General features: G+C 72.0%; 55 protein-coding genes and 1 tRNA gene (2 of these 56 cut by a window edge). 34 read left to right on the top strand and 22 right to left on the bottom strand.

The window, feature by feature from the left end:
- The 4 genes from KME79_RS07650 to KME79_RS07635 form a co-directional block, all read left to right on the top strand.
- Positions 1–114: the 3' end of an RpiB/LacA/LacB family sugar-phosphate isomerase gene (locus KME79_RS07650; protein WP_148029688.1), read on the top strand. Its footprint begins 321 nt before the window's first position; the window shows 114 of its 435 coding nt (coding positions 322–435); its start codon lies beyond the left edge, outside the window; it ends in the stop codon at positions 112–114.
- A 127-nt stretch (positions 115–241) separates the two neighbouring features.
- Complete coding sequence (locus tag KME79_RS07645) at positions 242–1,405, top strand: amidohydrolase (protein ID WP_219543842.1); 1,164 nt, start codon at positions 242–244, stop codon at positions 1,403–1,405.
- Between the two features lie 28 nt (positions 1,406–1,433).
- Positions 1,434–3,971 carry a Tex family protein gene (locus tag KME79_RS07640; RefSeq protein WP_219543841.1) on the top strand — a complete coding sequence of 846 codons (2,538 nt, stop codon included), beginning with the start codon at positions 1,434–1,436 and terminating at the stop codon, positions 3,969–3,971.
- A 636-nt stretch (positions 3,972–4,607) separates the two neighbouring features.
- Complete coding sequence (locus KME79_RS07635) at positions 4,608–5,759, top strand: hypothetical protein (RefSeq protein ID WP_219543840.1); 1,152 nt, start codon at positions 4,608–4,610, stop codon at positions 5,757–5,759.
- Between the two features lie 371 nt (positions 5,760–6,130).
- Here the strand turns inward: KME79_RS07635 and KME79_RS07630 are convergent, their stop codons facing one another.
- From KME79_RS07630 to KME79_RS07595, 8 genes are all read right to left on the bottom strand, one after another.
- Positions 6,131–7,024, bottom strand: a complete 894-nt coding sequence (locus KME79_RS07630) for a sigma-70 family RNA polymerase sigma factor (protein ID WP_148029684.1) — start codon at positions 7,022–7,024, stop codon at positions 6,131–6,133.
- Between the two features lie 9 nt (positions 7,025–7,033).
- Complete coding sequence (locus KME79_RS07625) at positions 7,034–7,402, bottom strand: STAS domain-containing protein (RefSeq protein ID WP_219543839.1); 369 nt, start codon at positions 7,400–7,402, stop codon at positions 7,034–7,036.
- Between the two features lie 59 nt (positions 7,403–7,461).
- Positions 7,462–8,436 carry a phosphotriesterase family protein gene (locus KME79_RS07620; protein ID WP_148029682.1) on the bottom strand — a complete coding sequence of 325 codons (975 nt, stop codon included), beginning with the start codon at positions 8,434–8,436 and terminating at the stop codon, positions 7,462–7,464.
- A 58-nt stretch (positions 8,437–8,494) separates the two neighbouring features.
- Positions 8,495–9,919, bottom strand: coding sequence for a methionine--tRNA ligase (locus tag KME79_RS07615; RefSeq protein WP_219543838.1), 1,425 nt, complete (start codon positions 9,917–9,919; stop codon positions 8,495–8,497).
- Between the two features lie 197 nt (positions 9,920–10,116).
- Complete coding sequence (locus tag KME79_RS07610) at positions 10,117–11,376, bottom strand: APC family permease (protein ID WP_219543837.1); 1,260 nt, start codon at positions 11,374–11,376, stop codon at positions 10,117–10,119.
- A gap of 87 nt (positions 11,377–11,463) precedes the next feature.
- Entirely contained in the window at positions 11,464–11,922 is a 459-nt protein-coding gene (locus tag KME79_RS07605; protein WP_219543836.1) for a universal stress protein, read from the bottom strand.
- Between the two features lie 28 nt (positions 11,923–11,950).
- Entirely contained in the window at positions 11,951–12,571 is a 621-nt protein-coding gene (locus tag KME79_RS07600; RefSeq protein WP_219543835.1) for a DUF998 domain-containing protein, read from the bottom strand.
- 168 nt (positions 12,572–12,739) lie between these two features.
- Positions 12,740–13,669 (bottom strand): anti-sigma factor RsbA family regulatory protein, encoded by a 930-nt coding sequence (locus KME79_RS07595; RefSeq protein ID WP_246639424.1) that lies wholly within the window; start codon positions 13,667–13,669, stop codon positions 12,740–12,742.
- A 182-nt stretch (positions 13,670–13,851) separates the two neighbouring features.
- Here KME79_RS07595 and KME79_RS07590 point away from each other — a divergent pair, with 182 nt between their 5' ends.
- Positions 13,852–14,412, top strand: coding sequence for a DUF1707 SHOCT-like domain-containing protein (locus tag KME79_RS07590; protein WP_246639423.1), 561 nt, complete (start codon positions 13,852–13,854; stop codon positions 14,410–14,412).
- Here KME79_RS07590 and KME79_RS07585 read toward each other — a convergent pair.
- Positions 14,379–15,491 (bottom strand): aromatic ring-hydroxylating oxygenase subunit alpha, encoded by a 1,113-nt coding sequence (locus KME79_RS07585; RefSeq protein ID WP_219543834.1) that lies wholly within the window; start codon positions 15,489–15,491, stop codon positions 14,379–14,381. The two genes, KME79_RS07590 and KME79_RS07585, sit on opposite strands and share 34 nt — an antisense overlap.
- 241 nt (positions 15,492–15,732) lie before the next feature.
- Between KME79_RS07585 and KME79_RS07580 the strand changes: the two genes are divergently transcribed.
- On the top strand, positions 15,733–16,116 hold the full coding sequence (locus KME79_RS07580) for a DUF8711 family protein (protein WP_219543833.1): 384 nt from the start codon (positions 15,733–15,735) through the stop codon (positions 16,114–16,116).
- Between the two features lie 45 nt (positions 16,117–16,161).
- Here the strand turns inward: KME79_RS07580 and KME79_RS07575 are convergent, their stop codons facing one another.
- Genes KME79_RS07575 through KME79_RS07565 form a run of 3 tightly spaced genes read right to left on the bottom strand, consistent with a single transcriptional unit; the run spans position 16,162 to position 17,973 of the window.
- Entirely contained in the window at positions 16,162–16,623 is a 462-nt protein-coding gene (locus KME79_RS07575; protein WP_148029676.1) for an SRPBCC family protein, read from the bottom strand.
- Positions 16,620–16,862: a hypothetical protein gene (locus KME79_RS07570; protein WP_148029675.1), complete on the bottom strand. Its 243-nt coding sequence runs from the start codon at positions 16,860–16,862 to the stop codon at positions 16,620–16,622. Before KME79_RS07570 ends, KME79_RS07575 begins: the two co-directional genes overlap by 4 nt.
- A gap of 19 nt (positions 16,863–16,881) precedes the next feature.
- Entirely contained in the window at positions 16,882–17,973 is a 1,092-nt protein-coding gene (locus tag KME79_RS07565) for a glycosyltransferase family 4 protein (protein ID WP_308248828.1), read from the bottom strand.
- A gap of 39 nt (positions 17,974–18,012) precedes the next feature.
- Here KME79_RS07565 and KME79_RS07560 point away from each other — a divergent pair, with 39 nt between their 5' ends.
- From KME79_RS07560 to KME79_RS07550, 3 genes are all read left to right on the top strand, one after another.
- Entirely contained in the window at positions 18,013–18,831 is an 819-nt protein-coding gene (locus KME79_RS07560) for a PIG-L deacetylase family protein (RefSeq protein ID WP_219543831.1), read from the top strand.
- 49 nt (positions 18,832–18,880) lie between these two features.
- On the top strand, positions 18,881–19,942 hold the full coding sequence (locus KME79_RS07555) for a lysylphosphatidylglycerol synthase domain-containing protein (protein ID WP_148029673.1): 1,062 nt from the start codon (positions 18,881–18,883) through the stop codon (positions 19,940–19,942).
- A 78-nt stretch (positions 19,943–20,020) separates the two neighbouring features.
- The gene (locus KME79_RS07550) at positions 20,021–23,386 is read left to right on the top strand and encodes an ATP-binding protein (protein ID WP_219543830.1); all 3,366 of its coding nucleotides are present in this window, start codon (positions 20,021–20,023) and stop codon (positions 23,384–23,386) included.
- Here the strand turns inward: KME79_RS07550 and KME79_RS07545 are convergent.
- On the bottom strand, positions 23,355–23,867 hold the full coding sequence (locus KME79_RS07545; RefSeq protein ID WP_219543829.1) for a hypothetical protein: 513 nt from the start codon (positions 23,865–23,867) through the stop codon (positions 23,355–23,357). The two genes, KME79_RS07550 and KME79_RS07545, sit on opposite strands and share 32 nt — an antisense overlap.
- A 133-nt stretch (positions 23,868–24,000) precedes the next feature.
- On the opposite strand from KME79_RS07545, the gene KME79_RS07540 reads away from it, so the two are divergent.
- Together KME79_RS07540 and KME79_RS07535 are read left to right on the top strand one after the other, a co-directional pair.
- Entirely contained in the window at positions 24,001–24,525 is a 525-nt protein-coding gene (locus KME79_RS07540; protein WP_219543828.1) for a DedA family protein, read from the top strand.
- A 54-nt stretch (positions 24,526–24,579) separates the two neighbouring features.
- On the top strand, positions 24,580–25,416 hold the full coding sequence (locus KME79_RS07535; RefSeq protein WP_246639422.1) for a D-alanyl-D-alanine carboxypeptidase family protein: 837 nt from the start codon (positions 24,580–24,582) through the stop codon (positions 25,414–25,416).
- Positions 25,417–25,419: 3 nt separating this feature from the next.
- Here the strand turns inward: KME79_RS07535 and KME79_RS07530 are convergent, their stop codons facing one another.
- Positions 25,420–25,596 carry a hypothetical protein gene (locus tag KME79_RS07530; RefSeq protein WP_187280980.1) on the bottom strand — a complete coding sequence of 59 codons (177 nt, stop codon included), beginning with the start codon at positions 25,594–25,596 and terminating at the stop codon, positions 25,420–25,422.
- A gap of 76 nt (positions 25,597–25,672) precedes the next feature.
- On the opposite strand from KME79_RS07530, the gene KME79_RS07525 reads away from it, so the two are divergent.
- From KME79_RS07525 to KME79_RS07475, 11 genes are all read left to right on the top strand, one after another.
- The gene (locus tag KME79_RS07525) at positions 25,673–26,719 is read left to right on the top strand and encodes a LacI family DNA-binding transcriptional regulator (protein WP_219543827.1); all 1,047 of its coding nucleotides are present in this window, start codon (positions 25,673–25,675) and stop codon (positions 26,717–26,719) included.
- Positions 26,720–26,872: 153 nt separating this feature from the next.
- The gene (locus tag KME79_RS07520) at positions 26,873–27,943 is read left to right on the top strand and encodes a Gfo/Idh/MocA family protein (protein WP_219543826.1); all 1,071 of its coding nucleotides are present in this window, start codon (positions 26,873–26,875) and stop codon (positions 27,941–27,943) included.
- Between the two features lie 41 nt (positions 27,944–27,984).
- The gene (locus KME79_RS07515) at positions 27,985–28,734 is read left to right on the top strand and encodes a ThuA domain-containing protein (RefSeq protein ID WP_219543825.1); all 750 of its coding nucleotides are present in this window, start codon (positions 27,985–27,987) and stop codon (positions 28,732–28,734) included.
- Positions 28,735–29,019: 285 nt separating this feature from the next.
- Positions 29,020–29,673: a hypothetical protein gene (locus tag KME79_RS07510; RefSeq protein ID WP_219543824.1), complete on the top strand. Its 654-nt coding sequence runs from the start codon at positions 29,020–29,022 to the stop codon at positions 29,671–29,673.
- Positions 29,674–30,183 (top strand): hypothetical protein, encoded by a 510-nt coding sequence (locus KME79_RS07505; RefSeq protein WP_219543823.1) that lies wholly within the window; start codon positions 29,674–29,676, stop codon positions 30,181–30,183. It abuts the gene before it with no gap.
- Positions 30,180–30,701, top strand: a complete 522-nt coding sequence (locus KME79_RS07500; protein ID WP_148029664.1) for a hypothetical protein — start codon at positions 30,180–30,182, stop codon at positions 30,699–30,701. The genes KME79_RS07505 and KME79_RS07500 overlap by 4 nt, the downstream gene beginning before the upstream one ends.
- On the top strand, positions 30,702–30,884 hold the full coding sequence (locus KME79_RS07495; RefSeq protein WP_148029663.1) for a hypothetical protein: 183 nt from the start codon (positions 30,702–30,704) through the stop codon (positions 30,882–30,884). It begins immediately after the preceding gene.
- An 87-nt stretch (positions 30,885–30,971) separates the two neighbouring features.
- Positions 30,972–31,445: a hypothetical protein gene (locus KME79_RS07490; RefSeq protein ID WP_219543822.1), complete on the top strand. Its 474-nt coding sequence runs from the start codon at positions 30,972–30,974 to the stop codon at positions 31,443–31,445.
- The gene (locus tag KME79_RS07485) at positions 31,442–31,822 is read left to right on the top strand and encodes a MauE/DoxX family redox-associated membrane protein (protein WP_219543821.1); all 381 of its coding nucleotides are present in this window, start codon (positions 31,442–31,444) and stop codon (positions 31,820–31,822) included. The genes KME79_RS07490 and KME79_RS07485 overlap by 4 nt, the downstream gene beginning before the upstream one ends.
- An 87-nt stretch (positions 31,823–31,909) precedes the next feature.
- Positions 31,910–32,413, top strand: a complete 504-nt coding sequence (locus KME79_RS07480; protein WP_148029660.1) for a SigE family RNA polymerase sigma factor — start codon at positions 31,910–31,912, stop codon at positions 32,411–32,413.
- On the top strand, positions 32,404–33,468 hold the full coding sequence (locus tag KME79_RS07475) for a TolB-like translocation protein (RefSeq protein WP_219543820.1): 1,065 nt from the start codon (positions 32,404–32,406) through the stop codon (positions 33,466–33,468). Before KME79_RS07480 ends, KME79_RS07475 begins: the two co-directional genes overlap by 10 nt.
- 8 nt (positions 33,469–33,476) lie before the next feature.
- On the opposite strand, the gene KME79_RS07470 is transcribed toward KME79_RS07475, so the two are convergent.
- The 3 genes from KME79_RS07470 to selA all read right to left on the bottom strand — a co-directional run bounded on the left by KME79_RS07470 (position 33,477) and on the right by selA (position 37,116).
- Positions 33,477–33,570 (bottom strand) — tRNA-Sec (locus KME79_RS07470).
- 10 nt (positions 33,571–33,580) lie between these two features.
- On the bottom strand, positions 33,581–35,824 hold the full coding sequence (locus tag KME79_RS07465) for a selenocysteine-specific translation elongation factor (protein ID WP_219543819.1): 2,244 nt from the start codon (positions 35,822–35,824) through the stop codon (positions 33,581–33,583).
- On the bottom strand, positions 35,815–37,116 hold the full coding sequence (gene selA, locus KME79_RS07460) for an L-seryl-tRNA(Sec) selenium transferase (protein WP_219543818.1): 1,302 nt from the start codon (positions 37,114–37,116) through the stop codon (positions 35,815–35,817). The genes KME79_RS07465 and selA overlap by 10 nt, the downstream gene beginning before the upstream one ends.
- A 47-nt stretch (positions 37,117–37,163) precedes the next feature.
- Between selA and selD the strand changes: the two genes are divergently transcribed.
- Entirely contained in the window at positions 37,164–38,141 is a 978-nt protein-coding gene (gene selD / locus KME79_RS07455; protein ID WP_219543817.1) for a selenide, water dikinase SelD, read from the top strand.
- Positions 38,142–38,246: 105 nt separating this feature from the next.
- Complete coding sequence (locus tag KME79_RS07450) at positions 38,247–39,020, top strand: neutral zinc metallopeptidase (protein ID WP_219543816.1); 774 nt, start codon at positions 38,247–38,249, stop codon at positions 39,018–39,020.
- Positions 39,021–39,026: 6 nt separating this feature from the next.
- On the opposite strand, the gene KME79_RS07445 is transcribed toward KME79_RS07450, so the two are convergent.
- Positions 39,027–39,836 (bottom strand): TrmH family RNA methyltransferase, encoded by an 810-nt coding sequence (locus tag KME79_RS07445; protein ID WP_219543815.1) that lies wholly within the window; start codon positions 39,834–39,836, stop codon positions 39,027–39,029.
- A complete protein-coding gene (locus KME79_RS07440) occupies positions 39,829–40,611 on the bottom strand; it encodes a DUF4184 family protein (RefSeq protein ID WP_219543814.1) in 783 nt (260 codons plus the stop codon). The genes KME79_RS07445 and KME79_RS07440 overlap by 8 nt, the downstream gene beginning before the upstream one ends.
- Before the next feature lie 179 nt (positions 40,612–40,790).
- Here KME79_RS07440 and KME79_RS07435 point away from each other — a divergent pair, with 179 nt between their 5' ends.
- From KME79_RS07435 to KME79_RS07390, 10 genes are all read left to right on the top strand, one after another.
- Positions 40,791–41,396 (top strand): cation diffusion facilitator family transporter, encoded by a 606-nt coding sequence (locus KME79_RS07435; protein WP_219543813.1) that lies wholly within the window; start codon positions 40,791–40,793, stop codon positions 41,394–41,396.
- Between the two features lie 253 nt (positions 41,397–41,649).
- The gene (locus KME79_RS07430) at positions 41,650–43,329 is read left to right on the top strand and encodes a substrate-binding domain-containing protein (protein ID WP_308248827.1); all 1,680 of its coding nucleotides are present in this window, start codon (positions 41,650–41,652) and stop codon (positions 43,327–43,329) included.
- 123 nt (positions 43,330–43,452) lie between these two features.
- Complete coding sequence (locus KME79_RS07425) at positions 43,453–44,970, top strand: RNA polymerase sigma factor (protein ID WP_219543812.1); 1,518 nt, start codon at positions 43,453–43,455, stop codon at positions 44,968–44,970.
- Positions 44,971–45,163: 193 nt separating this feature from the next.
- Positions 45,164–45,586 (top strand): hypothetical protein, encoded by a 423-nt coding sequence (locus KME79_RS07420; RefSeq protein WP_246639421.1) that lies wholly within the window; start codon positions 45,164–45,166, stop codon positions 45,584–45,586.
- Positions 45,583–46,707: a GNAT family N-acetyltransferase gene (locus tag KME79_RS07415; protein WP_148029650.1), complete on the top strand. Its 1,125-nt coding sequence runs from the start codon at positions 45,583–45,585 to the stop codon at positions 46,705–46,707. Before KME79_RS07420 ends, KME79_RS07415 begins: the two co-directional genes overlap by 4 nt.
- Positions 46,708–46,863: 156 nt before the next feature.
- Positions 46,864–47,697: a glycosyltransferase family 2 protein gene (locus tag KME79_RS07410; protein WP_148029649.1), complete on the top strand. Its 834-nt coding sequence runs from the start codon at positions 46,864–46,866 to the stop codon at positions 47,695–47,697.
- A gap of 26 nt (positions 47,698–47,723) precedes the next feature.
- Entirely contained in the window at positions 47,724–48,665 is a 942-nt protein-coding gene (locus tag KME79_RS07405) for a glycosyltransferase family 2 protein (protein WP_219543811.1), read from the top strand.
- The gene (locus tag KME79_RS07400) at positions 48,662–49,465 is read left to right on the top strand and encodes a polysaccharide deacetylase family protein (RefSeq protein WP_148029647.1); all 804 of its coding nucleotides are present in this window, start codon (positions 48,662–48,664) and stop codon (positions 49,463–49,465) included. Before KME79_RS07405 ends, KME79_RS07400 begins: the two co-directional genes overlap by 4 nt.
- A 13-nt stretch (positions 49,466–49,478) precedes the next feature.
- Entirely contained in the window at positions 49,479–50,777 is a 1,299-nt protein-coding gene (locus KME79_RS07395; RefSeq protein WP_148029646.1) for a lipopolysaccharide biosynthesis protein, read from the top strand.
- 91 nt (positions 50,778–50,868) lie between these two features.
- Complete coding sequence (locus tag KME79_RS07390) at positions 50,869–54,147, top strand: hypothetical protein (RefSeq protein WP_219543810.1); 3,279 nt, start codon at positions 50,869–50,871, stop codon at positions 54,145–54,147.
- Between the two features lie 2 nt (positions 54,148–54,149).
- Here KME79_RS07390 and KME79_RS07385 read toward each other — a convergent pair whose 3' ends face one another.
- The 3 genes from KME79_RS07385 to KME79_RS07375 all read right to left on the bottom strand — a co-directional run.
- Complete coding sequence (locus KME79_RS07385; protein WP_148029644.1) at positions 54,150–55,547, bottom strand: GH39 family glycosyl hydrolase; 1,398 nt, start codon at positions 55,545–55,547, stop codon at positions 54,150–54,152.
- 99 nt (positions 55,548–55,646) lie between these two features.
- Positions 55,647–56,396: an SDR family oxidoreductase gene (locus KME79_RS07380; RefSeq protein WP_219543808.1), complete on the bottom strand. Its 750-nt coding sequence runs from the start codon at positions 56,394–56,396 to the stop codon at positions 55,647–55,649.
- Between the two features lie 54 nt (positions 56,397–56,450).
- On the bottom strand, positions 56,451–57,450 hold the 3' portion of the coding sequence (locus tag KME79_RS07375) for a phosphotransferase family protein (RefSeq protein ID WP_219543807.1). Its footprint extends 29 nt past the window's final position; only the last 1,000 of its 1,029 coding nucleotides appear in the window; its start codon lies off the right edge, out of view; its stop codon occupies positions 56,451–56,453.

Here is a 57,450-nt window from a genome sequence, read left to right as displayed (position 1 = left end):
CTCCGCCTCACCTCGGACGTCCTCCTCGACGAGATCCTGGACGCCTGGCTGCGCGGCACCCCGAGCACCGACGAAACCGACCAGGCCAACGTCGCCCACCTCGACCACATCTGACCCCTCACCCCCGCGACAGCGGCGCCCCGCAAAACGTCGGTGCCGCGCGAACCACCCCAGAATCACCCCACCGAACCCGGACGGTGAGGGCCGCAGAACGTCGGTGTCGCGCTTTAGGGTGCAGGGCATGACAGACGTCCTGCTGCGCGGCGGCCGGCCCTGGGGGGCCGGCGGCCCCGCCGACGTCCTCGTCCGCGACCGCGTGATCGAGCTCGTCGCGCCGTCCGTCGAGGCCCCCGGCGCGCGGGTCGTCGACGTCGCGGGGCAGCTCGTGCTGCCCGGCCTGGTCGACGCCCACTGCCACCTCGACAAGACCCTCTACGGCGGCCCCTGGGTGCCCCACTCGGCCGACGACACCCTCGCCGGCCGCATCGGCAACGACCTGGCCCGCCGCGGCGAGCTGGGCGTCCCGAGCGTGCCGCGCATGGTGTCCCTGCTGCGGACGATGAGCTCGTACGGCACCACCAGCGTGCGCAGCCACACCGACATCGACCCGCAGACCGGGTTGCGCGGCGTGGAGGCGGTCAGGGAGGCGGCCGCGCAGGTGCCGGTCGACGTGACCCAGGTGGCGTTCCCGCAACACGGCCTGCTCACCAACCCCGGCACCGCCGAGCTGCTGGAGGAGGCGCTCAAGAGCGGCGTGGAGGCGGTCGGCGGCCTCGACCCGGCGGGCATCGACCGCGACCCCGTACGCCACCTCGACCTGATCTTCGGCCTGGCCGACCGCTACGGCGCCCACGTCGACATCCACCTGCACGACGGCGGCTCGCTGGGCGCGTGGGAGGTGGAGCTGATCACCGAGCGCACCCGCGTGCTCGGCCTGGCGGGCCGGGTCACGATCAGCCACGCGTACGCGCTCGGCCAGGTCGACGCCGCCCAGGCGGGCAAGCTGGCGGAGGGACTCGCCGGGGCGGGCGTGGCGGTCTGCACCGCCGCCGTCTACAGCTTCCCGGTGCCGCCGGTCAAGACGCTGCGGGCGGCCGGCGTCACGGTGGCGTGCGGCCACGACGGCATCCGCGACCTGTGGGGCCCGTTCGGCAGCGGCGACATGCTGGAGCGGGCCATGCATCTGGCCTACCGCAGCACGTTCCGCCGCGACGACGACATCGAGCTGGCCCTGGAGGCCGCCACCTACGGCGGCGCCCGCGCGCTCGGCCTGCGCGGCTACGGGCTCGCGCCGGGCGATCGGGCCGACCTCGTCGTGGTCGGGGCGAGCACCCCGGCCGAGGCCGTGGTCGTTCGCCCCGGGCGCACTCTTGTCATGAAAGACGGCATCGTCCTGCACAATTGACCGGCGGGACCATCGAAAGGCAGGGCAAGTGCTCTCTATTCACCAGCGGATCGCCGAAGAGCTCGGGGTGCGCGAGGGGCAGGTGCGGTCCGCGGTAGAGCTGCTCGACGGCGGCTCGACCGTGCCGTTCATCGCGCGCTACCGCAAGGAGGTCACCGGCGCGCTCGACGACGCCCAGCTGCGCACGCTCGAAGAGCGGCTGCGCTACCTCCGTGAGCTCGACGAGCGGCGGGCCGCGATCCTGGAGTCGATCGAGTCTCAGGGCAAGCTCGACGACGAGCTGCGCGCCCAGATCATGGCGGCCGAGACCAAGGCCCGCCTCGAAGACATCTACCTGCCCTACAAGCCGAAGCGGCGCACCAAAGCGCAGATCGCCCGTGAGCTGGGGCTGGAGCCGCTGGCCGACCAGCTGCTCGGCGACCCGTCGCTCGACCCCGCCGCGACGGCCGCGGGCTTCGTCACCGAGGGCGTGGCCGACGCCGGGGCGGCGCTGGAGGGCGCCAGGGCGATCCTCATCGAGCGGTTCGCCGAGGACGCCGACCTGATCGGCGCGCTGCGCGAGCAGCTGTGGGAGCGGGGCAGGCTGACCTCCAAGGTGCGCGACGGCAAGGAGGAGGCGGGCGCCAAGTTCTCCGACTACTTCGACTTCGCCGAGCCGTTCACCAAGCTTCCCTCCCACCGCGTCCTCGCCATCTTCCGCGGCGAGAAGGAGGAGGTCCTCACCGTCGCGCTGGAGCCCGAGGAGACCGCCGCCTACGAGCTGCGGGTCGCCGCCCGCTACGGGATCTCCGACCGGGGCAGGCCCGCCGACGGGTGGCTGTGGGAGACGGTCCGCTGGGCGTGGCGCACCCGCATCCTCGTCCACCTGGGCATCGACCTGCGGATGCGGCTGTGGCAGGCGGCGGAGGACGAAGCGGTGCGGGTGTTCGCGACCAACCTGCGCGACCTGCTGCTCGCCGCGCCCGCCGGCAGCCGCCCCACCATGGGCCTCGACCCCGGCCTGCGCACCGGCGTCAAGGTGGCCGTGGTCGACGCCACCGGCAAGGTCGTCGAGACCGCGACCGTCTACCCCCACGAGCCCAAGCGGCAGTGGGACCAGTCGCTGGCCGTGCTGGGGGCGCTGGCACAGCGCCACGGCGTCGAGCTGATCGCCATCGGCAACGGCACCGCCTCCCGCGAGACCGACAAGCTGGCCGGCGAGCTGGTCAAGCTCATGCCGTCGATGACCAAGGTGGTGGTGTCGGAGGCGGGCGCGTCCGTTTACTCCGCGTCCGCCTACGCCTCGCAGGAGCTGCCCGAGCTCGACGTGTCGCTGCGCGGCGCGGTGTCGATCGCCCGCCGCCTGCAGGACCCGCTGGCCGAGCTGGTCAAGATCGACCCGAAGTCCATCGGCGTCGGCCAGTACCAGCACGACCTCGCCGAGTCCAAGCTGTCCCGGTCGCTCGACGCGGTGGTCGAAGACTGCGTCAACGGCGTGGGCGTCGACGTCAACACCGCCTCCGCGCCGCTGCTGACCCGCGTGTCGGGCATCGGCGCCACGCTCGCCGAGAGCATCGTCCGCCACCGCGACGCCAACGGCCCGTTCCGCGGCCGCACGGCGCTGAAGGACGTGCCGCGGCTGGGGCCGAAGGCGTTCGAGCAGTGCGCGGGCTTCCTGCGCATCCAGGACGGCGACGACCCGCTCGACGCCTCCAGCGTGCACCCCGAGTCCTATCCCGTGGTCCGCCGCATCCTCGACGCGGTCGGCACCGACCTCAAGTCGCTGATCGGCAACACGGCCACGCTGCGGTCCCTCGACCCGCCGAAGTTCACCGACGACACGTTCGGCCTGCCGACGGTCACCGACATCCTGCGCGAGCTGGAGAAGCCCGGCCGCGACCCGCGGCCCGCCTTCCGCACGGCGGCCTTCAAGGAGGGCGTGGAGAAGCTGTCCGACCTGGAGCCGGGGATGATCCTGGAGGGCGTGGTCACCAACGTGGCCGCGTTCGGCGCCTTCGTCGACGTCGGCGTCCACCAGGACGGCCTGGTCCACGTGTCGGCCATGTCGCGCACCTTCGTCAAGGACCCGCGCGACGTCGCCAAGCCGGGCGACATCGTGCGCGTCAAGGTGCTGGACGTCGACATCCCGCGCAAGCGCATCTCCCTCACGCTCCGCCTCGACGACGACGCCGCCCAGCCGGCGGCCTCCGGCGGCCGGGGCGAAGGCCGAGGCGGCGGCCCCCGAGGCGACGGCTCCCGAGGCGACGGTGCTCGCGGTAACGCCGCCCGGGGAGACGGCTCTCGCGGCAACACCGGGGACGGCTCTCGCGGCAACGGCACCCGGGGCGACGGAGCCCGCGGCGGGGCCGCCCGGGGCGACGGCTCTCGCGGCAACGGCACCCGGGGCGACGGTGCTCGCGGAGACGCCCGCCGTGACGCCAAGGGCGACCGGCGCGGCGGAGGCGAGGGCAACCAGCGCGGCAACGCCCAGCGTGACCGCCGCGGCCAGTCCCAGCGCCGCGCCGAGCCCACGGGCGCCATGGCCGAGGCTCTCCGCAAGGCCGGCCTCACCGGCAACGACAAGTAACCACCCGGCCTCCCGGACACCCGGTCCGGGAGGCCGGAGGTGTGGTCAATCCCGCCTACGTCGGACGCCATGACCATCGTCGCCAAGTGCACGCGCGCGTCATGGCAGTCCACGACCCCAAGCCCGGTCAGTACGGCGTGCCCGTCCCCCAGAACCTGATCGGCACCACTCGGCCTAGTCCTGTCGCACATCCTCAAGATCGCCCATGGGCGCAGGTCCGCTGACCGTCTTTCCAGACGCCGCGCTCCGCCCGGATGAGGAGACGTTCTCCGTCTCCACGTACCGCTTGTGAGGATCCGGCGGCTAAGAAAGAGGACGTTCTCGGTTCCCGCGCACCCGCGCCGAAGGATTCGGCGGCTCAGGGATGGGACGTTGTGCCGCCCGTGAGGACCGGGCGACTCCAGAAGAGGACGTTCTCCGTTCCCGCGCCGCGCTGGAGGATCAGCCAGCCTGGGAAGGGGACGTTCTCGCTTTCCATGTATCGCCCGTGAGGATCCGGCGGCTCAGGAAGAGGACGATCTCGGTTCTCGCGTGAAGCGGGATGGGACCGTGGATGGACGCCGTCAGGGACGAGCTGATTGCGACCCGGACCGGTGGTGACGGCTGTCATGACCGGTGGGACGATACGGTCGGAAGGTGACCACGTACGACCGCGCGATCGAGCAGGCCCGTGACCTCCTCCGGTGGCGTTCGCCGCTGCGCACCGAGCTCTGGGCGGCCCGCCTGGTGTCCGAGGGCGACCCTGACCTGCTGGGCGAACTGGCCGGTTCCGAGCGCCCCGAGGCGAGACTCGCGACAGCGGCCCTGGCCACGCTCGAACTCCCGGACGACCTCATCACGACAGCCAGCGCGACGCCGTACGACGCCGAGGCCGTCCAGGAGATACCCACCTCGGACGAAGAACGCGACGATCTCACCGCCGCCGCCCGGGAGGACGAAGAACGCGACGATCTCACGGCGACCGTCCCACGGACACCTCCCCCGTACGGTGTCGATCTCGCCGTGGCAGGGCGGGAGGCGTTGGAGTGGTTGCCCAGGTGGGCGGCCCGGATGGGGGAGGTGGTGTGCGAGGGGGCGTGGTACGGCAGGGGTGATCGGCACGGCGAGCAGGTGCTGGCCGCGCTCGCGTTCCGTTACGCCGACGGCCGGGAGCCGCATCTGCTGGTGGTGGGCATCGACCAGGCGCACGGCGGGCTGGCGGTGGACGCGGTGGTGGAGGAGCCGAAGTTCCTCGACGACCTCGACCTGGCGCGGGCGCCGGCGGACGTCGTGGCGGGGCGGGTGCTGGACGCGTTCGAGGTGACGGACCTGCTCATGGGCGCGGAGGTGGCCGACACCCTGCCCGCCGTCCGCCCGCTCGCGCTGGCACGCGCCCGGTCCGTCCCCGATCCGGTACGTCACGCGCCGGATGAGACGTTCACCGCTTTCGACGCCCTGCCCGACACGCCCGGGGCGGACGAGGCGTTCGGCGCGCTGGCCGAGTTCGTGGGCGCGCGGCCGCTGTGGTGGAGCCCGGCCAGGGTGTCGGTGTTCCTCACCTCGTGGCTGCCCCGCGAGGCGATCCTGAGCGACGCGGCGATCGCCGCGATGCCGGAGGTCCTGCGGGCCTGGACCCGCCACCTGGGCGACCACGAGGAGATCCACGACCGGATCGCCGCGGAGGCCCCCAGGTTGCCCGCGCTGATGGCCGATGAGTCGCTCGCCGGCCTCGCCAAGCGCATCGCCGCGAGCCGGACGGACGAGCCGGGGGCCGATCCACCGGCGGGGGGCGGCTATGGTGTGCAGTGACGTTCACGCTGCCCCCGCCCGGGCGTTGAGAGGGAGATCTACACGATGTACAAGGAGTTCGCTGCCGAGGCGGTCGTCTGGCTCGTGCCGGTCGTGGTTCTCATCGGCCTGGCCCTGCTGGTCACCTCCTGACAGCCAGGGGCGTTTCGCCCCTGGCCCTCACCCTCAACGCGCGCAGGTCGAAGCGGATCTCTCCGTCGAGCCAGCGTCTCCAGAGCCTCGACAGCGTCGTGGCGCGATTTCCGGCATGGCGTCTGCGCACTGGTGCCCCCATGACTGACCGGCCGCCGCCTCCCCCTGTTGAAAGCGGCATCCTGATTAACCACCAGATCGGGAGCAAGGTCAACGTCCACATTTGCCGATATTTCGGCTCATGATGCCCAGGCGAGCAGCGGTCCGCCCTCCCGCAGGCGTTTGAACGCCTGCTTCTCCAACTGCCGGATGCGCTCCCTGGTCAGCCCCATCTGCGCGGCGATCTCCGTATAAGTCATGATCTCGCGCCCGGCCAGCCCGAACCGCAGCCTGATGATGTACGCCTCGCGCGGCGGCAGCGACGTGACGAGCCGGTTCAGCTCGGCGCCGAGCGCGCGGCGTTCGGTGAGCTCCTGCACCTCCAGGCCGTCCTCGTCGGCGATCAGGTCGCCGATCCTGCCCTCGCCCCGGTCGCCGACGGGCATGTCCAGGCTGACCGTCTCCTGGGCCAGCATCCGTAACCTGGCCACCTGCCGGACCGAGCGCCCGGCGGCCTCGGCCAGCTCGTCGAGGCCCGGGTCGCGGCCGAGCTCGACGGCGAGCCGCCGCTCCACCGTGAGCAGCCGCGCGAGCTCCTCGGCCACGTGGATCGGCAGCCGGACCGTACGGCTCTTGTCGTGGATGCCGCGCTCGATGGCCTGCCGGATCCACCACATGCCGTAGGTGGAGAACTTGTATCCGCGCCGGTAGTCGAACTTCTCCACGGCCCTCATGAGCCCGAGGTTGCCCTCCTGGACGACGTCCGTCATGGGCAGCCCGCGGTGGGCGAACTTGCGCGCCGCGGCCACGACGAGCCGCAGGTTGGACCTGATGAGCAGCTCCTTGGCACGCTCGCCGTCGCGGCGGACGTCTTCGAGCTCCGGGGAGCCCGCGCCCCGGCCGATCAGGTGACCCGCGTACAGGCCCGCCTCGATCCGTTTGGCCAGGTCGACCTCGTCCGCGGCGGAGAGCAGAGGGATCACGCCGATCTGCTGCAGGTAGAGGCCGAGCAGATCGGGCTCTTCAGCCGACATGCGAGGCGACTACCCGGTAAAGGGCGGCGAATTCCCCTCTTCGCTCAGCTCGGCGATGGCCAGCTCGGCGGTCGTCCTGATGTCGAAGAACTTGTCGAGCGCGGTGATCGCGAACAGGTGCTTGCACCGGCCGTTGAGCCCGGACAGCAGCAGCTTGCCGCCGGAGGCGGTGACGGCCTTGTGCAGGTAGACCAGCACGGACAGGCCGGAGGAGTCGCAGACGCTGACCGCCTGCATGTCGATCACGAGCATCGGCGGTTGGGTGAGGTCGAGAGCCTTGGTGACTCGGTCGCGTACTTCAGCGGCGGAGCCGAAGTCGAAGTCGCCCGTCAGCCTCGCGATGACGCACGGCCCCTGGAGACCGAGACTGATCGACAAGGCTTGATCCGAAGTCACCCAGCTCCACCTACCTGCGTTGCGTCTGACTTCCCCTTACTTTACGAGAAGTATCGACGGGGGTTGAACACCAGCATCTGCTCGATCTGCCCATCCGTCACGCCCGCCTCACGCAGCGCGGGCAGCACATCATCGTGAATGTGGTCATAGCGCCAGTTGGGAGCGATGACGCCGACCATGTCCCACTCGTTGGGGAAGTAGTCCATGAAGCAGGACGCGTCGTGGCTGAGCACCATCCGGTCGGTATAGCCGCGCTCGCACAGCGCCGCGATCGTGGCCACGCGCTGCGGCGTCGGGTTGTAGAGGTCGAGCCCGAACCGGTCCATGCCGAGCGTCGCCCCGGTGTCGGCGAGCCGCCGCAAGTAGTCCAGATCGTTACTGTCGCCGGCGTGGCCGACCACGACCTTGGTCAGGTCCACCCCCTCCTTGGCGAACAGGTCGAGCGCGACGATCCCGCTCTGCGCGGGCGAGTTGGTGTGCACGGTGATCGGCGCCCCGGTGCGCACGTGCGCCTGGGCGACGGCGCGGCAGATGCGCTCCACACCGGGGGTGAGCCCCTTCTCGTCGACCACGCACTTGAGGAAGGCCGCCTTGACCCCGGTGTCGGCGATCCCCTCGGTGAGGTCGCGGACGAAGTCGTCGATCATCGGGTCGGGCATGTCGAGGAGGAGCCCCGGGCCGCGGTGCTCGTACTGGTGAGGCAGCTCCTCGAAGCTGTAGATGCCGGTGGCGACGACGATGTTGAGGTCCGGAACCCCGGCGGCGACCCGCTGGATGCGGGGGATGTACCGGCCGAGCCCCCACACGGTCGGGTCGACGATCGTCCGCACCCCCTTGGCCGCCACCGCGTTCAGCTTGGTGATCGCGTCGGCGACCCGGACCTCCTCGTCCCACCAGGCGCCCCTGCCGTAGTTCTCCAGGTGCTCGGCGGCGGCGACGAAGATGTGTTCGTGCATGAGGGTCTGGCCGAGTTCGGCGACGTCGACCGGGCCTCGGACGGTGCTGACGACGGGCATGGCCACCTCCGTGCCGGCGGATCTTCCCGCGCCACCGTAAGCGGCCCCTGACTCCCCGTCAACCGCCGCCCAGCCGGGGGAAGAGCGGCGCCGGCCGCGGCAGCCGCCCGTCCTCCTCGCGCACCGCCGCGGCCACCCGGCGCGCCGCCGTGGGCAGGAAGGGCTCCAGTTGTACGGCGAGCTCCCGGCAGGCGTGCACCAGCGTCGCCAGGGAGGCGTCGCGCCCGCCGGGATCCTGCTTCCACGGCCGCGTCCGCTCCACGTACTGGTTGGCCTCCTCGACGATCGCCTGCACGGCGGCCGCCGCCCGCCGGAAGTCGAACGCCTCCAGCGCCTCGTGCACCCGCTCCCCCGCGCGGCCGGCCGCCTCCAGCGGCTCCGGCCGGGCGTCGGGCACCCGCCCGTCGCGGAACCTGTGCACCATCGTGACGACCCGGTTGACCAGGTTGCCGGCGCCGTTGGCGAGGTCCTCGTCGGCGCGGGCGATCAGCCGCTCCTCGGTGAAGTCGGCGTCGCCGACGCGCGGCACCTCGCGCAGCAGCCACCACCGCACCGCGTCCACCCCGTACGCGGCCGACAGCGCCACCGGGTCGGCCGTCGCGCCCCCGGACTTGCTGATCTTGCGCCCGCCCGCGGTGACGTAGTCGTGCACGAAGATCCGCGTGGGCAGCGGCAGCCCGGCCGAGAGCAGCATGGCCGGCCAGTACACGGCGTGGAAGCGGATCACGCCCTTGCCCATGAGGTGGAGCTTGCGGGGCTCGCGCTCCCACCAGCGTCCGTAGTCGTCGCCGTCCAGCGCGGTGATGTAGTTGGCCAGCGCGTCCCACCACACGTACACCACCTGGCCGGGGTCGCCGGGCACCGGGATGCCCCAGCCGCGCGAGCGCTCCGCCGACCGCGAGACGCTGATGTCCTCCAGGCCGGACTCCAGGAACGCCAGCACCTCGTTCCTGCGGCTGACCGGCTCGATCGCCGGGGTGCCGCTCCTGATCAGGTCCAGCAGCGGTTCGCGGTAGCGGGACAGCCGGAAGAACCAGTTCTCCTCCGACACCCGCCGCAGCGGTTCCGGGTGCCCCTCAGGGCAGGGTTCCTCCTGGTAGAACGCCTCACAGCCGACGCAGTAGAGCCCTTCGTAGTGCCTGCGGTAGAGGTCGTGCGCGGTCGCCCGCCACAGGCGCTCCACCCCGGCCCGGTGTCCCGGGTGGGAGCTGGTCCGGACGAACGCGTCGAACGACAGGTCCAGCGGCCCGCGCAGGCCCTCGAACGCGGCGGCGTTGCGGTCGACCAGCTCGCGCACCGGCACGCCCGCCGCCTCCGCCGCCAGCACGTTCTTCAGCGAGTTGTCGTCGGTCCCGGTCTGGAACCGCACCGGCTCGCCGCGCCGCCGATGGTGGCGGGCCAGCACGTCGGCCTGCACGATCTCCAGCGCGAACCCGAGATGCGGGCGGGCGTTCACATAGGGAATGGTCGTCGTGATGTACATCGGGTGCCTCCCGGGGACCCCTGACACGACGAGAGGCCCCGCTCGCAGGGCCTCATGAAGGACGTCGTCCGGTGAACCCCGCTAGGGGGCCGTCATCACCGCGAACGCCGTCATGCCGCCCATCGTACCGATCGGCCTCACGCGTCTCCCGCCATTTTCCGCGTACGAGGAAGCAGGCGTACGAGGAGGCGGGCGGCTCAGGCCCGGCGGCGGCGCAGGGCCCACAGCGCCGTGCCGACGGCGAACATGACCAGCCCGGCCACCACCGACGCCACCGGCAGGGTGGCGGCGAGCAGGAGGCAGAGCGCCAGCCCGAGCACCGGCACCGCCTTCGGCGGCGCGCCCTCGTCGGGGCGCAGGGTCAGGGCGGCGGCGTTCGCGATCGCGTAGTAGACGAGCACCCCGAAGGACGAGAACCCGATCGCCTCCCGCAGGTCGGCGACGAGCACCAGCACCACCACGGCCGCACCCACCGCCAGTTCGGCCCGGCGCGGCGCCTGGTGGACGGGGTCGACGGCGGCGAGCGCGCCGGGCAGGTCGCGCTCGCGGGCCATGGCGAGCACCGTGCGCGAGACGCCGAGCAGCAGCGCGAGCAGCGCGCCGAGCGCCGCCACCGCCGCGCCGGCCCGCACCACCGGCTCCAGCCACAGCGCACCGGCCATCTTCACCACGTCCACCAGCGGCTCGGCGGACTGGGCGAGCATCCCCGGCCCGAGCGTGTCCAGCGCGGCCACGGCGACCAGCGCGTACACCACCAGCGTGAGACCGAGCGCGACGCCGATGGCGCGCGGGATCGTCCGGCCGGGGTCGCGGACCTCCTCCCCCAGCGTGGCGATGCGCGCATATCCGGCGAACGCGAAGAACAGCAGACCGGCCCCCTGGAGCACACCCCACCCGGTCACCTCGGGATCGAGGAACATGCGGAGGCCCGGCGGCTGGTCGTACGCGGGACCGGCGACCAGGTCCGGCAGGAACGCCACCGCCACGACGGCGGCCAGCACCAGCAGCACGAACCCGACCATGATCCGCGCCGCCCCCGCCGACCGCCGCACCCCGAACAGGTTGAGCGCCGTCAGCACGACGACCGCGCCGACGGCCAGCGGCCTGGCCAGGCCGGGCGCGGCGTACGCGCCGAAGGTCAGCGCCATGGCCGCGCAGGAGGCCGTCTTGCCGACGGTGAACCCCCACCCCGCGAGGTAGCCCCAGAAGGGCCCCAGCCTGCGCCGCCCGTACACGTAGGTCCCGCCCGACTCCGGGTGGCGGGCCGCCAGGCGGGCGGAGGAGGTGGCGTTGCAGTAGGCCACGACGGCGGCCAGCCCGAGCGCGGCGAGCAGCCACGCCCCGGCGGCCCCGGCCGCCGGCGCGAACACGGCGAACACCCCGGCCCCGACCATCGCGCTCAATCCCACGACGACCGCGTCACCGGTGCCCAGTCGCCTGGCCAGCCCTTCGCCCACGCACCCCTCCCTCACCGTCCGGCGCACTCTGCCGCATCGGACCGGCGCGATCAACCCGCGGCGGGAGAACAGCGGCTGAACAGCGTGCTATTCGGCGGGTCTCGGGCCCGGCACGACCAGCACCGGCCGGCCCGCGTGGTGCAGCACCCGGTCCGAGGTACTGCCGAGCAGCAGCGACCGCACCCCGCCGAGCCCGCGCGTGCCGGTCACGATCAGCTCGGCGTCGAGCTCGTCGGCCACGTCCACGATGGTCGCCCACACGGCCGGCGCGTCCGGCTCACAGCGCGGCCGTGCCTCCAGCCCCGCCGCGCGCGCCAGCTCGGTCCCCTGTCCGGCGAGCTCGGTCATGGCCCGCTGGATCGCCTCCTCCTCGGCGGGCGAGGTGTCCACGACCATCACCAGGCCGGCGGAGGCCCGCGCGGTGGTCATCGCCAGCCGCTCCCACACGGTCAGCACCACGGCGTCCCGGCCGGGGAACATCTTCCCGCAGCACTCGATGGCCGCCTTGGCGTCGTCGGATCCGTCGTACGCGATCAGAATCGTCATGCCCGTCCTCTACCGAAAGGCGGGGCGATTACGCCAGGGCCGGCGCCGTCGAGCGGCGGGCGGGCCGCCCCGGCATCGACAGGCCGGCCAGCGCCAGCACGCCCAGCTCGGTGATCACCACGGTCCGCTGGATCAGCCCGGCGGGGAAGTCGTCGTTCTCCAGCGGGATGCCCAACATCCGCACCGCGTACGGGATCACGACCATCACCAGCGCGCCCAGGGCCACCATGCTGAGCACCCGCACCCATCCGGCGTACCGGACTCGCGCCCTGGCCAGCAGCAGTCCGGCCAGCGGCATCACCAGGAACGCGACGAAGGCGGCATAGCGGTGGACGGCCCCCGAGAAGGACAGCGGCAGCCCGGGCGCGTCGGTCGGGAAGGCGCCGACCAGGAACATGCTCGCTCCCCACACGGCCAGCAGCGCCACCACCCACCGGTCCGCGCCGGACCGGCGCAGCGCCTCGGCGATCAGGGCCGCGCCCGCCGCGAAGAGAGTCAGCGACAGCGGCAGCAGCCAGCCGGCCGCCTGGAAGGCGTACTCGCTGATGACGGTGTGCATCGGGTCGAGCCCCGCCTCGGCGTGCAGGGCGACCATGGTGCCGGTGCCGGTGCCGATGGCCGTGAATCCGCTGGCAAGCAATCCCTTCATGCTTCCAACGTCGCGGCACGCGGCCTCGCGGAGTATCGGAGAAGAGCCCCAGCGCTCCCTGGTCGATCCCTTAGTACTTAGGTCGGATCGTCCCCTAAGACCCTGCCCTGACCTGCGAGGACCCGACCCTGGGTAGGGCGGGCCCGATCAGGGAGGGTGGGGCGGACGTCAGCGCGGCGCGTCGAAGTAGACGCGGACGACGGTCGCTCCCGCGCGGGTGTGGACCCGGACCAGATCGCTGAGCAGGTTGACGATGAGCAGCCCGCGCGAGCCCGCCACCTGCGGGTCGACCGGCCTGCGCCCGGCCAGCGGGTCGGCGATGTGGCCGGCGTCGCTCACCTCGCAGACCAGGCGGCCGCCCTCGCGCCACACCCGGATGAGACCGGCGCCGCCGCCGTGGTCGAGGCTGTTGGCGCCCAGCTCGGCGACCACCAGGCGGACGTCGTCGAGCCGGGGGCCGCCGAACCCCATCTCGGCCGCCGCGGTGGCGGCGAGGCCGCGGGCGGCGGCCAGGTTGTCGTGGTCGAAGCGGAGCGAGACGAAGTCGTCGGGGTCGGCGAGCGGCCGGTTGTGGCCGTCGACGACGAGCCACGGGGCGTAGCTGCCGCTCGGCCGCTCGCCGGCGGCGTCGAGCAGCACCGGGTGGGTGAGCTCGGCCTCGCGGAGCACCTCCGCGGTGAGCCCCTCGGCGTCGTACGGGCACAGGATCGTGACGTGGCGGCCCTCGAACGCGAAGTTGATCAGCGCCTCGTGCTGGGCGCACGCGGGGTATTCGGTGTCGGTCCGGTCGGGCCAGATCGGCTCGCCGACGATGCGGACGTGGGCGTCGCGGTGGCGGTCGGCGAAGTCGAGCAGCACGCCGGGGATGATGCGGCCGGGGTTGCGGCCCTCCCGGTTCATGTCGAGCATGAGGACGCGGGCGGCGTCGGCGCCCAGCTCCCGCTCCAGCAGCTCCAGCTTGGGACCGGGCACCGCGACGGCGACGGGCTCACCGGCCGCCAGGCCCTCGCGCACGAAGGCCGTGACGGCAGCCGTGTATTCCCGGTCGCCTCTGTAGAAGAGGGCCGGATGTGAGAAGGAGAAGGACTCGGCCAGCATCGTGATTCAAGCTACCCGGAATTGACGACTTCAAGGCACCTCGTTGGGGGTACCCCCTCAGTGTGAAGAGATACCGGGTCGTCCGGCGACCCCGCCAGCCGCGTCCAGCGTTCTCCCTGGATCTGCGCACCCCATCCGGCCGTCAACTCCCGTTCTAGGTTTCCGATCCCTATGCTCGGAGTATGTCGGAATTGCGGATGCGCGCCTCGGACGCGGACCGGGAGCGCATCACCCAGCAGCTGCAGCAGGCGTTCACCGAGGGTCGGCTCGATCAGTTCGAGCTGGAGGAGCGCCTGGAGAGGGCGTTGAGCGCCAAGGTCTACGGAGATCTGGTCGCCCTGGTCGACGACCTGCCCGCGGCGGCGGCCGGGCCGGCGCGCGACGAGGTGACCCTGGAGAGCACGCACGACAGCATCCGGCGCACCGGCGACTGGGCGGTCCCGCGACGGCTGCGGATCGCCTCCAAGCACGGCGCCGTCCACCTCGACTTCACCGAGGCCGTGGTTCCGCACCGGGTGGTCGAGGTCGCGTTCGACCTGAAGTACGGAGCGGCCAAGATCGTGCTGCCGCCGGGCGCGTCGGCGGACATCGACGGGTTCCGCAGCGACTGGGGCAGCACGAGCGTCGCGGACGTGCCGGGCCGCCAGCAGCCCGGCGCCCTTCACCTGGTGATCGTCGGGCAGAGCAAGTACGGCGGGCTGACCGTACGCTATCCGCGCAAGCGCTGGTTCACCCAGTCGTGAAAGGCGGAGATGTGGTGCTCGCTCGGCACCAGCACGCCGCCTGACCGGTAGGCCCGCGAGTACATCCCGGGCTGGGTCCGCTCGCAGGCGTCGAAGTCCTGCTCGTTGACCCGGTGGAACAGCTCGACCGACAGCGACAGGTCGGCTCCCGAGGCCACCACGTCGGGGTGGTAGAGCCAGTCGCACTCCACGACCGTGCGGTCGACGGCCATCGGGAACATCCGGTGCACGATGACGTGGTCGGGCACCAGGTTGACGAACACCTGCGGCTTGACGGTGATCGCGTAGTAGCGCCGGTCCTGCTCGGCGGAGACGTCGGGCAGCTTGCCGAAGCCGGGGCTGCCGTCGACGGTGAAGCCCTGCACGCGCTCGGCGAACTCGGCGCCGTGGCCCACGTAGTACTGGGCGGCGTATCCGCCGGCGAACTCGGGCAGCACGGCCGTGAGCTCGGGGTGGATGGTCGCGCAGTGGTAGCACTCCATGAAGTTCTCGACGATCAGCTTCCAGTTGGCCCGCACGTCGTAGCGGATGCGGCGGCCGAGGGCGAGCTTGTCGGTCTGGTAGTGCTCGATGGCGGCCGGGTCGCCGAGCCGTTCCGTGGCCGCGTGCATCACCGTGTCCTCGAACGAGGGCGGCTGGTCGGCGAGGCAGACCCAGGCGTAGCCGAGCCACTCGCGCAGGGCCACCGGGACCAGGCCGTGCTCGACGCGGTCCACGTCGGGCATCTTGACCAGGTTGGGCGCTGCGGCCAGGCGGCCGTCGAGGTCGTAGGCCCAGGCGTGGTACGGGCACTTGAGCGTGCGCTTGACCTCGCCCGTCTCCTCCACGCAGAGCCGGGCGCCGCGGTGCCTGCAGACGTTCAGGAACGCGCGCAGCTCCCCGTCCCGGCCCCGGACCACGATCACGCTCTCCCTGCCGACCTGGACGGTCCTGAACGCCCCGGGTCTGGCGAGTTCGTCCGACCGGAGCGCGCAGAACCACAGGACCTCGAAGATCCTGGCCTGTTCCGCCACGAACAGCGCCGGGTCGGTGTAGGAGCGTCCGGGCAGCGTGGAGATCAGACTCGATGTGCTGGTCAAGGGACACTCCTTGTTGCGTAATACGCACCGAGTTGCTCTATATGCGACATATTCGGGTCGGCCTGAGGGCGTGTCAAGAGGCCTCCGGGGCGGCGCGCGCCGGGGCTGGTCACGGCGTTCCACCCCGGCTGGCCACCTGCTGTCACCGTGATCGTTAGCGCGGTCGTTAGCGCGGTGCAAGCGACCGTCAAGAACGCGCTTCTACTGTCCGTTCGTCCCTGAACCTACGAAAGGCACAACCATGACACCCCCTCGCCGTCGCCTGGCCCTCGCGGTCGCGACGTTCGCGTTCGCAGGTATGACGATCACCGGCTGCGGCGCCCTGAGCCAGGCGGTCGACTGCAACACCGCCGCCGCGGAAGTCACCACGATCATGAACGAGTTCAACACCACGGCCGCGACGGCCGCGACGGACCCGAAGGCGCTGGAGACCGCGGGCAAGGAGGCCGGCGCCAAGGTGAAGACGCTGGCCGGCAACTACGACGGGGAGGTCGGCGCCGCGCTCAACGACCTCGCCACCGGCCTGGAAGGCATCAAGATCGACGGCTCCGACCCGGCGGGCTCGATGGAGTCGGTCAGCAAGCTGCAGGGCTTCATCACCAAGATCCAGCAGGCCTGCAGCTGACCAGAGAACGGTTCCGGGGGCAGTCGCCGACCGCCCCCGGTCGCGTCACGTAGGGGTGGCCGCGTTGGGAGAGGCGAGCCGGGCGGCTATCGCCCGCTCCCATGACCCGAGGAAGTCCGCGTAGCCGTCGGCGAACCCGCGCAGCTCGCGGGCCCCCTGCGGGGACAGCGCCGTCAGCTCGTACGTGACCTCGACCGTCGTGCCGCCGTGACCGTCGTCGACGGCGGTGACCGTCACCGTGCCGGCCCGCGAGCCGGGGGTCACCCTCGCGTAGCTGATGCGGTGGCCCTCCTGCCGGTCGGCCACCACCCAGATCGTGCGCTCGCCGTGGGAGTCGGTCTCGAAGACGGTGCCGGGCCGCGAGTCGTCGGGGGCGGGGACGGGGAAGCGGGGCCGCCAGCCCTTGATCCACTCCTCCTCGCCCCGCGGGGTGAACAGGCGCAGCGCCTCCGGCGGCGGCAGCGGGACCGGCACGTGCCCGGTCAGCGTGCAGTGCCCGTCGCTCACCGGTCGACCAGCTTGTGGGCGTCGTCGGCGGTGAGCGTCAGACCGTAGACGGACTTGAGCTGGGCGATCTTGCCGAGGGTCTCGTCGGAGAACGGCGCGCGGCCTTCGAAGGCGTGCAGCGTGATGCCCTCGACCAGGTCGCCGAGTGACATGTCGAGGTATTCGGCCAGCCCCTTGAGGACCTTCAACAGGTTCTTCTCCACTCTCAGGCCGGTCTGCGTCCGCTCAGTTGGTACCACGGTAACAAGATAACACCCTTCAGGCGCGGCCGGCCGCTTCCGCGTACGCCCGGTCGAAGCCGGCGAGCACCGTGGGCCAGGAGCCCGCCGCGGGCGGGTTGGCCCGGTTGTGGCGGGTGATCCGCTCCCGCAGCCCGCGGTCCTCGCAGAGCCGCGCCACGGCCTCGGCCACCGCGCCGGGATCGCGGCCGAGCAGGCCCTCCGTGCCGTGCTCGACGAAGTCGGCCACCCCGCTCTGCGTCCGCGCGACCACCGGCAGCCCGGCGGTCCTGGCCTCCAGCGCGGCGATGCCGAACGACTCGCGCGGCGCCGGCGCCACGAACACGTCGGCCGACTCCAGCACCTTCGCGATGCGCTCCCTGCTGTAGCGGCCGGGCAGCGACACCCACCCGCTCATGCCGTGCCTGGCCAGATAGCGCTCCATGGCCGGCCTGGCCGGGCCGTCGCCGACCACCGTGGCGCGCAGCGGGATCGCCGCGGGCACCCGCGCCCTCGCCTTCTCCAGGATCCGCAGCAGGCCCACCGGCTGCTTGCGGGGGGCCAGCCGGCCGACCGCCACCACGTGAACCTCGTCACGCGGCTCGGGCCCGCCGCCTCCGGGAAAGAGCCGCCAGCCGGACAGGTCGAGGCCGTTGGACACCACCCGCACCGGCACCCCCGGCCCGGCCACCCGCCGGATCGGCACAGCCGCCGCGTTGCTGACCGTGGTGGCCACCAGTCCCCACCGCTGCCACCCGTACACGAGCCCCAGAAGGCGGTAGAGGGCCCGCGTGACGGGGTCCCACATGCTGTGGACGGTCACCACGCACGGCAGCCCGCGGCGCACCGCGGCGCGCACCCCCATCCACGCGAACGGCGAGACCGCCCCCATGTGCACGTGCACCACGTCGGGCCTGGACAACGCCAGCCGTCTGGTGAGATGGCTCACCCCGCGCGGGTGGACCGGCAGGTCGAACGGCATCCTGGCGGCGACGCGGTGCACCCCGTCGAGCGGCTCCCCCCGGGTGGCGGTGGCCACCTCGACGGCGTGGCCGGACTCGCGCTGCATCCGCACGAGATCGGCGACCTGCACCTCGATGCCCCCGAGCCGCGGGAGGTAACAGTCGCTCACGTGAAAGATCCGCACCTCTCCCAGACTAATCTGGGGCCTGTGCCTCCACGTACCGCAGTCTTCTTCCACGCCCACCCCGACGACGAGGCCCTGCTGACGGCGGGCACGATGGCGATGCTGGCGGCCGAGGGGCACCGCGTGGTGCTCGTGGTGGCCACCGCCGGCGAGCGCGGCCTGGCCGACATGGATCCCGGCGAGGCGCTCGGCGAGACCCGGATGAAAGAGCTCTACCAGTCGGCCGCGGTGCTCGGCTGCGCCCGCGTGGAGTGCCTGGGCTACGGCGACTCGGGGCTGAGCCCGCAGGGCGGCGTCGCCGACGAGCGCCCCGACAACGCGTTCATCGACGCCGACACCGAGAAGGCCGCCGGCGCGCTCGCCGCGATCCTCCGCGAGGAGGAGGCCGACCTGCTCACCATCTACGACCCCGCCGGCGGCTACGGCCACCCCGACCACGTGCAGGTCCACCGGGTGGGCAGGCGGGCGGCGGAGATCGCCGGCACGCCGATCGTCCTGGAGGCCACGGTCAACCGCGACCCGCTGCTGCGGCTGCTGCGGATGGCGGGCAAGGTCTACCGGTTCCCGCCGGAGTTCGACGTGCGCACCTTCGAGAGCGCCTACTCGGCGGGCGACACCATCACCCACCGGGTCAACGTGCGCCGCTACGCGCGGCAGAAGCGGGCCGCGATGGCCGCGCACGTGTCCCAGGCCTCCGGCGGCGACAGCGACCGCACGCTCGCCGTGATGCTCAAGGTGCCTGGCCCGCTCTACCGCCTGGTCTTCGGCACCGAGTGGTACGTCCGGCGCGACCTGCCGCCGGGCACCCGGGTGCGTCATCCCTTCGACCCGGGGCCGAAATAGTCCCCCAGATGGACCCGGCCACGCCGCGCAGCCGCCAGACTGGGAGCCGATGAAGAACAAGTGGCTGCAGATCACGCTGTCCGCCCTCTCGCTGGGCCTGGCAGTGGTGCTCGTGGTCTACCTGCCGCAGATCGTGCACACCCTGACCGGCAAGCACGTCTCGTGGCGGGAGATCTGGGCCGTCTTCGGCTCGCTCGGCGCCGGCACCATCGCGCTGATGACCGGGCTGTGGCTGCTCAGCCTGCTGGCGTACACGTTCGTGCTGACGGGATCCCTGCCGGGGCTGGGGCGCCTGCAGGCGCTCACGCTCAACGCGGCGGGCAGCGCGGTGAGCAACCTGCTGCCGTTCGGCGGCGCCGCCGGGGTGGCGCTGACGTTCGCGATGGCCAGGGGGTGGGGCTTCCACAGCCGCTCGATCGTGGTCATGACGCTGGTCAGCGGCGTGTGGAACACCCTGTTCAGGTTCGTCCTGCCGGCCGTCGGCATCATCGCGCTGCTGATCGCGGGCCGGGTGCCCAACCCGACGGTGGCCAACGCGGGCTGGGCGGGCGCGGTGTCGATCCTGGTCCTCGTCACGGTGGTGGCCGTGGCGCTCTACTGGGACCGCGCCGCGGCCGTGCTGGGCCGGGGTCTCGACTCCCTCGTACGGCTGATCCGGCTGCGGGTGCGGCCGTCGGAGGCGTTCCACCGGCTGCGGGCCGACACCGCGGACGTCATCAGGACCCGGTGGCCGCCGTTGACCGCGGGCATGGTCGCGTTCCTGGTCCTGCAGGGGGCGATCATGGTGGCCTGCCTCGTCGCCACCGGCGCCTATCCGGGCCCGGCCGAGTCGATCGCGGTCTTCGCGCTGTCGCGGGTGCTGACGACCGCGCTGATCACGCCCAGCGGGGCGGGCATCATGGAGGCGGGCGTGGTGGTGCTGCTCACCAGCGCGTTCGGCGTGCCGCTCGCTCCCGCGACGGCCGCCGCACTGCTTTTCGGCTTCTGGACTTACACTATCGAGATCCCGTTCGGTGGCCTCGCGCTCGGGGCGTGGGCGCTTCTGCGCAGGCGCGACAGGCGTGGCGCCGCCGCGGAGCCCCCGTCCACGATCTCGAAGGCCCCCAGGTGACGATCAGAAACATAACGCTCGATTATCAACCCCGGGCCTTGTGCGTGATTCGGAAGCCCGCATAGCGTGGCGGCTGAAATGGTGGCGTTCCGAGTTCTGGGGCCAGTCGAGGCGTACGCACACGACGACGAACTCGACCTCGGCGGGTTGCGGCAGCGGGCCGTCCTCGCCCGGCTCCTCGTGGCCAGGGGTCAGGTCGTGCCCGTTGACACCCTGCTCTACGACCTGTGGGACGACGACACGGCCAAGGGCGCCCAGTCCGGCCTGCAGGTCTACATCTCGCGGCTGCGCCGCGTGCTGGAGCCCGGCCGCCCGCGCGGCGGGCCCAACCGGCTGCTGGTGACGGTGGCCTCCGGCTACGCGCTGCGGGTGGCGCCCGACCAGGTCGACGCGCTGCGGTTCGAGCAGCTCGTGCGCGCGGCGGGCGAGCACCTGGAGGAGGGCGACCCCCAGTCGGCGCGCGGCCGGCTGGAGAAGTCGCTCGGCCTGTGGCGCGGCACCCCCTATTCCGACTTCGCCGACCAGACGTGGGCCGAGGCCGAGGTCAACCGGCTCGCCGAGCTGCGGCTGGTGGCCCGCGAGCGGCACGCCGACACCGGCCTGCGCCTGGGCCTGCCCTCCGAGACCGTGCCCGACCTGGAGGCGCTGACCACCGAACACCCGCTGCGCGAGGAGGGCTGGCGGCTGCTGGCGCTCGGCCTCTACCGCTGCGGCAGGCAGGGCGACGCGCTGGCCGCGCTGCGCAGGGCGCGCGGCATCCTCGCCGACGAGCTGGGCATCGACCCCGGCCCGGCGCTGCGCAAGCTGGAGTCCGACATCCTGGCCCAGTCGCCCGAGCTCGACCTGACCCCGCCGCCGCGCCCGTCCAGGCCGGTCCCGGCGGCCGACACCTGGCCGCCCCGCCCGGCCACGCCCGTCGAGCCACCGCCGCTGGAGCCTGAGCCGTTCGTCGGCCGCGACGCCGAGCTGTCCAGGCTGACCACGGCCGCCGCCCGCACCGGCCGCTTCCAGGTGGCGATCGTCACCGGCGTCGCCGGCGCCGGCAAGACCACGCTGCTCCGCCAGCTCCAGGGCAGGCTCACCGCCGACGGCTGGATGACCTCGTCGGGCGCCTGCCCCGACTCCAGCGCCACCCCGCCAGGCTGGGCCTGGGTGGAGATCCTGCGCACGCTGGTCCGCGTGACCGGCGCGGGCGAGTACGCCCAGTTACTCGCGCCGCTGCTCGACGACGCCGCCCCCGACCCCGACGACGACGAGGTGTCGGGCGGCTTCCGGCTGCACCGCGCCGTCGGCGGCTACCTGGCGGGCGTGGCGAGCCGCTCGCCCGTGCTGCTCACGCTGGAGGACCTCCACTGGGCCGACGACCAGACGCTCGCGCTGCTGCGCGCGCTGCCCAGCCTGCTGGCCACCAGCCGGGTGCTGCTCGTGGTCACCTGCCGTGAGAGCGAGCTCGACGACAACCAGGCCGACGTGCTCGCCGCCCTGGCCCGGCTCGGGCCGCTGCGGGTGAGCCTGTCCGGGCTCGACCCGAAGGCCGTGGCGCAGCTCGTGCGCGCCACCTGCGTGCGCGAGATCGAGGACGACGCGGTCGAGTCGATCGTGGAGCGCACCGCGGGCAACCCGTTCTTCGTGCGCGAGACCGTACGCCTGCTCGACGCCGAGGGCGCGGCCGACCGGGCCAGCGCGGCGGAGGTGCTGTCGCAGGTGCCGTCCGGGGTGCGCGACGTGCTGCGGCGGCGCATCTCCCGGCTGCCCGCCGGGGCGCAGCAGATCCTGCTGCAGGCCGCGGTGATCGGCCGCGACGTGGACGTGGACGTGCTGGTCGACGTGGCCGGCGACGAGGACGCGGTGGTCGAGGCGGTCGAGGCCGCGCTGCTGGCGGGGCTGGTGACCGAGCCGGGCCCCGGCATGCTCCGGTTCGACCACGACTTGGTGCGCGACACGATCTACTCCGACGCCTCGCGGCTGCGCCGCACCCGGCTGCACGCCGCCGTGGCGGCGGTGATCGAGCGGCGCGCCCCGTCCGACGTGGCGGCGCTGGCCCATCACTACTACCTGGCCGACGCCGCCGACAAGGCGGTCCACTACGCCGGGCTGGCGGCCGAGCAGGCCGAGCGGCGCTTCGCCCACCGCGAGGCGGCCACGCTGTGGGAGCAGGCCATCGCCGCGTTCGACCGCACCGGCGGCGACACCAAGCAGCGCCTGCAGCTCATGCTGCGCCGCATCAAGGCGCTGGCGCTGTGCGGCGACATGACGGCGGCCCGGGTGCTGCGGCGCGAGGCGATGGACGCCGCGCTGCCGCTCGGCGACCTGGAGCTGACGGCCCGGGTGGCCGCGTCGCTGGCGGTGCCGCACAAGGGCATGGCCCGCGACTTCACCCGCACCGCCTGGGAGATCGTCGACATCACCGAGCGGGCGCTGTCGGAGCTGCCGGAGGGCGAGCAGTCGCTGCGCGCCAGCCTGCTCACCACGCTGGCGCTGGAACTGGAGGGCTCCTCCTCGCCCGAGCGGGGCCGCCAGGCGTCGCTGGAGGCGCTGGAGGTGGCCCGGCAGAGCGGCGACCCGGCGCTGATCGCGGTCGCGCTGAGCGCGCGGCTGCGGCAGTCCTACGACATCCCCGCGGTCGACACCCGCGAGAGCATCGGCCGTGAGCTGCTGCAGGTCGCCCAGCGTTCGGGGCAGATCGCCACCCAGGCGCTGGCCCACCTGGTGCTGCTGGAGTGCGCGGCCGCGCGCGGCGAGTTCGCGGCGGCCGACGAGCACGCCGCGGCGGCCGACCAACTGGCCCGCCAGTACGACCTGCCGGCTCCCGCCGCGGTGCACGCGTGGTACGTCGGGCTGCGGCGCATGATCGCCGGCGACTACCCGGCGGCCGAGCACGCCTACCGCGACGCGGCCCGGCTGACCGCCAGGGCGGGCATGCTGGAGGGCCGCCAGGACCTGCCGCTGATCACCGCGTTCTGCCTCCACCTGGTCGACGGGCGGGCCGCCGAGATGGTCGACCTGCTGGCCGAGGCCCACCAGCGCGGCGCCAAGTGGACCCTCGACGCCTACGCGCTGGCGCTGGCCTCGGCGGGCCACCTGGCCGACGCCAAGGCCGTCGCCGCGGTGCGCCCGCCGGTGCGGCCCGACTTCCTGTACGAGCTCGCCATGACGTGGCGGGCGCTGGCCGGGATGCTCCTCGACGACCGGGAGAGGATGGTCGACTGCTACGACAAGCTCAAGCCGTTCGCCGACCGCGTCGCGGGCGCCGGCACCGGCGTGGTGGCGCTGTGGCCGGTGGCGCTGACGCTCGGCGACCTGGCGATCCGGGTGGGCCAGCCCGAGGCCGCCCGCGACCACTACCTCAAGGCGCTGGAGGTGGCCAGGCGGGTGGGCGTGCCGCGATGGGTGGAGGCGGCGCAGCGCTCGGTCAGCAACTCACCTGGAAACGGTCGCTCTTGACGGTCTTGGCGCCCTCGACGGCCAGCTCGACGCGATACCAGCCGGGGTTGCCGGAGACCGTGGCCTCCCACTCGGCCGTGCCGCGCGCCCCGGCGAAGCCGGAGTAGTCGACGAAGTAGGTCCGCCAGGTCTTGGCCGACGGGCTCCAGCGGGCCAGCTTCCAGCTGTAGGAGACGGTCCGGCCCGGGTCCGGGTTGATCAGGAGGGTGCGGGCCACGTACGGCTTCAGGCAGCCGGGCCCGGCGGGCAGCGCGCTGACGGTGACGGTGCCGGCGGCGAGCGCCCGCGCGGTCAGGGCTGTGGTGACCGGCGTCTCCTCGGCCGACAGGCTCACGGCGGCCGGCGCGGGGGCCTGGGCGGAGCTCGCGATACCGTAGGCCGACAGGCCCGCGTACGCGGCGGTGAAGGCCAGGGCCGCCACCACGAACTTGGCCGCGTTCGCCGTACCACTGGCCAGCACCGCTCCGCTTCTCGTCGCCATGGTCACCACCTCTTTCGCTCACCCTCAGGTCTACTGGGAGGTGGTTGACCACGACTTGCAGCCCGATATGGCAGTCGTTTGCAAGGTGAAATAAGGTAAGCCTGACCTAACGATTGGGGGTGTGGAGTTCGCCATGAGGCACCTCCCGCTCGCGATGCCGGCGCCGACGGACCCGTTCTGGCTGGGCCTGCCCTACTGGCTGGTGGGCGTCATCCTGATGATCGCCCTCTTCGTGGTGTTCCAGGTCTACTACTGGGCCGGCCGCCGGCTGGGCGAGAAGCTGTACGAGTCCCGCGTCGGCGAGCGGATGGGCCGGGAGCGGATCGCCAGGATCGAGCGGACGGTCGAGAAGTGGGGGGCTCTCGCCGTCTACGGCTGTTTCTGGGTGCCCATGCTGCGTCACACGCTGCCGTGGGTGGCGGGGGCGCTGCGGGTTTCGTATCCCTGGTACGTGGTGGCCAGCGCGCTCGGGTGCATGACCTGGGCGCCGCTGTGGTGGTTCGGCGGCATGGTCGCGCTGTGGGCGTGGCTGCGGCTCGCCTACCAGTCGCCGATCACGGCCGCGCTGGTGGCGGTGGCCGTCGTGGCGGCGGTGGCGGTCTACATCGCCCGGCGGCGCAAGAAAAGGGCGCAGCGGGAGGAAACACTCCCGGCCTGACCGTCCCGGCATGTTTCACCGAATCCGCGCCCTCTTGATGTCAACATGGTGCGCATGCGCTTCGCTGCTCTCGCCTGTTCCACCATGCTCGCCTTCACCGTGGGGGTCTCCGCCGCGCCGCCGGCCGTCGCGGCCCCCGCCGTGGCCGCCAGGCACGCTTACGTGGTCGACTCCCACGGAACGGTCCACTTCGGCAAGCGCGAGACCGCCCGGGTGCCGGTGGCCAGCCTGGTCAAGGTGATGACCGCGTACGTGGTGCTGCGCGAGGCGAAGCTGACCGACGTCGTCACCGTCACCGCCGCCGACGTCCGCTACGCCGCCAAGGGCGGCGCGGCGACGGCGGGCCTGCGCGCGGGCGAGCGGCTCACGGTCCGGGACCTGCTGTACGCGCTCATGCTGCCGTCCGGCGCCGACGCGGCCAACGCGCTGGCCCGCACCTACGGGCCGGGCAAGCCCGCCTTCGTCGCCAAGATGAACTCCGCCGCCCGCAGGATGGGGCTCGGCGACACCCGCTACACCAACGCCGACGGCATGCCCACCCCGCGCGACGGCGGCTACTCCACCGCCGTCGACCAGGCGAGGCTGGCGCAGTACGCGCTCGACATCCCGGTCTTCAAGACGGTCGTGAGCCGCCCGACGCACAAGGTGACCAAGACGGCGCTGCACCAGGCGCACACCTGGACCAACACGAACAAGCTGCTCGGCCGGGCCGACGGCGCGATCGGGGTCAAGACCGGCTACACCCGCAAGGCCGGGTTCTGCCTGCTGTTCGCGGCGGAGCAACGCGGCACGCGGGTGGTCGGCGTGCTGCTCGGCGACAGCGACGAGCGTCGGTTCAAGACCGCCGAGCGGCTGCTGGAGCACGCCGCCGGGGAGATCGTCATCGGCTGAGGCTCAGCACTGCACGACCGGGTCGAGGCGGTCGGCGGTCCGGCGCAGGCTGTGCGCCAGACGGACCCTGACCCGGGCCCGGTCGCGATGCGGCAGCACCGGCGCGTCCGGCAGCGCCGCATGCGCCGACTCCCGGTGTCCCATCGCGGTCCGGTACGCGAGGACCTGCATGGCATCCATGGAACCCTCCTTCTTAATCCATTAAGACCTTAATCGATTAAGAGGTGGTCGGCAAGAGATCCGCTACGGTGGGAAGATGGCCAGGGTCACGCTGCAGACGATCGCCGATCGGCTGGGCGTGTCCAGGGCGACCGTGTCCTACGCCTTCTCCCGGCCCGACCAGCTCAGCGACGACCTGCGGCGGCGCATCCTCCAGGTCGCCGACGAGCTGGGCTACGCCGGCCCCAACGCGGCCGCGCGCTCGCTGCGCCTGGGCCGGGCCGGCGCGGTGGGCCTGCTGTTCAGCGAGACCCTCGCCTACGCCTTCGCCGACCCGTACGCGCTCGGGTTCTTCCAGGGGCTGGCCACCGCCGCCGAGGAGGCCGGGGTCGGGCTGCTCATCCTGCCGCTCCCGCGCGGCGAGAAACGCCCGCCGCCGGTGCGCGACGCCGTGGTGGACGCGTTCTGCGTGGTGTCACTGCCCGACGGCCACCCGGCGCTGGCCGAGGTGCTGGCCCGCAGGCTGCCCACGGTGGTGGTCGACGAGCCGTACGTGCCCGGCCACCCGTTCCTGGGCATCGACGAGCCGGCCGCCGGGGCGCAGGCCGCGCGTCACCTCGTCGAACTGGGCCACCGGCGCGTCGGCGTGGCCATGGTCGGCCTGCACGACGACGGGCGGACGGGCTGGGCCGACCCCGGGCGCCAGCGCGGCGCCGTGTTCGAGGCGATGCGGGGGCGGCGCTCCGGCTACGAGGCGGCCTGCGTGTCAGCCGGCGTCGACTGGGCGTCCGTGCCGTTCTACGAGCTGAGCAGGAACTCGCGGGCGGCCGGCAGGGAGGCCGGCCACGCGCTGCTCGGGCGCACGCCGCGGCCGACGGCCATCCTTACCAACACCGACGTGCTGGCGCTCGGCATCCTCGACGCCGCCGCCGACCTCGGGCTCGACGTTCCCCTCGACCTGTCGGTGGTGGGGTTCTCCGACAGCGCCGCCGAGGAGGCCGGGCTGACCACGATCCGGCAGGCGAAGCAGGAGATCGGGGCGGCGGCCGGGCGGCTGCTGCTGGAGCCGCCGGACGAGCCCGAGCGGCTGCTGTTCCCGCACGAGCTGATCGTCCGCGCCTCGACCGCGCCACCGCGTCCGTAGCCGAAGATCCGGGGACGAGACGCCTCCCTCTCTAGTCAAGTGGCGTAAACGGCAGGTTTTCAGCTCATTGCACGCGATTGACCTTTGTTGTGCGGTACGCGTAGTTTCGGTGATCGAAGTGCCAGATCCGCGAGCCTGCGAGGGAGACGTGTGATGGGGACCACGGGCGTGGCGATCGTCGGATGCGGCAACATCGCCCAGAGGTACGCCGCCGACCTGGCCTCCTACCCCGAGATCGAGCTCCGCGGCGTGCAGGACGTCGACCCCGCGCGGGCCGGGACCCTCGCCGCCGCGCACGGCGTCCGCGCGTACGCGACGATGGACGAGCTGCTGGCCGACCCCGGCGTCGACATCGTGGTCAACCTGACCGCGCACAAGGCCCACTACGAGGTCATCCGCCGCGCCCTGGAGGCGGGCCGGCACGTGCACAGCGAGAAGCCGCTCGCGCTGCGCTACGAGGAGGCGGCCGAGCTGGTGACGCTGGCCGGCGAGCGCGGGCTGCGGCTCGGCGGCGCGCCCGCCACGTTCCTCGGCGAGTCCCAGCAGACGGCGCTCAAGCTGCTGCGCGAGGAGGCGATCGGCCGCGTCCGGCTGGTCTACGCGGAGGTGAACTGGGGCCGGATCGAGGTGTGGCACCCGGAGCCGGCCGGCTTCTACGAGGTGGGGGCGCTGTTCGACGTGGGCGTCTACCCGCTCACGATCGCCACGGCCGCGCTCGGCCCGGCCCGCCGGGTGACCGCGTTCTCCTCCACCCTGCACCCCCAGCGGACCCGCCTCGACGGCCTCCCGTTCACCCTCACCACGCCCGACTACGTGGTGGCCAACATCGAGTTCGAGGGCGGCGTGCTGCTCCGGCTGACCTGTGACTTCTACGTCGACCAGCGCAACACCCACCAGAAGGGCATGGAGTTCCACGGCGACGGCGGATCGCTGCTGCTGCGCGGCTGGCACGACTTCGACGCGCCGCTGGAGATCGCCGCCTTCCGCGAGGAGCCCCGGCCGGTGAAGCCGCTGCGGGAGCCGTACGCGGGCGTCGAATGGGGCCGGGCCGTGCGCGACCTCGCCGCCGCGATCCGCGAGCGGCGGCCGCACCGCGCCACCGGTCAGCAGGCCGCGCACGTGGTGGAGATCCTCTGCGCCGCCCGCGCCTCGTACGAGAAGGGCGGGACTGTCGAGCTGGTCAGCTCGTTCGAACCGCCCGCGCCGATGAGCTGGGCCGAATGACGGGTAGGCCCTCCCCGTAGGCGGCGCACGAGGGGGACACGATGCCGATGAAAGGGCCGATCAAGGGGCCGATCAAGGTCACGGTGTGGGGCGAGAACCGTCACGAGCAGCGCGAGGAGGAGGTGCGGCGGCGCTACCCCGACGGGATGCACGGGGCGATCGCGGCGGGGCTGACCGAGCACCTGGGCTCCCGGGTTCGCGTCCGCACCGCCGTCCTGGACGACCCCGAGCACGGGCTGTCGGACAAGGAGCTCGCCGAGACCGACGTGCTGACCTGGTGGGGGCACATGGCCCACGAGGACGTCGCCGACGAGGTGGTCGAGCGGGTGCGGTCGCGGGTGCTCGGCGGCATGGGGCTGCTGGTGCTCCACTCCGGCCACTACTCGAAGCTCTTCCGCTCCCTGATGGGCACCACGTGCACCCTCAACTGGCGCGACGCCGGAGAGCGCGAGCTGGTGTGGACCGTGGCCCCCGGCCATCCGATCGCCGAGGGGGTGCCGCGCCCGATCGTCATCGGCGAGCACGAGACGTACGGCGAGCCGTTCGGCGTGCCCGAGCCTGACGAGCTGGTGTTCATCAGCTCGTTCGGCGGCGGCGAGGCGTTCCGCAGCGGCTGCTGCTACCGGCGGGGGCTGGGCCGGATCTTCTACTTCAGCCCCGGCGACCAGAACTACCCCGTGTACCACCATCCCGACGTGCGCCGCGTGCTGGCCAACGCCGTGCTGTGGGCGGCCCCGCCGGCGGGCGTCGGCGAGCCGCTGGACAACGCGCACACGCCGGTCCGGTGGTAGGAGTGCTTACCGGACTTCCCACCGCCGGTCAGGAAAGAGAAAAACACCGCTAGACCGTTCCAGAAAAAAACGGTAAAGCCCATGATCAGCGACTTTACCGGTGAGTTGATCAGCCTCTTGACGGGCTGAATCCGATCATGAAAAGCTCTGGTCGCGCGCAGCATCGGCACTCGTCAAAGGGTCGGCATGACTTATTTATCCCGCGTCCGCGCCATCGACAATTCCATTATTCAACTAGAAGTCGAGGACAACGACAAAGAACTGCTGCACGTTTGGTGCGGCCATGTGCGTTACAACCCGAAATACGGGAGCCGCGACACGACGGCCGATGTCTGGGCCCTCGAACTCGCGCCCCTGACCTCGCTCGGCTCGGCCGTGCAGGCGGTCGGCGGCAGGGAGCGTGAGCGCCTGTCCGTGGCGGGCGGCGAGCTCGTCATCCACGACTGCAAGGACCCCCAGGACGCCCGCTGGGCCGCCTGGCTCGGCCCCTGGCACATGGTGCACGGCATGTTCTACGCCCCGGAATGGGAGACGAAGGACATCATCGACACCTTCGCCCGGGTCGCGTGGACCGACACCCCCGAAGGCATGACCGCCGACGCCGGGCAGCGCTTCCAGCTGTCCATGGCCATGTACACGCAGACCATCGCCGGGGTCGGGTCGCTGCTCGTCGAGCCCAAGCGGACCAGCTCCAAGCGGATCCCGGCCTGGCGCGGCTACGAGACGAGCGCGGGCGAGATCTGGCGGGACGACGACGAGTCCAACACCCACGCGCAGCCTCTGATCATGGTCACCGACACCGCCGTGGTCACCCTGTCCCCGTGGGACGCCCCGCGGCAGGACCGGCCCGGCGTCTCCGTGCGCTCGCTGGGCGTCGCGGCCGAGGACGCCGCCGCCACCTTCCTCACGAAGATCAAGCGCCTCGAGTGGACCGCGTAGGTGGAGCCCACCACCGCCGCGATCATCGTCCTCGCCGTCCTGGTCGGACTGCTCTTCGCGGCCGGGGCGGGTCTCTACCGCCGGGTCCGCGAGCTGGAGCTGGCCACCTACGAGGGCGTCGGCGTCCGCTTCACCTCCGGGCAGCACGAGCAGGCACGCTCGGCCATCACCAGGCCCGACGGCACGACGCTGGTCGTGAAGATCAACAGACAGTGCTCCATCTGCGACGACGTCCTCGTCGCCGTGGCCAAACTGGCTCCCGAACTCCCTGAGGACCACTCCTTCGCGGTGGTGTCCGACGACCCGGGCTTCGGCAAGAGCCTCCCCGAGACGGTACGGGTGATCAAGGACCCCGAGATGTGGCGGTCGATCACCGTCCCGTACGCACCCGCCCTCCTCGTCGTCGGCCCTGACGGGCTGGTCGTGTTCTCGACCCCGGTCGGGTCCGGCGAGGCGCTGGTGGACGTCGTGGAACGAGCGTTGGAGAAACGAAGGGAAGCACAGCCGTGACCATCTCGGACGAGAAGAGTTCGATCCTCGACCAGATACCGAGCGCGAATCGGGAGCCCGTGGACGCGGTCCCGTCCCGGGTCGCCGCGACCAAGCCGCGTCCGAGCCGCCGGGGCGTGTTCGGCCTCGCCCTCGGCGTGGCGACGGCGGCCGGGCTCGGCGCCCTCGACCTGCTGCCCGGCTCCCGCCCGCGCAGCGCCGCCGCCGCCGTCTACAAGACCGTCTGGGACACCTGCAAGGGATTCATCAACGCGTCGTCGGTGTGCGTGCCGTCCTCGGCCTACTACGGCTCCGACAACTGCACGGGCTCCTGGCACCGCGACGACGGCTACTCGGGCACCTGCGTCAGCATCAACTACACCTCGTACGCCGACTCGTGCGCCGGCCGCAACGCCTGGCGCTGGACCGGCGGCAGCACGACCAGCAAGCGGCGCAAGTGCTCCGACGGCTACCGCTACGTGGTGGCCTGCGGCGCCAGCGGCTCCGGCCAGTTCTCGATCTGCAGGACCACGATCTGAGTGAGTGACAACACGTCGGCCTCCCTCCGCCTGCTCTGGCCCGGCTTCGGGCTCATCGCGGCGGGGGAGGCGGCCGTGCTCGCGGCCCTGACCTCGGCAGGGGCGCTCGGCGCGGGCACGACCGGCTTCGTCTGGCTGGTCGCCGCCCTGGTCGCCGGGTTCTCGCTGTCGGGCTCCGTTTGAAGCCTCAACAGCGCCTGGGTGCTGTCCTCGTCGGTCCGGCGGGGCTCTGACGTCTCGGGGTTCGTCCTCGGTCTTTTCTTGGGTGCGATGGGCACCGCGTTCGCCTTCGTGGTGGTCGGCTCGCTCCTGCGCGTGCCGTTCCCGCCCGCCGTGGCGCGGGTGGTGGTCGTCGTCGCGGCGATCGTCCTGCTGCTGCAGGAGGTCGGCGTGCTCCGGTTCCCGATCCTGCAGAACGCGCGGCTCGTCCCGCAGTTCGTCACCAGGATCCCGTTCTGGGGCTCGGTGCAGTTCGGCATGGAGATGGGCACGGGCATGCGCACGTACTCGCCGACGGCGCTGCCGCACATCATGGCGATCTCCATCGTGTTCCTCGCCTCCTGGCAGCAGGCGCTCCTGGCCGGCGCCGGGTTCGCGCTCGGCAGGGCCGTGATGCTGCTGACGTTCGTGGCCGCGCGCAGCAAGAACAGCGCGGACAAGGCCTTCTACTTCGAGCTGCCGAGGCTCCGGCCGCTGTTCGTGGTCCTGGTGATCCCGATGCTGGCCCTGATGGTGATCACGTGATCGTCGTCCGGTACGCGCTGGGGCTGGTGCTCGTCCTGGCCGTCGCGGGCAAGCTGCGGGATCCGCGCGGCTTCCGCGACAGCCTCGGCGCGTACGGGCTGCGGGGCGCGGCGGGCACGGCCGCCGCCGGCGCGGTCGTGGCCGTGGAGGTGGGCACGGCCGCGCTGCTGTTCTCCCCCGCCCCGGGCCTGGCGGCGGGGGTGGCGGCGACGGTGCTGGGGGCCGGCTTCACCGCGGCGCAGACGTACCTGGTCGCCGCGGGCGGGCCGGCCGCCTGCCAGTGCTTCGGCGTCCGCGAGCCGGTGTCCTGGCGCACCTGGGCCAGGGCCGCGGCGGTGCTGGCCCTGGGCCTGCTGCTGCTCGCCGTCCCGGCCTGACTGGCACGATCTCGCGAACGGCTCAACCTCCGGCGGGGTGCGGAGAGTCCTCTCCTATGACGCCGCAGGACTGAAGGGCTGGGCCGATTGATCGACACCGAGGGTTTCCGCGACTTCGTGGCCGCGCGTGGCCACGCCCTGTCCAGGACGGCGTTCCTGCTCACCGGCGACCACGGCCAGGCGGAGGACCTGCTGCAGGAGACGCTGGTCAAGGCCGCCACCCGGTGGCGCAGGGTCTCCGCCGCGGCCGATCCCGAGGCGTACGTGCGCACGATGATGCTCAACCAGCTGCGCACCTGGCGCCGCCCTCGACGGCTCACCATCGTCCCGACCGCCGACCTGCCGGACTCCGGGCCGCACCACGACCAGTCCACGCAGGCCGACCTGAAGATCATGTTAGGGCGCGCGCTCGGCGTGCTCACGGCCAAGCAGCGGATCGTGCTCTACCTGCGGTTCTACGAGGACCTCCCGGAGTCGGCGGTCGCCGCGCAGCTGGGCTGCTCGGTCGGGACGGTCAAGCGGCACGCGCACGACGCGCTCAACCGCCTGCGCCGGGTGGCGCCGCGACTGCTGGAGAGGGTATGCCCATGAACCTCCGCGACACGTACCACCGGCTCGGAGCCGACGCGCGCGACTACGCGGACGCGGACCTCGCCCTGCGCGTCCTGCGCCGCCGCAGGACCGTACGGGCCGTGACCGGCGCCGCGGCGGCGGCCCTGCTCGTGGCCGGCGGGTTCGGGCTGCTACAGAACCTCACCCGCTCCGCCGAGACCATCACGGCGGTGCCGGCGGTCTCCACGAGCGCGGAGTACCCGGTCCTGCCTTCGAGCGGGCCGGTGGGCCGCGGCGCGGTCGTGTACGCGCCGTGCCGGAGCTCCTGCCCCACGCTGCTCACCCTGGAGGACGGCCGGACCTACGGGCTCGGCGCGCGGACCGTGCACCCGCAGGGCAACATCACGCTGTCCCCCGACGGCCGCTGGCTGGGCCTGCCCACGCCGGACGGCTACGAGCTCAGGGACCTGCTGGGCGGCACCGCGCATCGGGTCCCCGCGCCCGGTGACGGCCGGGCCGACAGCGCCTACAGCCCGTGGGCGTGGTCGGCCGACTCCCGCAGGCTGATCCTCGGCTACCACGCGAGCGGGGACGTGCACGCGTACACCGACGTGCGTCTCGATGACGGGCGGACGGAGCCGCTGACCCCGCCGGAGGGGTACGAGCCGGTCGGCGTGCTCCCGTCGGGCGAGCTCGTCCTCCTGGCGCTCGGGCAGGACGGCGACGGCGCGCGCGAGCGGGTGCGGCTGCGGGTGGGCGGGACGGCCCGCACGCTCTCGGCGACCGGGTCCGGGGTGCTGTCCGACGCCGACCACGGGCTGTCCGTCCAGGTCAGCGGGGAGCGGATCTTCGTGCTGGAGTACACCGGCGACAGCGTCGCCGTGCTGCGGTTCGATCCGCGCGGCACGCTCGTCGAGCGCACGCCGCTGCCCGACGGGCAGTACGCGCTCGGGCCCACGAGAGACGGGTACGCGGTCGTCCAGCCACCGGCCGACCAGCGGGGACGCCTGCGGCTGCTGACCACCGGCGGCGATGTCCTGCGCGACCTGCCGGGCGAGGCGGAACCGGCGATCCCGGGCCTGGCCCGGCACTGACTTGTTGAGCGGAGGCGGACGGGAATCGAACCCGCCGCGCCGAGATGCTCGGCGCCACCGGTTTTGAAGACCGGGAGGGCCACCAGGCACCTGGACGCCTCCGCTCGCGATCTTAGCGCTCCGGGCGGCCCGTTCCGGCGATCCGGCGCGAGCCGTCCTCGGCCCTGCGCGTCGCGCCGGTCCTGTCCAGGTGTTCGAGCAGCGGGATGACCACCCGGCGGGACGTGCCCAGCGCCTTGCGCGCGTCGGCGGCGGTGAACGGCTGGGCCAGGCCGGACAGCACGGTGAGCGCCCGTTCGGGTGCGCCCGTGGGCAGGACGACGCCGGGCGCGAGCCGTACCAGGTGTCCGGCGGCCTCCGCCGCGGCCAGGTCGCGGCCGTCCAGACCGAGCTCGGCCAGCCTGGCGGCGTCGGGGGCGGCGAACGGCGCGGCGGCCCAGTCGCGGCGCAACCGCTCGACGCCGGGCGCGAGCTCCGGCGGCGCGGCGGTCAGCCGTCCCCGGGAGCGGCCGAGCGGCGTCCGCTCGGCGAGCGCGTCCACGAGCGACCGGTCGGGCAGGCCCAGCGCCTGCCTGACCTCCTCGGCCGACATCCCGGGATCGTGCGGGCTGGCCTCGGCGTGCGCGGTCACGACCTCGACCAGCCGGGCCCTGAGCGACTCCCAGTGCTCGGGATCGGCGACCCACGCGCCGGCGACGGGCTCGGCGGTCACCGGCGCGCCCATGGCGGCCAGCTCGTCCAGCCTGGCGATCCCCCGCCGCCGCAGCTCCGCCTCTCCGTCGGGAAAACCGTCCAGGGCGGCCAGCTCCTCCGCCCGCCGCCTCGCCGCACCCCTGCGACGCAGCGCGGGCGGCCGGACGTCGAGTACGGTCACCCCCCAGACCCTGCGGCTGCCGGGATCGCGCAGCAACGCCCGATCACCGATACGCAGCGGAAGCGGCCTCTCCAACGTGACCCGCACAGTGTCCCCGCCGTACGCACGATCGAGCACCGATTCCCTGCCGTACGCACGATCCAGCGTGACATGCACCGCGTCACCCCCGAACGAACGGCCCCCCGCGCCGTCGGCAAGCAGCCGATTCCCCGCGCCGAGCCCGAGGTCTCCAGGCGAGCGGTCCCGGGGGTCGCGCCCGGACGCTTCCGCCGAGTCCTGAACGTCGCGGGCGGCTGCTCCAGGCGGGTGATCCCGGAGGTCGCGAGCGACCACTCCCCGCGAATGATCCTGGAGGTCGCGAGCGGCCACTCCCGGCGGATGACCCTGAAGGTCGCGAGCGGACCCTCCCGGCGGGTGATCCTGGAGGTCCCGAGCGGACACCCCCGGCGGATGACCCTGAAGGTCGCGAGCGACTCCCCCAGACGGGCGATCCCGGAGGTCGCGGACGGCTCCTCCATACGGGTGATCCTGAACGTCGCCGACAGACACTCTCGGCGAGTTCTGAAGGTCGTGGGCGGACGCTCCGGGTGGGTGGTTACGGACGGTTCGGGGGGAGGGGGCTGTCAGGGGGCGGATGCGGGCGGGGGTGGCTGATGTGCCGATGTGCCAGATGGCGTGGTGGGGGACGTCGGTCGCGGGTGAGAGCCGGACGTCGGCCTGGGTGACCTCCAGCCAACGGTCCGGGGTGAGGAGGGCGTCGCCGCGGCGGGGGGTGGCCGCGCCGCGGAGGTTGACCGCGACCCGGGCCGGGCCGCGGACCTCGTCGCGGGCCGTGCCGAGGCTGTGCAGGCCGCGGACGCGGACGGGCTCGCGGCCGGCCATCAGCCGGTCGCCGGTGCGGATCGTGCCCGCGCCGAGCGTCCCGGTCACGACGGTGCCGCGGCCCTCGACGGTGAACACCCGGTCGATCCAGAGGCGGACGTCGGCGTCCGGGGACGGCTCGGGCTCGGGAAGGGCGGACAGCGCCGCTCTCAGCTCGGCCAGCCCGTCGCCGCGGACGGCGCTCACGGCGATCGCCGGGATCCCGTCGAGGCCGGTGCCGCGCAGCCGTTCCCGGCAGGCGGCCAGGACAGGACCCGGGTCCGCGAGGTCGGCGCGGGTGACCGCGAGAACCCCGGTGGTGATGCCGAGCGCGTCGACGATCCGCAGGTGCTCCTCCGACTGCACGGCCCAGCCGTCGTCGGCGGCGACCACGAACAGCACGGCCGGCGCGGGGCCGACGCCGGACAGCATGTTGCCGATGAACCGTTCGTGGCCGGGCACGTCGACGAAGGCCAGCCCGTCGGTCCAGACGAAGCCGAGGTCCAGGGTGAGGCCGCGGCGGCGTTCCTCCTCCCACCGGTCGGGCTCCATCCCGGTCAGCGCCCGGAGCAGGGTCGACTTGCCGTGGTCGACGTGCCCGGCGGTGGCGATCACGCGCATGCCGCCGCCTCCCAGGCGGCCGCCACCGCCGCCGCGAGGTCCCCGTCGTCGTCCGGGGCGACGGTGCGCAGGTCCAGCAGGTAGCGGTCCGCGGCCGCCCGGCCGACCACGGCGGGGGTCCCGGTCCGCAGCGGGCCGGCGAGCGCGATCGGTACGGTGACGGCCACGCTGGGCAGCTCCACCCCCGGCGCGCCCCCTCCGCCGACCGCCGCCACGGTGTCCACGGCGTCGGCCTTGACCCCGTCCGCGTGCAGCAGGAGCACGAGCTCGTCCGCGCGGCGGCGCAGCGTGGGCAGGTCCGCGAGGAGCGCGGCGCGGGTCGGGTTGGCGGCGTGCGTGAGCGTGGCCTCCAGGGCGGCGAGGGTGAGCTTGTCGACGCGCAGCGCGCGGGCCAGGGGGTGGGTGCGGAGCCGTTCGACCAGGCCGGCCCGGCCGAGCAGGAGCCCGCACTGGGGGCCGCCGAGCAGCTTGTCGCCGCTGGCCGTCACCAGGTCGGTGCCCTGCTCCAGCCAGGTGGCCGCGTCCGGCTCGGCCGGCAGCGCGGGCTCCGGGCGCAGCAGCCCCGAGCCGATGTCGCCGACGACCGGGACGCCCAGCCCCGCGAGGTCGCCCACGCCGGGCGTCCCCCCGAAGCCTTCGACGCGGTAGTTGGACGGGTGGACCTTCAGCACGAACCCGGTCACGGGGCCGATCGCCGCCCGGTAGTCGGCGACGGTGGTGCGGTTCGTGGTGCCGACCTCCCGCAGCCGGGCGCCGGTGGACTCCAGCAGCTCGGGCAGCCGGAACCCGGCGCCGATCTCGACCAGCTCGCCCCGGCTGATGACGATCTCCTTCCCGTACGCGAGCGCGGTCGCCGCGAGGACGAGGGCGGCCGCGTTGTTGTTGACGACGTGCACCGCCTCCGCCGCCGGGACGGCCTGGGCCAGGGCCGCCAGGGCGCCGCGCCCGCGCCGTCCCCTGCGTCCGGTGACCAGGTCGAGCTCCACGTCGGTGGATCCGGCCGCCACCCGCACGGCCTCCAGCGCCGGCCCGGACAGCGGCGCCCGGCCCAGGTTGGTGTGCACGACCACCCCGGTGGCGTTGATCACGCGGCGCGGCCCGGCGTCCGACAGCGACGCCAGCGCGGTCTCGGCGACCAGCTCGGGGGCGATCTCGCCGTCACGCGCCCGGCGCTGCGCCGCGGTGACCGCGGCCTTCACCCGGCTCCTGCCGAAGACGGGGGTGAGCTCGGCCAGGCGGGGATCCGCCAGGACCGCGTCCGTGCGGGGAATCCGGCGCCGTTGATCGGTCATGGTCATCTGCCATACCGGAAACCCGCGATCCGCGCAATGATGTGATCATGATGAGGCTCACCCAATACGCCCAGGGCGGCGGCTGCGCGTGCAAGATCCCTCCCGGAGAGCTGGAGGACGTGCTGGCCGGCCTGGCCCGGCCGCAGGGCGGTGATCTCGTGGTCGGCCTCGACAGCGGTGACGACGCGGCCGTCGTCAGGATCGAGGGCGGGACGGCGATCGTGAGCACCGCCGACTTCTTCACACCGGTGGTGGACGACCCGTTCGACTGGGGACGGATCGCGGCGGCCAACGCGCTCTCGGACGTCTACGCCATGGGCGGGCGCCCGTTGATGGCGATCAACCTGCTGTGCTGGCCCCGCGAGACTCTCCCGTACGAGCTCGCCCGCGAGGTGCTGCGCGGGGCCGCGGAGGTCGCGGCGGACGCCGGCTGCCACGTCGCCGGAGGTCACAGCGTGGTCGACGTCGAGCCCAAGTACGGCATGGCGGTGACGGGGCTGGCTGACCCGGACCGGCTGATGCGCAACGACGCCGGGGTCGCGGGCGTGCCGCTGTCGCTCACCAAGCCGCTCGGCCTGGGCGTGCTCAACAACCGGCACAAGGCGACGGGCGAGGTGTTCCCGCACGCCGTCGCCACCATGACCGCGCTCAACGCGGAGGCGAGCCGGGCGGCGCTGGAGGCCGGGGTGCGCTGCGCCACCGACGTGACCGGGTTCGGGCTCCTGGGTCACCTGTTCAAGCTCGCCCGCGCCTCGGGGGTGACGGCGGTGGTGGACGCGGCCGCGGTGCCGATCCTGGACGACGCCCGCCGGAGCCTGCGCGAGGGGTACGTGCCGGGCGGTTCCCGCCGCAACCTGGACTGGGTCGCCGGCCACGTCGACCCGGGCGGCGCGGACGAGGAGACGATGCTCCTGCTCGCGGACGCCCAGACCTCGGGCGGCCTGCTGATCGCCGGCGAGATCCCGGGCGCCCCGGTCATCGGCGAACTGGTGCCGCGCGGCGACCACGCCATCGTCATCCGCTAGGCAGGCGGGCCCTTTTGGCAGCGTTATACGCCGAAAATTCCGGAAATATCGCTTTTCATCTATTGCGGTTGCCCGAAGTCACCTTCCCCCCTATGGTCCCGCCATGTGAAAACTTTCATGATCGCCGCGCTGGCGACCATCACCCTTCCGCTGTCCGGCACCGCGGCCAACGCCGCCATGGACCCGATCAACAGCCCCGAGCTCACCAAGAACGACCTGTACGCCACCGGGCCTCTCCCCCGTACGAAGTGCGCGGAGAAGCGCATCAGGACGGGCGACAAGAAGCAGGCCCGGGCCTATATCGACGCCGTCGTCGCCTGCCTCAACAAGACCTGGGGCGCGCACCTGACGAAGGCCGGGGTGGACTTCGGCAAGATGCGCGTCAAGCACTTCAACCGGATCCCGAAGAAGTACTGCGGCCTGGACGTGGACAAGGACGACTCGCAGGCCTGGTACTGCGAGAAGACCGAGACGCTCGCCGTCCAGGTGGGCAAGACCTGGGTCGAGGATCCGGACGACCTGTGGCTCTTCAACTACACGGCCGGCATGTACGGCTACCACGTCCAGAAGCTCACCGGCATCACCGACGCCTACAACGACGAGCCCTACGACAACAAGACGGAGCTGCGGGAGCAGTCGCGCCGCGCCAGTCTGCAGACCGACTGCCTCGGCGGGGCTTTCCTGAAGAGCGTGTGGCCGCTCAAGGGCAGGACGTCGCGTGACTATCGCGAGCTGCTGAGCCTGGTCCAGGGCGACACCGGCTCGGAGCGCTGGGTCGGGAAGACGGCCAACGTGCGTGCCTGGATCAAGCAGGGCTTCGCCACCGGTGACCCCAAGTCCTGCAACACCTGGGCGGCGTCGTCCTCCAAGGTCTCCTGACCGGCGTCACCGTCGGCCGCGCATGAGGCCGTGACAGGCGATGGCTGCGGCGGCGACCACGTTCAGCGAGTCCACGCCCGCGTCCATGGCCGCCGGGCTCATCGGGATGCAGACCGGTTCGTCCGCCTCGTGCAGCCACCGCGACGACAGGCCGTCGCCCTCGGCGCCGAGCAGCAACGCCACCCGGTCACCCAGCTTGACCTCGTCGAGCGGGGTGGCCGACTGGTCGGGGGTCAGCGCCAGGGTCTGGAAGCCGGCCGCGCGCAGCTCGTCCAGGCCGGTGTACCAGTTGTCCATCCGGGCGTACGGGATCGAGAACACCGCCCCCATCGAGACCTTCACCGCGCGCCGGTAGAGCGGATCCGCGCAGCGGGGAGACAGGATGACGCCGCCGACGCCGAGGGCGGCGGCGCAGCGGAAGACGGCGCCGACGTTGGCGTGGTCGACGATGTCCTCCAGGACGACGAGGCGGTCGGCCGACTCCATGACCGAGGCGGTGGGCGGCAGCGGGAGGCGGGCCATCGAGGCGAGGGCGCCCCGGTGGACCTGGAAGCCGGCGGTGGCGGTCATGATCTCGTCGCTGACCACGTACACGGTGGCGTCGCCGAGGACGTCGGCGAGCGGCTGGAGCCAGCGGCGGGTGGTGAGGACGGAGCGGATCGGGTAGCCCGCGCCGACGGCGCGCCTGATCACCTTCTCGCCCTCGGCCATGAACAGGCCGCGCTCGGCCTCCAGGCTCTTGCGCAGCTCGACGTCGCGCAGTCTGGTGAAGTCGGTCAGGCGGGGATCGGCGGCGTCCGTGACGTACTCAAGCACGTTCCGATACTGCCATGAGCCGTCTGACCTGCCAGACGGCCGCGTAGCAGAGAAGCACGAGGCAGAACCCCACGACGGTGCCGGCGCCGACCTTGGTGATGACGCCGGGCAGGCCGAAGACCGGGTTGGGTTCGTCCAGCCGGGGCCAGGCGAACGCGCCGGCGACGACGCCCGCCGCGCTCCAGGCCAGGACCGTCCAGCGCGTCCGCGCGGGGGTGCGCAGGTCGGCGGGCACCGGCACGGGCGCCATCCTGGACAGGCCGCGCCAGGCCCACCAGACGACGATCACCAGCCCCACCGCCGACGAGGTGTACTGCAGGACCCGGAACAGCGGCAGCACGCCGAGCACCGGGGTCGCCAGCCACGCGCCCCACTCCCCCGGCCCGGTGGAGTGGGTGAAGGAGTCCCAGGCGACGTGGCTGGCCGAGCCGATCAGGCCGCCGGCCACGACGGCCGGAAAGCCGCGGGCGAGCCGCGGCCAGGCGGGGCGGAGCGTGGCGGCGCGGCCCGCCAGCGCGGGCGGGAGCAGGGCCAGGAGCGGGTCGCGGAGCAGGCCGTGGAAGAGGACCAGCAGGATCAGCATCGCCGCCAGGTCCACCGTCACCACGCCCTGCCAGGAGTGCCAGTCGCTGTAGTCGGGCAGGAACGGCAGGAAGATCGGCAGGTCGGGCACCATCGCGCCGAGCGCCAGCGCCCACGGGTCGGCGAGGCGGCGCAGGCGGGCGGACGAGATGAGGGGCAGCACGAGCGCCATGTGGCTGGGTGTGAACGGCACCGCCCCCCCTGTACGAGTCGCTCCTTGATCACGACACTACCCGCGAAGTTCGGCCGTCCCTCGCCTCCACCCTCTAGGGTCACGAACAGTGATGAGGCCGGTACGGAACGCTGTCGAGGGCCGGGAGCCGGGAATGCGGGGGGTTCAAGGTGTCTGACCAGCGAGTTCATGCACATCCTGTGGCGTCGTCCGAATGGCTGCGCGCGGCGCGGAACGCGCGGTCCCTTTCCCTGGTCACGCTCGTCTGGCTCGGCGTGGAGAGCACGCTGGGGCTGGCGGCAGGGTTCGGCGCGCACTCGGTCGCGCTGATCGGGTGGGGGCTGTCGGCCCTGGTGGAGGCGCTGGCCAGCCTGATCGTGGTGTGGCGGTTCACCGGCGAGCGCACGCTGTCGGAGACGGCCGAGCTCCGGGCGCGGCGGGCCGTGGCGGTGAGCTTCTGGCTGCTCGCCCCGTACCTGATCGTGCATGTGGGCCACGACCTGGACGCCGGCCACCGCGCGGAGGTGAGCCTGCTCGGCATCGTGGTGACGTCGGTGAGCCTGGTCAGCATGCCGGTGCTGGGCGTGCTGAAGCGGCGGCTGGGGGTGCGGCTGGCGTCCGGGGCGACCGCGGGCGAGGGCACCCAGAACATCATCTGCGGTCTGACGGCCGCGGGCGTGCTCGCCGGGCTCTGGTTCAACACCCTCGGCCTGTGGTGGGTCGATCCGATCGTGGCGCTGGTCCTCGCCGTGGTCGCGGTACGCGAAGGGATACGGGCCTGGCGTGGTCACACGTGCTGCCACTGAACACGACCCTGAGTAATAACTGCACCAAAAGAGGTGTTTTGCCCCGGCAAGCCTACCGAGTATCGTTCCCCGGGTATCGAGGAGTACCACCCGCCAGGGTCTCCGGAAGGTCAGGCTCAGCCAGGCGATCAAGAACACCAAGAGGGACACCGTGGGGCGACACCGCACAGACGACATCGACGGCGGCTACCGAGCCCAGGACCCATCTTCCCGCTCCGCGCGCAGACGGGCGCGTGGACGCGGACGGGTCCTGGTGCCGCTCGCGGGAGCCGTGGCGCTGGCGGTGCTGCTCGGCGTAGCGGCGTTCGTCATCTTCACCCGCGAACACGACTGCTCCGCCGGAAGGCTGCCGCTGCGGGTGGTGGCGAGCCCGGACATCCAGCCGGCGCTGAACAAGATCGCGGGCACGTACACCAAGGCCCTGCACTCGATCGACAGCAAGTGCGTCGAGGTCACGGTGGCCAAGGAGACCTCCGCGAAGGCCGCGAGCGCGGTCGCGGCGGGCAAGTTCGCCGGTGACATCTGGGTGCCCGACTCCAGCCTGATCCTGAGCCAGCTGAACAGCCGCGTGTCGGAGCAGGTCGAGGTGCCCCAGCCGGCCGGTTCGATCGCCTCCTCGCCCGTCGTGCTGGCGACGGCCGCGTCCGCGGCGGCCAAGCTGGAGGGCACGCTGAAGCCGAGCTGGTCCGCTCTGGTGGCGGCGGCGAACGTGGCCGACCCCGACGGCCCCGGCAAGAAGGTGCGCGTGGTCGCCCTCGACCCGCAGAAGAGCTCGGCCGGGATGGCGGCCCTGATGGCCGCGTCCGGCGTGGCCAGGGAGGCGGGCCAGAGCAAGGCGCTGGTGGGCGCGCTCAAGGAGCTGTCGGGCCAGGTGGCGGCCGACTCGACCGCGCTGCTCGCCAGCCTCACGGTCAAGTCCGGCGGGAAGGTGCCGATCGGCGTCAGCTCCGAGCAGGCCATCCACGTGCACAACACGAAGAAGCCGGAGACTCCGGCGGTCGCGCTCTACCCGGCCGAGGGCACGCTGAGCCTCGACTATCCCCTCACCGTCCTCACCAAGGACCTGGCGACGCAGAAGGCCGCGGCCGACTTCCGCCAGGAGCTGGCCAAGGAGTCCGCGCTCAAGGTGCTGCGCGCGCAGGGCTTCCGCGGCCCCGACGGCACGGCGGGCGAGGCGCTGTCGGAGGCCAAGGGCTTCGTCCCCGCCGCCCCCAAGGCGCTGCCGGAGCCCGACGTCAAGACCGTCGCCACCGTCAGCCAGACCTGGACCAGGCTGAACCTCGGCACCCGCCTGCTCACGCTGCTCGACGTCTCGGGCACGATGGCGCTGCCGGTCCCCGGCACGAACCTGACCCGCATGCAGGCCATCAGCAAGATCGCCACCGAGGGCCTGACGCTGTTCCCGGCGAACTCCGAGATGGGCGTGTGGATGTTCTCCACCCACCTCGACGGCCAGGGCAAGGACTGGAAGGAAGTCGTCTCCGTCGGCCCGCTCACCCAGAGCGTCGACGGCGTGCTGCGCAAGGACGCGCTGGCCAGGGAGCTCGCCTCGGTCCAGGCCAAGGCCACCGGCGACACCGGCCTGAACGACACGATCAAGGCCGCCTACACCGAGATGACCAAGACGTACGCCCGGGACAGGATCAACACGCTGCTGATCCTGACCGACGGCGCGGGGAACGACGACCCCGACGGCGGCGTCAGCGACGCGGAGATCCTGCAATTCCTGAAGGAGACCTACAACCCGGAACGGCCGGTCAGCATCCTGCTGATCGCGTTCGGCCCCGAGGCGCAGGCGGGGAAGCGGCAGATGGACGCGGTGGCGCGGGCCACCGGCGGCGAGGCCTACATCGCCAAGGACCCGCTCCAGGTGCGCGACTTCTTCCTCCAGGGCATGGAACGCCGCCTCTGCTCCCCCAACTGCGACGGCTGACACAACCGTCACATCTACCCCTGTTTTACCTGGTTAAGCCACTTGGGCACGACCTGGCAACCCGCCGGGCGCCAGGGACGTCCTCTACGCCGGGGATTCCTTGTCACCCGCGGGGAGGTACTGGTGCCTGGATGGCCGGCGGTCGACCGCGCCCACGATCTGGAACTGGTGGCGGCGTTGCGGCGCGCCGATCCGGGCGCGCCTGAGCGCCTGTACGACGCGTACGGCGACCGGCTGCACGACTACGCCGCCTCGCTCCTGGGCGACCGGCGCGCGGCCGACGCGGTGCACGACGCGGTGGTGACCGCGCAGGGGTGCGCCGACCGGCTGCGCGAGCCGGCCAGGTTACGCGCGTGGCTGTACGCGCTGGTCAGGTTCCAGGCGATGGCCAGGCTCGGCCACCATCGCGGGGCCGCGGCGCCGCTGGACGACCCCGACGACCACGAGCTGGCCGAGCTCGTCGGGGCCACGCTGGGCGAGATGCGCAGGAGCGAGCGGGAGATCCTGGAGCTGTCGACGCGGCACGGGCTCACGCCCGCCGAGGTCGGCTCGGTGCTGGGGCTGACCTCGCGGCAGGCGGCGAGCAGGCTGCGCCGGTCGCGTGACCTGCTGGAGAACGCGGCCGCGGCGGTGGTGCTGGCCAGGACCGGCCGGGCGCACTGCCCCGAGCTCTCGGCGCTGGTGGACTCGTGGGAGGGGCCGCTGACGCCGCCGCTGCGCCGGCGGCTGGCCGCGCACATCGGCGGCTGCGAGGTCTGCACCGAGCGGCGGCGGGCGCAGGTGTCCGCGGCGCGGCTGCTGGAGATGCTCCCGGTGGCGTACGCGCCGTTCTCCCTGCGCGAGCGGGTGCTCGGCACGTGCGCGGACCCGGCGCTGGGCGACACCCGCACGATGATCCTGGACCGGGGCGACGGCTTCGACCGCGGCGGCTTCCCCGCGCCGCCCGGCCGGTCGCGGCGGCGCGGGCGGCGCGGGCTCGCGCCGGCGCTGCTGGCGGCCGCGGCGCTGCTGGCCGGCACGGCCGTGCTGGTCGCCATGACCGGCCACGAGGGCGCCAAGACCGCGCTGGACCTGCGGCCCGAGGGCTCGCCCACCGCGCACGTGCTGCCGGAGAGCCCGCCGGCCGAGACCGAGGAGGAGTCCGGCCCCACCCCGAGCCCGAGCGAGAGCGGGCGCGAGCGCACGCCGTCGCCGAAGCCGACGCGGCGGCCCGCCGCCGACCTGGCGACCACCAGGCCCCCGGCCGTCAGCACCCCCACCCGGCGGCGGGCCGCCCGTCCCGCCAGGCTCACCACGACCTGCCCGGAGGAGGTGGCCGGCGCCGCCACGATCGGGTTGCGCGCCCGCAACAGGACTGTCTCCTGGAAGGCCGCGGCGTCGGAAGGACTGGGCGTGGTCCCGGCCGCGGGCTCGATCAAGCCCGGCGGCACGGCGGTCGTCTGGGTCACGGTGGAGGATCCCGGCACAGAGGGCAGCGGAACGGTGACGATCACCTCGAACGGCGGCGGCTCGGCCTGCGCGCTGAGCTGGGACGACCCGGCCGTGCCGGGCCCCACCAGGCTGCCCGACGACGACGTCACCGCGAGCGCCGGACCGACCGGCACACCGGTGCCCGAAGCCGCCAGTTCGTCATCGCGTTAAAAAATGCGATAAGTCGGACGCGAAGTCGGTACGTGTGTGGCAGATAGGGCATCCTGGTGTAGCTGGGGAACGTGTCAGGCCGAGGTGCTTCCTACCCATGTGGTCAATCCCACATGGGTAAGTGGCGACCTGCGGTAAACCTGACGTGGTCCTCACGCGTCGGCGTTGACGCGCGCGCGCATGGATTGATGCCATGGAGCGATCAACCGCGCACCTCGAAGCGAAGAACCGGGAGAGAGACGGCATGCTCAAGCAGCACCGCAGAGCGGTCACGTGGCTGCTCTCGCTGGCCTGCATAGCGGGGGCGGTCATCGCTCTGCTCGACATCGACACGCCTCTGCGGCCGTTCCTGATCTCCCTCTTCCTTCTGGTCGTGCCGGGCACCGCGGTCGTCGGCCTGTTGCGCGATCGTGATCCGCTTGCCGCACTATCGGTAGGAGCCGCCGCGAGCCTCGTGATCAACGTGCTGCTGGCCCAGGCCATGCTGCTGTTCGACGCGTGGTCACCCCGGGCGGGCGTGGCGACGGTCGCCGTGCTCGGCGGGTTCATGTACGTGCTTCGCGTGTTGTACCGGGGGAAGAACATGCAGACCGAACAGGGGGCCAGGGCAAGGTGAAGATCAGCGTCGTGCGCCCGCGCGAGCTTGGCGGGCCCGAGCGGGCACGATGGCGGGAGCTCCAGAAGGCCGACCCGAGTCTGGACAATCCGTTCCTGTCGGTGGAGTTCGCGCTCGCCATGGATCAATTGCGGGATTATGTACGGGTTGCCGTTATTGAGAACGAAGACCGTATTGTCGGATTTTTTCCTTATGAGCGACACAACTTCGGTATTGGTAAGCCTCTCGGCGGATTCCTGACTACTTGTCATGGTTTGATCGCTGCTCCCGATCTGCAGCTCGACGCCCGCGCGCTCCTGCGCGCGTGCAGGCTCACCGTGTACGACTTCGACCACCTGGTCGCCGGTCAGCCGACGTTCGCCCCGTACGAGAGCGACGTCCGCCCGGCGCCGGTCATGGACTTCACCACCGGCTTCGACAACTGGCTCGACCAGGTCAAGGCCAACTCCCCGAAGAATCTCAAGACTGTCCGCTACAAGGAGCGCAAGCTCGGCAGGGAACACGGCGGGCTCCGGCTCGCCTGGGCCTCCGATGACGAGTCCGAGCTTCGCACGCTCCTGTCCTGGAAGTCCGATCAGTACCGGCGCACCGGCAGGGTCGACAGGTTCGCCCAGCCGTGGATCGTCGAACTGACCGGTCTGATGCACGCCTCGAGGTCGCCCGACTTCTCCGGCGTGCTCACCATGTTGTACGCGGGAGACGTGCCTGTGGCCGGCCATTTCGGGCTGATGACGGCCACCACGCTCGTCGGCTGGTTCCCCGCGTACGACACCGAATACGCCCGATACTCCCCAGGCATCGTCCACCACATGCAGATGGCGGAGGCCGCGGCCAAGAGCGGCCTGCACATCATCGACATGGGCAAGGGCGGCAAGGAGTACAAGGACTGGCTCAAGAGCGGCACTCTCTACGTCGCCGAGGGGCGCGTGTCCAGGCCGACGCCGGCGGCGGCCGTCCACTGGATCGGCCGAACTCCTTTCAACAAGGCCCGAACTATCGTGCTGGATCGGCCGTCTCTCTATAAGGCAGCCGATCGAGTCCTCAAAGGATTCGGGCGGGTCCGCAGTACCGTCCAGCACGATCCGAACGCAGTACCGAAGGAAGTGCCGGGAGCGCCCTAGTGGCGGTCCGTCAGCACTTCAGCAGCACAACCCGAGCACCACCCGCACCTCACTGGACCGGCCGATGCACCACCTGTCTCGTCAGGCGTTCCCTCAGCACCGGGGAAACACTGGCGCCGGCACGCCGCGGCCGGTCCCGGAAGGATCAACTTCGCCATGAGTTCCGACACCGTCCAGCACAACGGCAAGAGCCACGTCATGCCCTTGCGTTCGATGCCGCCTATTGAGCGATTCACGCCGATCACGCCCCACTTGGCCATTTCACCCACAGTGAGTGTGGTAGTTCCGGCGATGAACGAGGCGGAGAACCTGCCCCATGTGTTCGCCACACTGCCGCAGTGGATCGACGAGATCGTGCTCGTCGACGGCAACTCCGTCGACGACACGGTGGCCGTGGCGCGGCGCCTGCGGCCCAATGTCAAGATCGTCACGCAGACCGGGAAGGGCAAGGGCAACGCCCTCGCGGAGGGCTTCGCCGCCTGCACGGGCGACATCATCGTGATGATCGACGCCGACGGCTCGACGGACGGCCACGAGATCATCTCGTTCGTGGGCGCCCTCATGACCGGGGCCGACTTCGTGAAGGGCTCGCGCTACGCCTCCGGAGGCGGCAGCGACGACCTGACCTTCAGCCGCCGCTTCGGCAACAGGGTCCTCACCGGCATCGTCAACAAGATGTACGGCACCCAGTACACCGACCTCTGCTACGGCTACAACGCCTTCTGGTCGCGTCACCTCGACGTGCTCGACCTCGACTGCGACGGCTTCGAGGTCGAGACGCTGATGAACATCCGCGCCGCCAAGGGCGGGCTCAAGGTGCACGAGGTGCCCAGCCACGAGCGCGACCGCATCCACGGCGAGAGCAACCTGCACGTGGTACGCGACGGCCTGCGCGTGCTCAGGACGATCATGCGTGAGTGGCGTCGCCAGCCCGCGCCGCCCAGGCCCGAGCCGGCCGCCGCCCCAGCCGCGGACCGGGGTGTGGCGTAAGCGCTCGAACGCCTGAAGGAATCGTCGTGAACACGTCTGTCGTCATCTGCGTCTACACCGAGGACCGGTGGGAGGACATCAGGGAGGCCGTGGAGTCGGTGGAGCGCCAGACGCGCCCGCCCCGCGAGCTGATCCTGGTCGTCGACCACAACCCCGACCTGCACCTGAGACTCAAGCGCGCCTATCCACACGCGATCGTCGTGGAGAACTCGCACGAGCAGGGCCTGTCGGGCGGCAAGAACACCGGCGTGGCCATCGCCAACGGTGAGATTGTCGCGTTCCTCGACGACGACGCGGTCGCCGATCCCGGCTGGCTGGAGGCTTTGGAGGAGGGCTTCCAGGATCCGGGCGTCGTCGGCGTGGGCGGTCGCACCGAACCCATCTGGGCTTCAGGCCGGAGGCCGCGCTGGTTCCCGCACGAGTTCGACTGGACGGTCGGCTGCAGCTACCGGGGCATGCCCCAGGTGAAGGCGCCGATCCGCAACGTGATGGGAGGCAACGCGGCCTTCCTGCGCGAGGCGGTGTCCGAGGTGGGCGGCTTCCACAGCGGCATCGGCCGGAGCGTGCAGGGCCGCAAGAGCCGGCCGCTGGGCTGCGAGGAGACCGAGTTCTGCATCCGCCTGAGTCAGCGGAAGCCGGGCTCGGTCATGCTCTTCCAGCCCACGGCGGCGATCGGGCACAAGGTGTCCAGGCAGCGGGAGACGTTCGGCTACTTCCGCTCCCGCTGCTACGCGGAGGGCCTGTCGAAGGCCCTGGTGACCCAGGAGGTGGGCACCCAGGACGGGCTGTCCAGCGAGCGGGCGCACGCGATGAAGACGCTGCCGCTGGGCGCGCTGCGCGGTCTCGGCGAGGCGCTCAGGGGCGACCTCGGCGGTCTGGGCCGGGCCGGCGCGATCGTGGTCGGGCTGGCCTGGACCGCCTGGGGCTACCTGGTGGGCTCGATCCGGCTGAAGGGGGTGCGCTCGTGATCCGGGTGCCGATCCTGATGTACCACTCCGTCACCGACTCGCCCAACGAGGAGACCAAACCGCACTCGGTGCGCCCCTCCGACCTGGACGAGCAGCTCGCCTACCTGGCGGAGAGCGGCTTCACCCCGTTGACGCTGGGCGACCTGGTCGCCCGGCTCAACAAGATCAACGGCGTCGAGCTGCCCGGCAAGCCGATCGTGCTCACGTTCGACGACGGCTACGCCGACTTCCACACGAAGGCGCTGCCCCTGCTGGAGCGCCACGCGTTCCCCGCCACGGTCTTCCTGACCAGCGGGTGGGTGGCCGACGCGGGCAAGGACGCCGCGGGCCGGCCGCTGGACGACATGCTGAGCTGGACCCAGGCCCGCGAGGCCGCCCAGACCGGCATCGAGATCGGCGGCCACAGCCACAGCCACCCGCAGCTCGACCAGCTCCCGGGCGAGGAACTGCGCCAGGAGCTGCGCCGCAACAAGGGCCTGCTCGAAGACAAGCTCGGCACTCCTGTGGCGACCATGGCCTACCCCTACGGCTACTCCAGCGCGCGGGTCCGCCGCGAGGTGCGCAAGGCCGGCTACTTCGCCGCCTGCGCGGTGAACAACACGATCGCGGCCGACGGCCACGACGTGCTCGCCATCCCGCGCCTGACCGTCGCCCGCCACACCACGATCAGCATGTTCAAGAAGGCCGTCGAGGGCACCGCCGTACCCCTGATCTACCTGCGCGAACGCATCCTGACCAAGGGCTACGCCGTCGTCAGAAGGACGCGATACGGGCTGCAACGGGTTCGCGGCAATGTCTAGCCTCTGGCGGAAGGTGCTGAGCGACCTCCGCAACCCGCTCTTCCGCAACGGCTACGCGCTGATGGCCAACACCGGCATCACCGCGGTGCTCGGCATGGGCTACTGGCTGCTGGCGGCCCACTACTTCTCCGAGGAGGAGTTCGGCCGGGGCCAGGCGGTCATCACGCTGATGCGGCTGTTCGCGTCGCTGACCGCGCTCGGCCTGGTCGGGGCGCTGGCGCGTTACCTGCCGATCGGCGGCCGGAGCACGCCGGGGCTCATCCTGCGCGGCTACGGGATCGCCGCCGCCACGGGCGTGACCGCCGCGATCGGCTTCCTGCTGACGCTGCCCCTGTGGGGCGACACCTACGCCGTGCTCGGCGGGTTCGGCCCCGGGCTGTTCTTCCTCGGCGCGGTCGCGGTCTGGGCCGTCTTCACGCTCCAGGACGTGGTGCTGACCGGGCTGCGCAACGCCGTCTGGGTCCCGGTCAACAGCATCGTGTTCGGCCTGATGAAGATGGGGCTGCTGGTCGCGCTCGCCGGGGCGCTGCCCGACGGCGGGATCTTCGTCTCCTGGATGGTGCCGACGGCGATCGCGCTGATCCCGATCAACTGGCTGATCTTCGGGGTGGTGGTGCCGCGGCACATGCGGCAGACCGCCGAGCGGCACCCGCACCCTCCAGGGCTGCGCGAGATCGGCAGGTTCCTGTCCGGCGACTTCCCCGGCACGCTCTCCGTCCTGGCGATCGTCTACCTGGTGCCGGTGGCCGTGGCCACCCAGGTGAGCGAGGCGACGTTCGGCCGCTTCTCGATGGCCCACACGCTGGGCTGCATGATCGAGCTGCTGGCCATGAACATGGCCGTGTCGCTGACCGTGGAGGGGTCCTTCGACCGGTCCCAGCTGGCGGTCAACTGCCGCAACGCGCTGCGCAGGGCCTTAATGATCATCGTGCCCATCATCGTGGTAGCCGTCGCCGCCGCCCCGCTCATCCTGCAGATCTTCGGTGACTCCTTCGCCGCCGAGGGGACGCTGCTGTTGCGGCTCATGGCGCTGGCCGTGCTGCCACGCGTGCTGATCGAGATCTACCTGAGCGCGCTGCGCGCACAGGGCGAGGTACGGAAGCTGGCGTTCCTGCAGATCGGGCTCGCGGCGCTGGTGCTGACCTCGATCGCGGTGCTGTTCCCGTTCGCGAGCGTCGAAGCGGTGGGGTACGGCATGCTGATCAGCCAGAGTCTCATCGCATTGGTGATCTTCGGAAAACTACGTAAAATTCTCAGACCTGCCGACACTAGGCTGCTCAGCGTCGCTCAGGGGTCGCCCGGGGCCCCATGATGGTCACGTGAGGCAACGGGACGGCGATCGTATGACAGCGCGTTTCACCGGCTCTTCCGGCGTACGGGGGGACACGGGAGAGGAGTCAGAGGTGCCCTTCGATCCGGAGGCTACGGGGATCATCCCGCGGCTGGACCTCGATGCCGCCAAGGACCGAGCCGACACGCCCAAGCCCGCCGACGCGGACCAGTCCACCGACGGCTCAGCCGACGACCGGCCGTCCGACGAAGAGGCGGCCGAAGAGCCCCCCGCCGACGCCGAGCGACCCGCCCGAGAGCGTCCCGCCGACGTCGTGACGGACGCCGAGCGGCCCGCCCGAGAGCGTGCCGCGGCTTCCTCCGGAGGCGACTCCGCCGAGGACGAGCGCGGAGCGAAGCGGGACTCCGAGGACGTCAGCCAGACCCTGACCTTCCGCATCCCCGGCCCGCCGTCGGTCCACATCGGACGCCCGCCGACCGCCGAAGAGGCCGCTGCCGCGGCCGCCCCACCACCCGCGTCCAAGGGCACCACCGCCCCCAAGGCGCAATCCGTACCCGAGAAGACCCGGTCCGCCCAGAAGGCCGTGCCCGAGACGGAGGCCCGCTCGGGCAAGAAGGCCGTAGCCGAGGCGGAGGAGGCCCGCTCGGGCCAGAAGCCGGTCGGCGATGCGGCCAGGCCGAAGGCTGAGGGGGCGGCCCCCGCTGCCGCGCCTGGGCAAGGGGACGCCGAGCCGGAGACGGCCACGCTGCCCAAGCTCAAGTTCGGCCCTTCGGCCAAGCCCACGGAGGACGTCTCCGGCACGACTCCGTTCCCCGCGCAGCAGGCCCGTAAGGACCCCGGCGCATCCACGGCCCCGCCGACCACGGACTTCACCTCCCCTTCGACCGGCGGAGTCTCACGACCGGCCGCCAAGGGCTCGCCGGCACCCACCGCTCCCGGGGGCAGGACCACGGGGGCGAGTGCCTCGGCGGCGTCCGCGCCCGCCAAGGGCAAGCCCGGGCAGCCGGGCGCGAAGACGGAAGACGGCGGACAGGAGACCACGTCCCCACAGGACACGGCGACCACCCAAGCCCCGACCGCTCTCCAGAAAGATCCAGCGGCACCCCAGGGTCCGGCGGGTCTCCAGAAAGACCCGGCCGAAGCTCCAGCGGCCTCCAAGCAGGGCGCGGCGGCCGCGCAAACCGCGACCGCGGTGCGGCAGAAGCCGGTCGCGACGCCAGGCGTCGCGGGCGAGCAGGGAGGGCGCTGGGCGAGGTTGCTGGCCAGCGCGCCCCGGTGGCTGCCCGTGCTGCTGGTGCTCGAAGGTCTGGTCATGTACGTGCTGGCGGTCAAGGCGCCGCCCGGCCCGTACTGGGGTGTCGACCCCGAGGAGATCAACGGCCTCGGCCTGATCTCGGCGCTGCCCGTCACCGCGTTCGCGGCCATCCTCATCATGGTCGTGTCGTTCTTCGTCACGGTCGCCCAGAGCACCGACCGCAAGTTCCTGCTGTTGTTCCAGATCGCGGCCATCACGTTCGCCCTGCACGGCGTGGGCGCGCTGGTGGCCGAGGAACCCAGGTTCCCGACCGCGTACATCCATGCCGGTTTCGTGGAGTTCATCGGCAGGACCGGCGAGACGGCCATCAACATCGACGCCCGCATGGGCTGGCCGGGCTTCTTCGCGCTGTTCGCGTTCGTCACGAAGGCGGCCGGGATCGAGGACCTGACGCCGATACTCAACTGGTCGCCGCTGCTGTCCAACCTGCTCTACCTGCTGCCGTTCGTGCTCATCCTGCGCCAGGTGGTGGCGACCACGCGGGCGCGCTGGTTCGCGGCGCTGCTGTTCATCCTGGTCCAGTGGATCGGGCAGGACTACTTCTCGCCGCAGGGCTTCACGTTCGCCCTCTATCTGGTGTTCGTGGCGATCCTGCTGCGCTGGTTCGGGCGGGTGGAGCCGCGCACCAAGCCGATCCCGCCGAAGGGGCTGCGCAGGCTGCTGGCCCGCCTGGACGCGATGACGCCGGGCGAGCTGGCCAACACCGGCATGTTCCGGGCCGACAAGCTGCTCATGCTCATGCTGCTGCTGGCCCTGTTCGTGGCCGCGACGGCGTCCCACCAGATCACGCCGTTCATGATGCTCGGCGTGCTGACGGCGTTCCTGCTGTTCAAGCGGACCTCGCTGACGTGGGGGCTGCCGTTCTTCCTCGGCCTGGTGGTGCTGACCTGGATCAGCTACATGGCCGTCGGCTTCTGGGTGGGCCAGATCGACACGATCTTCGGCGGGCTCGGCCGGGTGCTCGACAACCTGCAGACCAACACGGGCGACCGGATCGAGGGCACCGACGCGCTGCACGCCCTGGTGCTGCAGGCGCGGCTGGGCATCCTGGTGGTGATCCTGGCGCTGGCGGCGGTGGGCCTGTTCAGGCGGCTGCACCGCGGCGTGTTCGACCGGGCGGCGCTGATCCTGCTCTGCGTGCCGGCGCTGGCGCTGGCGATGCAGAGCTACGGCGGCGAGATGGGGCTGCGCATCTACATGTTCGCGCTGCCCGGCGCGTGCCTGCTGGCCGCGTACGCGTTCTTCCCCAACATGCCGGCCGACAGCGCCGACGTGCGCGAGGAGACCGTCCCGCTGCGCAAGCGGAACGTGCGCTTCAACCCCGACCTGACGAGGAAGATCTCGCTGGTGCTGGCCGCGTGCATGGCGGTGGCGTTCGCGGGCGCCTTCCTGGTCGCCCGCTACGGCAACGAGAAGTTCGAGCGGGTGACCTCGGGCGAGGTCGCGGCCATGCACTACGTGTACGAGCACGACAAGCCGAGCGCCCGGGTGGTCTACCTGGTGCCGAAGCTGGGCCCGGAGGTCACGCCCACGCTGCCGTGGGGCGAACGCGACATCGAGCTGGTCAACTTCGCCGGCCAGGCGCAGGTGTTCAAGGACCCGACGAACATCACCGGGGTGATCGACTCCCTGAAGCCCGGCCCCGAGAGCCCGCGCAACACCTACGTGGTGGTCAGCCGCGGCCAGGTCAGCTACCTGCAGCTCAACGAGGGCTTCCCGGAGGGCTGGGGCGAGAAGTTCCGGGCCGCGCTGGACGCCGCGCCGGAGCTGAAGAGGGTCTTCTCCAACGACGACGCCGCTCTCTACACCTGGGGCAAGTTCGTGCGCGGCACGGAGATCCCCGATCCTCGCCCGTACAAGGTGCAGGGGGAGCCCACCTCGCCGTGGACGCCGGTCGGCATCGGGGCGCTGGCCGTGACCTGGATCGCGCTGTTCGGCTACGAGGTGATCAGGCTCAACGGCCCCCGCCGGGCGCCACGCGCCCGCCGCTGGATGCTGGCGGTGGCCATCCCGGCCTTCGCGGTGGCGCTCGGGGTGATCGTGGAGCGGTTCGTCTACATCGCGGGCCTCAACTGACGTCAGGCGGGGCCGCGGCCGCTCCACTGGATCTCGTACGGCTGGAGCGTGACCTGCTTGCCGTCGACGGTGGCGGTCACGGCGGTGTCGGCGGTGTTGACCATGACGACCTGGCGTTCCTGGGCCAGGACGCGAATCCGCTTGTCGGAGGACTGGACCTGCACCAGCTGCGCGTGGGCGGGGAACCACTTGGTGAAGCCGCTGAGCAGGCCGGCCATGGGCATCTCCTCGCCGGTGCCGGACCGCCACAGGCAGCCGGCGCACTCGCCGCGGCCCCTGGTCTGCGGGTTCCAGTAGAGAGCCGTGGAGACACCGCTCTTGGCGAACTCCATGAGGGCCGTGGCCTGGACGGCGGTCCGCTTGTCCTCGGTCCAGCCGGAGTCGTCGGGCTCGACGTACCACTCGGCCCACCAGACCGGCAGGTCGCCGCTCTTCTGCCTGAGCCAGGTGCTGATCGCGCTGAACTTCTCCGTGGCCGCGAAGTCGTCGGGGACGTTGCCGCCGTCGGTGGTCATGGTGGCGCCGTCGACGACGATGAAGTCGGCGCCCTTCTTGTGCTCGATCCAGTACTCGATCGCGTCCAGCGCCCGCTGGTCGACGCTGCCGTACGTGCCCTTCAGCTCGGACGGCCTGTCGGCCTTGGAGCTCTCGATCGGCACGTAGGGGCCGCCGACCTTGATCTTCGGGTTGACCTTCTTGAGCGCGTCGTAGACCTTGTTGTAGAGCTCGGTGTAGCCCTCGGCGTCCCACCGGTTGGTGCTGGCGTTCCAGAAGCCCTTGAACTCGTTCCACACCATGTAGTACTCGACCGTCGGATACTGCTTGGCGACCCGGGCGGCGAGCTTGGCGTAGTCGTCGAAGTGTTCGGGCTTGACCGCGACCGTGTGGTTCTTCGACCAGTCGGTGCGGCCCGCCTGGCCGCCCTTCATCCAGTCGGGCGCGCAGCACAGCGTGATCACGGGGATGGACCGCGAGGACGCCATGAACTTCAGCCGCCTGTTGAGGTCGACGAAGTTGTACTGGCCGGGGCTCGGCTCGGGGTTGCCGGCGCCCCAGCCCATGATGTGCTGGTTCTGCAGCATCGGGACCCGGCCGAGGATCCCCCTGGCCGCCTCCCGGGCCACGCGGTCCTCGTTGTCGGCGCTGTATTGGGTGTGGGTGATGCCCCAGCGCGGCCAGTCGTCCACCGCCGGGGGCGGGTCGAGCTCGGGCGCGGGCTCGGCGGGCGCGGACGAGGCGATCTCGCCGCCGACGTAACTCGTGGGCCCGTCGTCCGGCTCCGAGCGGAGGCCGGCGTAGGTCAGGATGCCGGCGACCAGCAGGACCGCGACGACCCCCGCCCCGACGGCCAGCGGCCATGGCGACCGTTTGCGGGCATGCCTGCCGTCCGTCGGAATCACCCTGAACCCACCCTTCACGAACGTTCCAAACAAGGCCGAGCGCCAGGCCCTCGACCTTGTTCACCGTAACCGTCCGGGTTGCGAGTGGCTTGCGAACGGTCAGGACGATGGTGGCCGCTGGCCGCTCGCGGGTCCAGGAACCCCTGCATAACGGTACGGCACCGGTTGCCTACCCGGCTGCACCACGAGCAAGCTGCCGGTGTCGTCGGCGTAAAAAGCCGATTCCACGGCGGCCGCCACCTCGTCGGCCTCCAGCAAGGGGAATCCGGCGCTGATGAACAGCTCGCGCGCCTGGGCCACCAGCGGGGTGTCGGTGAAGCCGGGGCAGACGGCGGAGATGCGGATGTGCTCCTTGGCCAGCGGCGGGGCGAGGGCGCGGACGAGGCCGACGACGGCGTGCTTGGTCATCGTGTAGATCGGGTCGCCGTCGTAGCCGACCAGCCCGGCCAGCGACGCGGTGACCACGATGGCGCCGCCGCCGGAGCGCCGCAGCAACGGCAGGGCGGCGGTCACGCCGAAGACCACGCCGTCCACGTTCACCCCGACGGTCTTGCGGTACTGGGCCAGGTCGAAGGCGTTCAGGTCGACGCCGCTGGAGATGCCGGCGTTGAGGTGGACCAGGTCGAGCCGGCCGTAGGTGCTCTCGGCCAGTTCGACGGCCTGCCTGGACGCCTCCTCGGTGCGCACGTCGGCGGCCAGGGCGACGCCGCCGACCTCCTTGGCGAGCCGCTCGGCGCCGTCGCCGTCGAGGTCGACCAGGACGCACCTGGCGCCTCCCGTCGACAGGCGGCGGGCCACCGCGGCGCCGATGCCGCTCGCCGCTCCGGTGATCAGTGCAACAGTGCTCATGACGCTCCTCAGGGCGGTGGGTGTGACTGGCGTCGGATCAGGCGTGGCCGGCGGTCAGGACGGGCCGAGCATGCGGTGCGCGCGGGCGATCAGGGTGGGCACGGCGCCGCCGATGCGCTCGAACCCCTCCCCCACGGTCTTACCCTGGCGGAAGCGGGCGTGGATACCCTCCACGATGACCGCGAGCTTGAAGTTGCCGAGCGCGACGTAGAAGCCCAGTTCGGCGGTGTCGCGGCCGGAGACCTTCGCGTAGTGGGCGGCGAACTCGGCGGCGTTCAGGAAGCCGGGCGCGGCCGTCACGTCCCCGGCGACCGGGATCCCGGCCCGTTCCTCGTCCCCGGCATCCTGCCAGTACGTGAGCGTGAGCCCGAGGTCGGCGAGGGGGTCGCCGAGGGTCGACATCTCCCAGTCGACGACCGCGCGGATCTCCGGCTCCGGGCCGAGCCGCACCAGCGTGTTGTCGAGCCGGTAGTCGCCGTGCACGAGCGTGCCGTCCGAGTGTGCGGGCAGCCTCCGGCGCAGCCGCTCCGCCAGGCGGTCGAAGTCGGGCCGTTCCTCCGTCTTCGACCGCTCCCACTGCTTGCACCAGCGCTCGACCTGCCGGGCCAGGTAACCGTCGGGACGGCCGAAGCCGTCCAGCCCCGCCTCCCGGTAGTCGACGGCGTGGATGGCGGCCAGCACCTCGGCCAGCCGCTCGCTCAGCCTCCTGGTCCCCTCCGGCGGCAGGTCGCCGAGTTCCTCCCGGCCTCGCACCGCGGCGCCTTCCATGTACTCCATGAGGTAGAACGGCGCGCCGATGACGTCCTCGTCCGCGCAGAACGCGACCGGGCCGGGCACGGGCACCGGGGTCGGCGCCAGCGCGGAGATGACGCGCCACTCGCGCGCCATGTCGTGCGCGGTGGGCAGCACGTGGCCGAGCGGGGGCCGGCGCAGCACCACGCGGCGTTCGCCGGTCTCGATGAGGTAGGTCAGGTTGGACCTGCCCCCGGAGATGAGCGAGACGGACAGCGGCTCACCGGCGTCGGGCGCGTGGCGGCCCATCCAGGCGAACAGC

Source organism: Nonomuraea harbinensis, assembly GCF_019396385.1.
Classification (GTDB): domain Bacteria; phylum Actinomycetota; class Actinomycetes; order Streptosporangiales; family Streptosporangiaceae; genus Nonomuraea; species Nonomuraea ferruginea.
This window is presented reverse-complemented; position numbering and strand designations above follow the sequence as displayed.

Excerpts from the sequence above, each read along its gene's own strand:
- KME79_RS07595 (WP_246639424.1), bottom strand. The coding sequence starts at position 13,669 with ATGCTGGCCGAGTCCTTCTCCTTCTCACATCCGGCCCTCTTCTACAGA.
- KME79_RS07475 (WP_219543820.1), top strand. The coding sequence starts at position 32,404 with ATGCCCATGAACCTCCGCGACACGTACCACCGGCTCGGAGCCGACGCG.
- KME79_RS07630 (WP_148029684.1), bottom strand. The coding sequence starts at position 7,024 with ATGTCGGCTGAAGAGCCCGATCTGCTCGGCCTCTACCTGCAGCAGATC.
- selD (WP_219543817.1), top strand. The coding sequence starts at position 37,164 with ATGATGAGGCTCACCCAATACGCCCAGGGCGGCGGCTGCGCGTGCAAG.
- KME79_RS07550 (WP_219543830.1), top strand. The coding sequence starts at position 20,021 with ATGGTGGCGTTCCGAGTTCTGGGGCCAGTCGAGGCGTACGCACACGAC.
- KME79_RS07590 (WP_246639423.1), top strand. The coding sequence starts at position 13,852 with ATGTCGGAATTGCGGATGCGCGCCTCGGACGCGGACCGGGAGCGCATC.
- KME79_RS07525 (WP_219543827.1), top strand. The coding sequence starts at position 25,673 with ATGGCCAGGGTCACGCTGCAGACGATCGCCGATCGGCTGGGCGTGTCC.
- KME79_RS07380 (WP_219543808.1), bottom strand. The coding sequence starts at position 56,396 with ATGAGCACTGTTGCACTGATCACCGGAGCGGCGAGCGGCATCGGCGCC.
- KME79_RS07580 (WP_219543833.1), top strand. The coding sequence starts at position 15,733 with ATGACACCCCCTCGCCGTCGCCTGGCCCTCGCGGTCGCGACGTTCGCG.
- KME79_RS07490 (WP_219543822.1), top strand. The coding sequence starts at position 30,972 with ATGGGCACCGCGTTCGCCTTCGTGGTGGTCGGCTCGCTCCTGCGCGTG.
- KME79_RS07600 (WP_219543835.1), bottom strand. The coding sequence starts at position 12,571 with ATGAAGGGATTGCTTGCCAGCGGATTCACGGCCATCGGCACCGGCACC.
- KME79_RS07605 (WP_219543836.1), bottom strand. The coding sequence starts at position 11,922 with ATGACGATTCTGATCGCGTACGACGGATCCGACGACGCCAAGGCGGCC.
- KME79_RS07520 (WP_219543826.1), top strand. The coding sequence starts at position 26,873 with ATGGGGACCACGGGCGTGGCGATCGTCGGATGCGGCAACATCGCCCAG.
- KME79_RS07515 (WP_219543825.1), top strand. The coding sequence starts at position 27,985 with ATGCCGATGAAAGGGCCGATCAAGGGGCCGATCAAGGTCACGGTGTGG.
- KME79_RS07540 (WP_219543828.1), top strand. The coding sequence starts at position 24,001 with ATGAGGCACCTCCCGCTCGCGATGCCGGCGCCGACGGACCCGTTCTGG.
- KME79_RS07620 (WP_148029682.1), bottom strand. The coding sequence starts at position 8,436 with ATGCCCGTCGTCAGCACCGTCCGAGGCCCGGTCGACGTCGCCGAACTC.
- KME79_RS07465 (WP_219543819.1), bottom strand. The coding sequence starts at position 35,824 with ATGCGCGTGATCGCCACCGCCGGGCACGTCGACCACGGCAAGTCGACC.
- KME79_RS07615 (WP_219543838.1), bottom strand. The coding sequence starts at position 9,919 with ATGTACATCACGACGACCATTCCCTATGTGAACGCCCGCCCGCATCTC.
- KME79_RS07530 (WP_187280980.1), bottom strand. The coding sequence starts at position 25,596 with ATGGATGCCATGCAGGTCCTCGCGTACCGGACCGCGATGGGACACCGG.
- KME79_RS07645 (WP_219543842.1), top strand. The coding sequence starts at position 242 with ATGACAGACGTCCTGCTGCGCGGCGGCCGGCCCTGGGGGGCCGGCGGC.
- KME79_RS07555 (WP_148029673.1), top strand. The coding sequence starts at position 18,881 with ATGAAGAACAAGTGGCTGCAGATCACGCTGTCCGCCCTCTCGCTGGGC.
- KME79_RS07545 (WP_219543829.1), bottom strand. The coding sequence starts at position 23,867 with ATGGCGACGAGAAGCGGAGCGGTGCTGGCCAGTGGTACGGCGAACGCG.
- selA (WP_219543818.1), bottom strand. The coding sequence starts at position 37,116 with ATGACCGATCAACGGCGCCGGATTCCCCGCACGGACGCGGTCCTGGCG.
- KME79_RS07535 (WP_246639422.1), top strand. The coding sequence starts at position 24,580 with ATGCGCTTCGCTGCTCTCGCCTGTTCCACCATGCTCGCCTTCACCGTG.
- KME79_RS07420 (WP_246639421.1), top strand. The coding sequence starts at position 45,164 with ATGGAGCGATCAACCGCGCACCTCGAAGCGAAGAACCGGGAGAGAGAC.
- KME79_RS07410 (WP_148029649.1), top strand. The coding sequence starts at position 46,864 with ATGAGTTCCGACACCGTCCAGCACAACGGCAAGAGCCACGTCATGCCC.